Raw genomic sequence first — 57,671 nt, 5'->3', positions numbered from 1 at the left:
CATCACTTAGATTATCGATTTCAGTCGTTTTTCTGAAAGAGATCATCTTCTGCCTGCGTTCATTACGCAGTGCATTTTGTTCTGCCTGCATGTCGTTATAAATTGGCCAGAAAATCTTAGCCTCTTCTGGCGATAAATCTAGTTTTTGAGTGAAAAAGGCTATTTTAAGCGATTCTATTTCTTCTCCCCTTGGTCTTTGTGCCAATAGGGTAGAGGGTAATAAAAACATCAAAGCAACAAAAAGTAAATTCTTCATTTTTATATTAATTATTTAGCTCCTGAGCCAAATCACTTGAAGAGAAATTGCTCAAAATGTAATTTTCCATTTCCGTATCTGACGCGGAAGTTGTTTTTATATTAGATGAGGTCGTGTTTTGTGTTTCTAAATGATCTATGATGGTATTTTCGTCAATATCATACAATAATTGTTCGTTTACTATGGCCTCCGCAGATGGTGATGGCTGACCAACAGAAACCGATCCGTTTTGGTAAAAATAAATGCCAAATGAGGCCATTAACAAAAAGCAAGCTGCACTTACGTATTTAACGATGTTTCTTCTCCACAAAGGAATAATTTTAGCCTCCCTTTTAGGTTCCAAAACCGCAATTCTTTGCGTAATTCTACTTTGTAATGTGTCGAAGTAATTTTCGGGTACTGTAAAAGCCTTTTCTGCTTTAGGAATTTCAGATAGGGTAATGCGGGTTTGTATGCGTTCCGCTAAATTTTCAAAATAATGCTGCGGAACCTCAAAATTATTGTTACTTGTTTTCTGTTTCAATCCATCAAGGAATACAGCAGAAAAAATGGCCTCATCACTATTTTCGAAATATCCATCAGGAACGGAGAAAGGATTACGTTTCTCCAGAGCCGCAAGTGCAGGAGCCTCGTTCATCCAATCGTTATTTTCTATATTTTCGTTCATCACAGATATATGATACAATTAAAGTGAAAAGGTTTAATAGTCAACCTCATCATTTGTAATAAAAGCTTCAATTTTTTTTGCGGCAATATGAAAGGATGCTTTTAACGCACCAACTGAGGTTCCCAACACCTCCGAAATCTCTTCATATTTCATATCATCAAAATATTTCATATTGAAGATAATCCGTTGTTTCTCCGGTAACGTTAGGATTGCTTTTTGCAGTTTAAGCTCAAGCTTATCGCCATTAAAATAGGATGATGCCACCAGATTATCGGCGAGTTCGGATGATACCTCGTCTAAAGGTGTATTGTTACGCTGCTTTTGTTTATTTAAGAAAGTGATCGCTTCGTTGGTTGCGATACGGTAAATCCAGGTGTAAAGCTGGGAATCACTTCTAAATTTATCGAGATTTTTCCAGACCTTAACAAATACTTCCTGCAAAAGATCATCGCAGTCATCATGATTTAAAACCAGCCTGCGGATATGCCAGTATATTTTTTGCTGGTATTTTTTTAGTAACAGGTTAAAGGCTTCATTGCGCGTATGCTCAACAGCAAACATGGCAAGAATTTCTGAATCTTCAACTTGTTTCATTCTATTGTATAAGATTTGAGATGTGAGTATTGAGATATGAGATTTGATGTTTCAAACCTCATATCTTATGTCTCAAATCTATTTTTTTCTGCCAATTACTTTTTGAACAGCTTCAACAATGTTTACGGCATCTAAACCATATTTAGACATTAATTGATCTGGTGTTCCGCTTTCGCCAAAAGTATCGTTAGTGGCTACAAACTCTTGTGGAGTTGGCAATTCAGTTGTTAATAAACGTGCCACGCTCTCGCCCAATCCACCAAATTTGTTATGCTCTTCACAAGTAACTACGCATCCGGTTTTCTTAACAGATGTTAAGATGGCTTCATCATCCAAAGGTTTAATGGTATGGATGTTAATAATCTCGGCATCTATACCCAGTTCGGCTAATTTCTCACCAGCCTCAATCGCTTTCCAAACCATGTGTCCTGTAGCAATAATGGTCACATCGGTTCCTTCATTCACCATCCAGGCTTTACCAATCTCAAATTTTTGATCCGGATCTGTAAACACTGGGATTACCGGACGGCCAAAACGTAAATAAACCGGACCTTCGTACTCGGCAATGGCCATCGTTGCGGCTTTAGTCTGGTTATAATCGCAAGGATTGATCACCACCATTCCTGGCAACATTTTCATTAAACCGATATCTTCTAAGATCTGGTGTGTCGCACCATCTTCGCCTAATGTTAATCCGGCGTGAGATGCACAGATTTTAACGTTTTTATTAGAATAAGCTACCGATTGACGGATCTGATCGTAAACACGGCCAGTAGAGAAGTTGGCAAAAGTACCTGTAAAAGGAATTTTACCGCCAATTGTCATACCTGCTGCAATACCGATCATGTTCGCTTCTGCAATACCAACCTGAGTAAAACGCTCCGGAAAATCTTTAATAAAAGCATCCATTTTAAGCGATCCAACTAAATCGGCACATAAGGCAACCACATTCTCGTTTTTCTTTCCAGCCTCATGTAAGCCAGCTCCAAAACCCGAACGTGTATCTTTTTTTTCTGTATATGTATATTTTTTCATTTTGTTTTAGATATGAGATATGAGATTTTAGATGTGAGATCAGGCGACCACTCGTCTCAAATCTCATATCTATTGCCTCAAAATCAATTTATAATCTGGGTTTTATATTCCTTAGGAGATTTTAGATGTGAGATTAGCGACGAAATGCCTCAAGTCTCATATCTAATGTCTCAAAATCTACATTAATAGTCCCCTAAAGTTTCTGGTAATTGCGCTAATGCAGCGGCTAATTGCTCATCATTTGGTGCCGTGCCGTGCCATTTGTGTGAACCCGTCATGTAATCTACACCAGCACCCATTTGTGTGCTCATTAAATTTAAGATCGGTTTACCTTTTCCGGTTAAGGTTTTAGCATAATGTAAACCTTCAACTATGGCTTGCATGTCATTACCATCAGTATTGATTACGTGCCATCCGAAAGCTTCAAATTTAGCTTGTAAATCATCTAGAGCAAGCACTTTACTGGTCGGACCATCAATCTGCTGTCCGTTATAATCAACTGATGCAATTAAATGGTCAACTTTATTAAATGGGGCAAACATAGCTGCTTCCCAGTTTTGTCCTTCCTGTAATTCTCCGTCACCTAAAAGCGCAAAAATATAAGATTTATCGCCATTTAACTTTTTAGCCAATGCAGCACCAATAGCCACTGATAAACCTTGACCTAATGAGCCTGAAGCAATACGGATGCCTGGTAAATGTTCGTGTGTTGTAGGGTGCCCCTGCAATCTTGAATCCAGTTTACGGAAAGTTGCCAGTTCGCTTTTGTCGAAATAACCGGCATGAGCCAAAGTACTGTACCAAACCGGAGAAATATGACCGTTCGAAAGGAAAAATAAATCTTCGCCTGCACCTTCCATCGTGAAGTCTGTTTTGTGGTTCAGCACTTCAAAGTATAGTGCAGTAAAAAAATCTGCGCATCCAAGCGAAGCGCCAGGGTGACCAGATTGACATCCGTGAACCATTCTTACGATATCTCTACGGATTTGAGAGGCAATATCTTCTAGCTCTTTAATTGTATGTTTCATTAAAATAAGAGGTTGTTGTATAGCAAAGTTAATATTTTACCTGCTATATCATAATTAGTTATTGATTAAATTGAGTACTTGTTGTGTTGAATTTTTGGTGTCAACTTTTTTGATGATATGGATAATTTTTCCATCGCCATCAATGATAAAGGTGGTGCGAACCGTGCCCATATATTTTTTACCGTACATATTTTTTTCTGCCCAAACGCCATAATCATTTACGATTTTCTGGTCCGTATCAGCCAGTAGGGTAAATGGTAAGTTATGTTTGGTTACAAATTTTTGGTGCGATTTTTCATCATCTACGCTAACGCCTAAAACGACAATACCTTTGGCTTGTAAACCCTGATAGTTGTCTCTGAAATCACAGGCTTCCGCGGTGCAGCCCGGGGTATCGTCTTTTGGGTAAAAATAAAGTACAACTGTTTTGCCTTTATAATCACTTAACGAAACCTCGTTTCCATTTTGATCTTTTGATGTAATTGCAGGTGCCTGATCACCTTCTTTTAATTCTGCCATATATAAAATGATTGAATTTTTATGTCCTTGGATCTATTAATTAATGCTGCAAAGTAAACAGTTTAAATTACTATCCTGTTCGCAGGAATTTAAAAGATGACATTTTAAAACATTTTTACCACTTATTTGGAAAAATGTATCGGGTATCTTCTTGTGTTTTCTTTCATATCTGTAACCACCAATTCAAACGAATGTTTGCCTGATGGAGTTCTTTCATCGAAACTGTGCCAAAGTGTTGCGGTTTTCGCATCAAATTCCATTAATATCCATTTGCCATCCATGTAGCCGTTAAAGCTTTTAATGCCCGATAAATTATCACTGATTTTAAAAATCATTTTAGATAAACCAGCCATGTTTTTTCCTTCGGCAATATTGATGGGTGAAATCCGTGGAGCAATGGTATCAACTGCAATGTAAAAACTGCCAAAGTTTCTTGGTGTTGCTTTTACAAAACCATTATCATAATATCCACCCTGTGATGAGCCGTTTGAATTGACAATCAATGCTTTGCTCCGGAGATTTTCAGGGAGGTTATCAGCCTTAATTGAGATGTCGAATCCGATATGCAATGGCGTGTATCTGTTATGGATCTGATGAACAGCTGACCAGGCATTACCAGCAGGTTTAGGCAACTTTTTATAAGTGAAGTTTAAATCGCTGTACAATGTTCCGAGAGGGAAAACTACTTTAATATCATCGGTATTAAACTCGTTTACTTTATTGTATGGATAAATTACTCCGGCAGGAACAACTGGCGCTGTAATAGTTGCTAACCCTGCATTTACCGAGAAAGGGAGGATAGAAACATTTCCTTTCGAATCTGTAATGATATAGCGAAGCTGATGTGGAGCACCGTCGTTGAAATTGATCCTGCCGTTATTGACCAAACCACTATAAATTTTTAAAGGGTTGCCAGGTTCAACAAAACTTTTCTGGATACTTCTTTTCGTATTTAAGTAGGTAGGATAATCGATATGCGAATTAATTGCTTTACTGTCTTCGAAAGCAAAACGTTCAAGTGCAGATGTGTACACTTTTTTGCCATCTACCTCTAATTGAATAGAATATACACCGTTAGTGCCTGATAAACCATTATGCCTATCAGTTACCACGATGCCAAAACCAACCTCGCCAGTTAAGCTGATTGGTGCAACAGTTTTATAACTACCATTTGCTCCACTAATGCCAATAGCCTGTTTAGGTGTATTTTCGTTAAAAGTTTTACCATTTAAACGATATACATAAAGTCCGTGGATAACAGGAGGGATATTATCGGGGATGATGATCCCAAAAAATTGCGGATTTATAGTTTCTTCAGTTTTGGTATCTCTGATTTCGAAATGCAAATGTGGTCCACCTGAACTGCCACGGTTACCAGACCAGGCAATAATATCGCCTTTATGTACAGGAATTAATGTGGCATCCGGAAATTCATCAAGCTCAAATGATTTTTTTTCGTATTCAAGATTCTTAACAATCGTGGCAATTTTTGGTGCAAAGCGCTGTAAATGGCCGTAAACCGTGGTAAAACCATTAGGGTGATTGATATATAGTGCCTGTCCAAAACCACTGTTCTGCACCCTTAACCTCGAAATATAACCATCAGCAACCGCATAAACAGGATAACCTTCGCGCTGATTGGTTCTGAAATCGATTCCGGAATGAAAGTGATTGCCCCTTATTTCGCCAAAGGAGCCTGCAAGGGCAGGTGGAGTAATATCCAATGGCTGTCTGAAATCGGTAATGGGATATTTGTTGTTACTGAAAATCTGTTGTGCCTGAACAAAAGTTGAAAGGGTTAAAAGGCAAATTGAAATGTAAAATTTTAACTTGTATTGGATCGGGTTTTTAATCATTCGTTATTTTACATCAAAATTTAAAAGTTGCTTTCCTTCTAACCAGGCTTCCAGTTTGTCGCCCTTATTTATTTTTCCAACACCCTGAGGCGTTCCGGTAAAAATTAAATCGCCTTTTTTTAAAGTGATATATTGAGAAACAAAACTGATTATCTTCTCGAACGAGAATAACAAATCTTTAGTATGGCCAACCTGGCGGCTTTCGCCATTTATCTTTAACTCAAAATTTAAATTGTAAAGATCTTCGTAATCGCTTTTTGGCAAAAAAATACTGATTGGGGCTGAATTGTCAAAAGCCTTGGCAAGTTCCCAAGGCAATCCTTTTTCTTTGTGTTTTGCCTGGATATCGCGTGCGGTAAAATCGATGCCCAAACCCACTTCATCATAATAATTAGCCGCAAACTTTTCAGCAATATGTTTACCTTCTTTGCAGATTTTTAGAACGACCTCCAGTTCATAATGCACATCATCAGAAAAATCGGGCAGGTAAAAAGGTTTATTATCTTTTAAAACAGCAGTATCAGGTTTAAGGAAAATTACTGGTATGGTTGGAACTGGATTGTTCAGCTCTTTTGCGTGTTCGGCATAATTTCGGCCAATGGCGATGATCTTCATTGTTAAGAATATGAAATATGTAAAAATAGAAGGGAATTAATTCCGCATCAATCAAAAATAGAAAAGAAAATGGTGTTATAAAACTGAGATCCGTTTTACCTGGCTTTCTGAACCTGCAATAACCCTTAAAAAGTAAATGCCTGGGTTAATTCTGTTAGGAACAACAAAGTTTTTGGTATGCTCACCGGAATTTAAACGTTCGTTTAAAAGCGTTGCAACTTCATTACCCAATAAATCGATAATTTTAATTGTTGTTTGGGTACCATCTTTTCCAATAGCTAAAATAATATTTAACTGGTCTTCTACTGGATTAGGATATATTTTAATGATGCTTAACAGTTTGTCTTTCAGTACAACGGTCGCATTTTTAGGCACTGTAGAATAAGTATTGAATATTCCCGAACCGCCAACTGTCATGAAAAGAGGTTTGTAAGGCGTAATATTCGCTTTAATTTCAGGAATTCGACTTGTTTTTTTTGTTCTGCTTTTTAAGCTAATGTGTATGCTATCAATTTGTTGCGACCAAGAATTTACGCTGCACAACAAAATAATGCACAATGTGCAGGCAAGTTTTGTGAGTAACGTTATCTTAGTGTAGAGTTTCATCAAATTGGTATAGCAAATGTATTAATTTAAAACAAAGAAATTAAACATTTTGTTTAAAACCCATAATTTAACACAATTTAACAATAAAATTTAATTTTCATAGTGTCAAAAATACACAATAATTTGGTTGTTAAATTGTTATAGTTAGTTTACTTTTGCCGCACTAAAATATCAACGAAGTGTCAAATCATAAAAATGTCAACGCGTTAACCGCCGGCGGTGTTCTAATTAGCTTAGGAATTGTGTTCGGTGACATTGGTACGTCACCCCTGTATACTTTAAACGCAATTTTTACCACAATTTTAGGTGGAAAGCAGGATATCAATCCAACAAATGTTTTGGGTGTTTTATCCTGCATCATTTGGACATTAACCTTACAGACTACTGTTAAGTATGTTATTATTACCCTCAGGGCAGATAATAAAGGTGAGGGTGGTATTTTCTCTTTGTTCTCGCTGGTGCGCAAAAAGGCCAAGTGGTTGGTTGTTCCAGCTGTTGTAGGTGGCTGCGCATTACTTGCTGATGGTATTATTACGCCCAGTATTACGGTAACATCAGCCATTGAAGGACTTACCAGTAAGTTCGATGTGCCGGTTATTCCAATTGTAATCACCATTTTAACCATTCTATTTATTATCCAGCAGTTCGGTACCAATCTGGTAGGCAAGCTATTCGGCCCGGTAATGTTTGTTTGGTTTGCTGTGTTGGGGATTGTAGGTGTGTCTTTTGTGGTTAAAGATTTCAGCATTCTAAAGGCATTTAATCCTTACTATGCCATCCATTTATTGGTGACCAATAAACTGGCGTTTTTAATTCTGGGTGGGGTGTTTTTATGTACTACAGGGGCGGAGGCTTTATATTCTGACTTGGGTCACTGCGGAAGAAATAACATTAGAATCAGTTGGATTTTTGTGAAACTTACGCTTATCTTAAATTATTTAGGGCAGGGCGTTTGGATTTTGCAGAACAGCGGCAGTTATATTCCTGGAGCGAAAATGAATCCATTTTTCCAGATCGTTTCCAGTCAGTTTCAAATTCCGATGGTTATATTGGCTACAATGGCGGCGGTAATTGCCAGTCAGGCTTTAATTAGTGGCTCTTTTACCTTAATTGCAGAGGCAGTACGTTTGAACCTTTGGCCTAAAATTAAAATTATTTATCCGTCAGTTTCAAAAGGCCAATTATACGTTCCTTCCATCAACTGGATGTTATGGATTGGCTGCTGTGGCATTGTTTTCTTGTTTCAAAAAGCAGAGCGAATGGATGCGGCTTATGGTTTATCCATCACCATAGCCATGTTAATGACCACCATTCTGGTGAGTTTTTATTTGAGAAGCAGACGGTTCCCGAAATATTTAATAGCCATATTCTTCTTTACCTACGTGATTATTGAAGGTACATTTTTAATCAGTAATTTAACCAAATTCTTACATGGCGGTTGGGTAACGGTATTAATCGGTTCTTTATTATTTACGGTGATGTGGAGTTGGTTTGTAGCCCGTAAGATTAAAAATCGTTTTGTTAAATATGTCGAAATTGAAGATTACTACCAGATTTTAACCGAATTGAGCAGTGATGAATCGGTTCCGAAATACTCTTCACAGTTGGTTTATTTAACCAGTGCCAATTTTAAAACTGAAATTGAATCAAAAATTATTTATTCCATTATTCAAAAGGAGCCAAAACGCGCTGACGTATACTGGTTGGTGCATGTTGACGTAATGGATGAGCCTTATACTTTAGATTATAAAGTTGAATTCCTGATTCCAGGCAAGCTAATCCGGATCGACTTTAGGTTGGGCTTCAGGATTGAACAACGTGTTAATTTATTATACCGTAAAGTGGTTGAAGAATTGGTGAAAAATGGTGAAATTGATATTACCAGTCAATACACTTCGTTGAACAAGCATAAAATTGCAGGCGATTTCAGGTTTGTACTTTTGGAAAAACATTTATCGAAGTTTACCAAATTGAGTTTCTATGAGAGACAGATTATGGATTATTATTTTATCCTTAAAAAATTAAGTTTATCTGAGGAGCGAAGTTTTGGTTTGGATAGCAGTTATGTTGATGTAGAGAAAGTTCCATTAATTTTCGTTACACCGGATGATATCGAATTACATAGGTTGCCGGTTTAATTAAATGAGGACTGCCATTTTAAGTTTGGGAATCATACTGTTTATAGCAGGTCCCGCAGCCAAAATATACCATCTGGATCATGCTAATAATTACATGATTGCATCTGGATTAGGCCTCGTGATGATTACCGCACTGGCATTTATCAAGAAGAAATAAATATAATCCTCTTTCTACTCAAGAAAGGGGATTTTTGTTTAATGGAATTTATCCTCGTTCCATTTACCGGGATTATTGATGATGTAATTTGAAATGTTTTGATATGCTCTTTCATCACGAATGATGTGTTCGTAATAATTACGCTGCCAGAGCTTTCCCATTATTTTATTGTGTGACTTGAACAACTGCAGGCATGCATTTGAAACAATTGATTTGTAAGCTCCGACGATTTCAGCAATTGTCGGGGCGACCCTTGCGGTCGCCCTGTTTAATTCGTTTTGCTCTTGTGCGACCGCAAGGGTCGCCCCGACAGTAGTTCGATCTGATAAGACGATGATGCCATGCATGTGATTCGGCATGATCTGAAAAACATCAAGTTCAAAATTCGGAAATCTCTCCGCTAAATTAATCCATTCGTTATAAGCGATAGTTCCAGGCTGATTTAGGATCATTTCATCACCTGAAACTTTTCCAAATCTATGGATTCTATCTTCACAGCAGATCGTGATAAAATATGCCCCTGCTTTTGAATAGTCGTAACCCTTTAACCTGATCGATCTTCGATGATGTATTAAAGGATTGTATTTCATTTACTAAACCTCCGGATTTGCCAGTTTACTATGCCTGTAACCATAAGCAAAATAAACCACCAGCCCAACTACCAGCCAAATGCCGAAACCGATCCAGTTTGAAATACCAAGTTCGCACATCATGTATAAACAGCTGATCAATCCCAAAACAGGAATTAATGATAAGTTTTTGGTAATGCAATAGTAGGTGATGACCACGCAGATAATCAAGAAAATCCACATAGGGATTTTGTGCTTAAATAAACCCCAGCCACTTTCGTATTTCTTCTCTACAGGCACTTTTGAGGCTGAAATAAACTGCTCATAACGATCAGCAGGTAATGCACTGAGGTAAGATTCTGCGTCTACTTTCTCGGCCAATACAATTTGCGGCTTAGCATTGTTAACAATTTCTTCTTTAACAATTTTCAGTTCATCGCCACTTAAAGAGGTTACGAAAGTCACGGTTTGGATGGTTTTGGGCGAATTGAAAAAGAATGCTTTGGTTTCTTTTCCGTAATTTGTAAATGCGAAAATTAAGGCGCCAATTAAAATAACCGGAATAATAAATTTACTGTTTACATATGGTATTTTGAATTTTCCACGTTGAACGTCAGGCCTGTTCTGTAGTACCAAAACTCCTGCACAAACCAATACGAAAGCGAAAAGTGTTCCGATAGAACATAAATCGGTTACGATGGTAAGGTTCATAAAAAGCGATGGTACAGCTACTACAAAGCCAACCACAATTGTAGCAAATGAAGGTGTTTTATATTTCGGGTGGATTTTAGAAAATGATTTCGGTAACAACCCGTCTCTGCTCATGCTCATCCAGATGCGGGGTTGACCCATCTGAAATACCAAAAGTACACTGGCCATTGCAAATACCGCACTTACGGCAATAATACCGCTCATTAATTTTAAATTAATCTGATCAAAAACAAATGCTAAGGGATCGCCAACGGCTAAGGTATCTGATTTAACAATACCGGTTAAAACCAATGCAATAGCTACATAAAGAATGGTACAGATAATAATGGCCCACATCATTCCACGCGGCAAATCGCGTTGTGGGTTTTTACATTCTTCAGCCGTTGTAGAAATGGCATCGAAACCGATATAAGCAAAAAATACTGCTGAAACGCCTTTTAGAACTCCTGCAACGCCATTAGGTGCAAATGGATCCCAATTTTTTGTATCTACATAAAATATACCTACCGCCAATACCAAAAGAATTACGGCAAGCTTAACCACCACCATGGCATTACTGGCATTACGGCTCTCTTTCATACCTCGGTAAATTAACCAGGTAATTAAAATGATAATGCCCAGGGCAGGGATATCTGCAACGATGTGAAAACTACCGATTTTTGGGGCGGTGAGCCATGCATTATTGGCCAAAGCTGTGGCCGAATCTAAATCTGCAAGGTTTTTTCCAGCGGCTAAAAGTGCTTCAGCATGTTTATGTCCGTTGTAAGCACTTAAATAATCCATTGTCATCCAATCGGGTACGTGGATTCCATCTATGCCGAGGGGAGGTATTTTTATGGTGGAGAGTAATCCAGTAAAATAATCAGACCAGGATATGGCTACCGTAATATTACCGATAGAATATTCCATAATGAGCGACCATCCAATAATCCAGGCTACCAATTCGCCAAAGGCTACGTAAGAATACGTGTAAGCGCTACCCGAAACCGGTACCATTGAGGCAAACTCTGCGTAAGCAAAGGCTGCGAAACTACAGGCTACCGCTGTAAAAATAAATAAAAAGATTACCGCCGGACCACCATCTGCACTTGCCTTGCCAATCGTACTAAAAATGCCGGCTCCAATAATTGCTGCAATTCCAAAAGCTGTTAAATCGCGTACACCGAGTGTTTTATGTAATGTATTTTCGTGGTCGCCATAGCCTTTTGCCGCATCTTGTAATATCTTGGAAATAGATTTCTTTCTGAATAGCTTTTCGAACATCTTTTATTTGCTTGTTTGTTCAAACTTATAAAAAGTTTGGCTAAAAACGTTTAAAGCAGGATATAATTTTCAATACACTACGCCATGAGTGGTAAAATGCCGAAGAAAAGAAGCTTGTTTATTAGATTAAAGTAAAAATTTAAAATTATTTGGCTTGAATAATCCTTTGTTTGATTGGCATAATTTTATGACTCGTGAAAGTTCTAATTTTGTTGCCAATAATCAATCAGATAAATAAGGGATCTTAATTAGATGTTTGATTGGAATATTTTTAAAGGTAAGAGTATCAAGATGAATGCAAATACAGCACAAATAAAATATATTAAAGAACGCCACCAGGGTTTGGCCACTATACTGGCCTTTGCCTTAATTCCATTGTCTGGTTTTGCTACCGATATTTATATACCCTCCTTACCAACAATGGCAGGTGAAATGCAAGTAAGCAGTGTTCAGGTTCAACTCACCTTAAGTATCTTTTTAATTAGCTATGGTATTGCGCAACTTTTTATCGGGAGTGTGCTTGATAGCTTTGGAAGGTATAAGATCTGCCTGTATGCGTTGTTGATTTTTGCAGCGGCAAGTATTGTTATTGCCACAACCCATAACATTTACCTCATTTATTTAATGCGCGTTATTCATGGACTTACTGTAGGCGCAATTGTGGTGGCGAAAAGGGCATACTTTGTTGACCTCTTCGAAGGCAATCAGTTAAAACATTACCTCAGTCTGTTTTCCATCATTTGGTCTACTGGGCCAATTGTAGCACCTTTTATTGGTGGTTATCTTCAAACTGTATTTGGTTGGGAATCCAATTTTTATTTTTTGGCAGGTTTTGCACTTGTTTTTGCGGTGCTGGAGTTATTGTTCAGTGGCGAAACGTTAAAACATTTTACTGATTTTCAGCTAAAGAAAATAACAGGTATTTATATCGAAATGATTAAAACAACCAGTTTTACCCTGGGTATTGTAATGTTGGGCTTAGCCTATTGTATGGTTATGGTTTACAATATGACCGGCCCGTTTATTATCGAACATCATTTTAATTTTTCACCTGTTATTGCAGGTTATAGCTCATTGTTTTTAGGTTTTGCCTGGATGGTTGGAGGCTTTATAGGCAAGGCCACCATTAATAAGCCCTTCTTTAGAAGACTAATGATTAATTCTCTGTTTCAGGTTGCTTTTGTCGTCTTGATGATTGTAAGCTTAAATTTTGTTTCTAACATCTGGTCGTTAATTTTCTTTGCCTTTTTAATTAATGTAGGAGCAGGCTTTACCTTTAATAATTACTTTACATTCTGTCTGAGCAAATTCCCAAAAAATGCGGGCATTGCAGGCGGCTTAACAGGAGGGATTACCTATGTGATTGTTTCTTTTTTGAGTTATGGTATCGTAAATCTGATCCCGGCCAAAGATGAACGTAACCTAAGCTATAGTTATCTGATCATGATCTTAATATCGGTTTTAGTGATGTTTATTATTTTAAGGATTCGAAAAAAAGATGAAGTATAATTTATTATTTGATCCGGCCTTGTTCATCAGTTACGCTGGTTTTTCGCTCCCGGGTGCTCTTAATACTGCTGCTACCAAAAATGTAATTTAAACTGAGTCTGTAAACCCTGCTCTCTTGTTTTTGCGTGAGGTTATAATCTAAACCCGAAAGTGCACTGCTGATTCTTGCTTTTCTGGTGTCGAAAACATCGTTGGCAGAAAGTTTAACATTGAGTTTCTTGTCGAAGAACGATTTCTTGATTCCAAAATCTACTCCATAATAGGGCTTAATGGCATAAGTGCCATAAATTTGCGAAGAGGCATATTCTCCTGACAGTTCTGCTGATGTTGATGGACTGAGCGTAAAACTGTGACTACTGTTGATCATAAAATTCACTTTCTTTCTGTCGTATACACCATCGCCTAAGTTTGCGGTTTTGATCTGGTTATAGGTGCTGGTAAGTGTATTGTCCATGCTCCAGAATTTGGTAATGATTGTAGGGTAGCCGATCGTTAGATCATAGGCATATTGTTTATCGAGGTTTTGAACGGTTTGATACAATGTTTTCTTCTCGTTTTCAGGTAGCAAAACGTCAATAATTAAATTGTTGGTGATGCTGTATCCCAATGAAATATTTAATGTTTTTTTATAATTGTACGCCAGTTGAAAAGAATTGGTATACTGCGGATTAAGAAAAGGATTTCCCTGACTAAAAGTATATAGATCAACAAAGTAAACGAAGGGATTGAGTGATTTGTAATCAGGTCGATCTATCCTTCTGCCGTATGAAAAACCAATTTCATGATTAGCATTTAGGCTTTGGTTGATGTTAAAACTTGGGAAAAAATCAAAATAACTGCGTTTTACAATCTTATTGTCGTTAATCGAATTTCCTTTGGAGTTGGTTTGTTCAGTTCGTAAACCAATTTCAACACTAGTTGATTTAAATTCATGCTTTAGGGTGGCATAAGCGGCATTGATGTTTTCGTCGTAAATAAAGCGGTTACTTCTGCCTGCATCATTTTTCCAATCTGTTCCGATTAGGTTTTCGAACCGAAAATCATTGTCTGTACTTACCCAACTGCTTTTTAAACCTAAGGCTAGTTTAGTAGTAGTGTTAAGTGGAAGTGCATAATCAATTTTCGCAGCTTTGATAGTGATAAGGGAAGGGGTGGCATTTCGAAAAATGGCAGGTGATTTATACATCGAAGCACTTTGGTCGAAAAAGGAATTTTGGTAAATGGTATTTTCTTCACTATGGTATTTCGCATAATCTAAATCGATTGATAATTCCTGACCTAAGGTATCCATCACTCTTTTGTAATTGAGGTTATAAGCCTGATTGCGGTATTTATTCCTTGCTGGATTATCGGCAACGATAGAAGAATCAACCTTTGTAAAACTTTGCCCAATAGCGGTAAGGCCATTAGATGCATCGTGACCATCGTTGAAATAACCCGTAGTGAGGAAACCTAAAGTGTTTTTATCGTTGATGAAATAATCAATCCCAGCTTTGTAATTGTTATTATGTGTGGATCTGGTCTGTGTATTCGATTGATGGAAATAAGTATTTTGATCGTTGCCATTTACTACCCTCAAAATGTCCAGGTTTTCGGTGGCTTTATTATTGTTGCTAGCGAAGTTCCCGAAAATGTTAAGGTTCTTGTTTCGATGGTTAATGGATATCCCGGCATCGCTTTTTGGATTCTTGCCATATCCGAAACCTAAATCTATGTTTCCGTTTGTACCATAGTTCGCGTTCTTTTTTAGCTTGATATTGAGCAGACCTGCATTTCCTTCAGCATCGTATTTAGAAGAAGGGCTGGTAATTAGTTCGATCGTTTTTATTTCGCTACTATTTAACGATCGTAATCTGGTAGCCAATTGTTCGGCCGATAAATAAGTCGATTTTCCATCAATAAGCACATTGACACCAGATCTACCTCTGATATTGATTATCCCATCCTGATTAACCGTTACACCGGGCATTTTAGCAAGTACTTCGAGTGCAGTATTTCCGGTTGAAACAATACTGTTCTCTACGTTCATCACAGTTTTATCGTTATAACGTTCTATTAAAGACTTGCGGCCAGCAATAACAACACTTTCCAGTTCATTTATATCCGGTTGTAACGTAAAACTTAAATCGATATTGGTTTTGTGTGGTTTTAGCTCCAGCGTTTCTAAAAGGGTTTTATAACCAAGTGATTTAACTTCTACTGTACACTTACCCGACGGGAAATTATCCAATGTAAAATTCCCTTGTTCGTTAGTTGTCACGGTTTTGATAAAGGAATAGTCTGTTCCACTTTTAAATTTGAGCGTAGCCAAAATTTTTGTGTTGTTTTTAGAGATAACTGTTCCAGTAATATGGGTTTTTACAGTTTGGGCATAAAGCAGATTGACACAAAATAAAGTAAGTATCATAAAGAATGGAGCGAATGGTTTCATTATTAGCTAGGGATCTGATGATTAGTTTCTCCTTTTATCTGATTAGGAATTAAACAAAACTAGATCATTAGTTGCATTAATTGGTAGATTTTAACAATGTTTAACCCAATTAACATTTTTTTACATATTGTGGTTCATCAGTATTGGTAAATAACAATTCTTGCCTAATTCTGTGCACTTTGTATTTCCATGGCCAAAAAACGCTTAACAAAGATGCTAAAGCCAGTTGATTCTCTCGCGGGTTGTCACGCTGAGCGGAGTCGAAGCGTCTTTTGCATTATCCATACTCCTTGATGAGAATTAAACTTTAGTCTTAACGAGAAGATAAGACCAGGTAAGGTTCATAATAAAAGAATTAACTTCATTCTTAATGAGACAATAAGACTAGTTAAATACCAGATAAGTTAATTTCCGTGCTTCTGTGTTTCCGTGGCAAAAAATGCTTAGCGAGATGCTAATGCCATTTGACAGAATTAAACTTTATTCTTAGCGAGACGCTAAGAATAGGTAAGGTACTGCAGATGAAACATTGGTTGTTGATTACCGAAAAAACATGAAGTAAGTGGCTGATCCTTTATTCCTGCTTAGTTTCCGTGCCTTCCGTGTTTCTGTGGCAAAAAAAAATGCTTAGCGAGGCGCTAAGACCAGATAAGTGTTTGCTATTTAACTTTCAGATAAGTGCCTTCTAGTGTGGCGTTGAATCCAAATTCACAATCATTTAACTGGAACGGACTCTCCTGCGAAATGATTAAAAAGCCATTGTAGAATTTAACTTTGAATGCACATGATTTGTTCACCTTAATGATCAGCTGGTTATTTTTCAAAACAGCCTTTCCAGATGCATCAGCAATGTTTCTTCCAGGATCATGGGTAACCGAACCAATATCATAACTGTAGGTATTGCCACTTATTTTTTTGATGGTGATGCTTCCCTGATAGCCTTTTTCACCGTATTGATAAGCATATTCTCCTGCCAGCTGATCTGGTTTAAGAGGTGAAAATATTTCTGGCTTAAGATTTTGATTGGTTTTAAGAGCTAATATGATTGTATAGCTGGTATCTGATTTGGTAGAAGACCAGTTGCCTTCCAGTTTATTGTTTTTAAGCGTTGCATCAATACTCCCGCTAATATTTCCATCTCTTTCAAATTCATGCAGCGAATACTGATTTTGATCTTCTATATGGCCAATAATTTTAATTGGCTGTTTCAATCTGGTGTTTAAATATCTGATATCTCCTAAAATGAGCTGATTAGAAACAGAAATGTTTAATTCAACCGGAATTTTCTTATTTATGAAACCGGTTAAGGTATATTTCTGTATGGTATTATTTTGTTTTTGTTGCGCGTGGCAAATGCTTTTTGCAAATATTAAAATGATCAATATTGTTTTAAGTACGCGCATAAAAATGTTTTTTTCTAAAAATAGAAAAGTCGCGGAGATTAACCGCGACTTAATAAATATATTGATTAGCCTAATTTCTCTAACTCATCTTTTACAAAACTTGCCAGCTCCTTTACATATTCTTCGCTGAAATCGAATTTGATGCCTGCGGTTTCATATATCTCATTTATTGGTTTGGTATAACCCAAAGCAAGTGCAGCCAGGTATTGTTCTAAAGCCTTTTCAGGATTTTCTTTATAATTTTTCCAAACTGCAATAGCACCTAGCTGTGCAATTGCATATTCTATATAATAAAATGGAACTTCGAATAAGTGCAGTTGTTTTTGCCATACATTTCCAAATTGCTGCTCCAAATCTGTCCAATCAGCGAAACCAGCACCAAAACGGTTATAAATCTGCTTAAATGTTTCTTCACGGTCAGCAGCGGTATGGCTTGGGTTGGTATAAATCCAATGTTGAAACTGATCAATTACGGCAACCCATGGCAATGTTTTCAAAACATCAGCCAATTGTTCTTTTTTAGCGCGGTTTAAATCTTCTTCATTGTCGAAATAAACATCCCACTTATCCATGGAAATTAATTCCATACTCATTGATGCCAGTTCGGCTACTTCAGATGGACAATGTTTAAAATCGTTTAGCGCTAAATTGGCAGTTAAAAAAGTATGGATGGCGTGGCCGCCTTCGTGCACCATGGTCGTTAAATCGCGTAACGAATTGGCCGAATTCATAAAGATAAACGGAGCCCCTGTTTCAGCCAATGGGTAGTTGTAACCACCGGGCGCTTTACCTTTTCTACTTTCTACATCAAATAGATTATTGGCTTTCATGGTGGCCAATTTTGAACCCAGTTTTTCATCAATGGCATTAAAGCAGGCAATACTTTTATCAATCAGCTCTTCGCCATTGTTAAATGGTTTTAAGGCAGGTTTACCACTCACGCTTACTTCCAAATCCCAAGGCTTTAACACTTCTAAAGCTAAAGCTTCGCGGCGTTTTTCAGCTTGTTCTTTTAAAATCGGAACAATTTCCTTTTCAATCGCATTGGCAAAATCATAACAATCCTGTGGGGTATAATCAAAACGCCCCAAGGCTTGGAACATATAATCGCGATAGTTTTCAAAGCCGGCGTTTAAGGCAACCTGATTACGCAATCTGATTAGCTCATCAAACAAAATGTTTAAATCATCTTTATCAACCAAACGGCGTTGTTGGATCGTCTTCCACGCATTTTCGCGCACTTCGCGGTTTAAATCTTTAATAAAAACAGAAGCTTGCTCCAAAGTATACTCCTGGCCATTTAACTCAACGCTCATGGCGCCTGTAATACTCTGATATTTTTGTTGTTTTACCTGAAGCTCAGTAAAAAGTTCAATATTTTCTTCGCGGTAAAGTTCAAGGGCTTTTTTAATCGCACGACTGTATACGAAATATTTTTCTTTGTCCAGATCATCCATAAACGGACTTTCGACAAATTTTTTGTTCAATTCATTGGCCAGCGGAGAAATTTTTGGCTCAATTTCCGTCGCAAAATATTGGAAGTTTTTAACCAGTTCTTCATTGGCCGTATCGCAGCTCATTTTAATGTACCGCCAGGCAAAGTCTTCTTCCAAAGCTGCTTCCAGCTCCGAACGGTCTTTTAACCATTGCTCTAATTCAACAGTGCTGTTTATTTCCCGGTTTTGAAGTTCAGTGAAAAGTGGTTCTAAATTTTCCCAGGTAATGTTTAGTTGCTGTGGAATATATGTTCTAGGTTTCTTAGTTATCATAATAGTTAATTATTGAATTAGAGAATGATTGAAGGAGTGAATGGTTTATGGCGCAATGTTATTTTCTCTCATTCAAAATTCAATCATCCACTCATTTTTATTTATGTCTCAAATACGCATCTATTAAAAAGCATATTGCAAATACTACCGATGCATAACCATTTAAGGTTTGAAATGCCCTGTTTACCTTGCTAATGTCATTTGGTTTTACAAGCAAATGCTGATAAATCAACATCGAACAGAAAAACACAATACCTACGTAATAAACCCAACTAAAGGAAGTAAAAAACACAGGCAAAATAACACAGGTAGCCGAAAGTATATGTAATAGCACCGAAACATTCAAAGCATTTTTAATGCCAATTGCCGATGGGATGGAATGTAATTTTTCTTCGCGATCAAATTCTTCGTCTTGCAAGGCATATATGATATCAAATCCACTTACCCAGAATAATACGGTTAAGGAGTAAAGTACGGGCACCAACGCAAAATGTCCGGTTACGGCAATGTAAGCACCAATAGGAGCGAGCGCCAGGCCCAGGCCCAATACCAGGTGGCAAAGCGCTGTGAAACGTTTGGTGTAGCTGTAAAATAAAACTACAAATAAGGCAACTGGAGACAAATAAAAACAAAGCGGATTAATAAAATAGGTGGTAATAGCGAAAAGTACACAATTGGCGATAACAAAAATTAATGCTTCATTTGCTGAAACTTTACCTGCAGGGATATCACGCATTTTCGTGCGCGGGTTCTTTGCATCAATATTCCGGTCGAGATAACGATTAAAAGCCATGGCCGAGTTTCTGGCAAAAACCATGCAGAGCAAAACTAAAATAAGTTTATACCAGGAAAATGGATTTTCTGTTGTAGTTACGCCCAAAAAGAAACCAATCATGGCAAATGGCAGCGCAAAAACGGAGTGAGCGAATAATACGAGTGAAAAGTATTTTTTCATTTATTTTAAAAGATGATTACACAGATGATTTGATTACACAGATTTTAAATGTTGATCTGAAAATTGTGCACTGCAGACTGAAAACTGTTTAAAACTTCTTATAGTCTGTCGGAACGACAAAATCTTTATTCACCTCATAAATGAAATTTAAAACTTCATCTTTTCCGTTACCTTTTTCGGCAGAAGTGATAAAGGTTGCCGGAATCTCTTCGAAAAATTCGCCGAGCTTTTTCTTAAAGGCTGCTACATTTTTCTGTGTGGTGGTCATTCCTTGTTTATCTGCTTTGGTAAAAATTAGCGAAAAAGGGATCTGTTTCTCACCTAACCAATAACAGAACTCAATATCGATTCCCTGAGGTTCTAAACGGCTGTCTATCAAAACAAAAACGCATTGTAGGCTTTCTCTTTTAGTGATGTAGGCACGGATAAATTTTTCCCACTTCTCTCTGCTGGTTTTAGAAACTTTCGCATAACCATAACCCGGTAAATCGACAATATACCAGGCTTCGTTAATTAAAAAGTGATTAATCAACTGCGTTTTTCCTGGGCGCTGAGAAGTTTTGGCCAATCCATGTTGATTAACGAGCATGTTGATCAATGAAGATTTACCCACATTAGAGCGGCCAATAAATGCGTATTCGGGCATAATTGGTGCCGGTAATGCCGAAATCTGTGTGTTGCTGCAAACAAATGTTGCCGTTTTGATAATCATAGTGCAAAGGTAGGGTTTTGAGTCCGAAGTCCGAAGTCGGAAGTCCGAAGTACAAATTGATAATTTTTTAAACATGATTTTTGACACTACACTGAATACTTTGCATCAAAGACTTCGGACTCCGGACTAAAGACTCCCGACTTTTCTATATCTTTGCTCCATATCATGAATCAGAATATTACCCCATACCAAGTAGAAGATGCAACTAAAAAAGAGCAGGTTGCAACCATGTTTAACAACATTTCTGGCACTTACGATTTTTTAAACCATTTTCTTTCTTTAGGGATTGATGTATTATGGCGTAAAAAAGCGATTAAAGAATTGGTTTCCATCCAACCCAGAACTTTGCTTGATGTAGCTACCGGAACTGGCGACTTTGCTTTTGAAGCCATTAAAAAGCTCCATCCAGAAAGGGTGATTGGGGTTGACATTTCTGAAGGCATGTTAGAAGTGGCCAGGAAGAAAATTAATGAGCGCAGTTTAAATGAATTTTTTACCGTTCAGGTCGGGGATTCTGAGGGGCTACATTTCGAAAATGATACGTTTGATGCCATTACCTGCGCATATGGGGTACGTAACTTCGAAAATCTCGAAAAAGGATTAACCGATATGTACCGTGTGCTAAAACCAAATGGTAAAATGGTAATATTAGAGTTTTCAAAACCAAAGGTTTTCCCGGTAAAACAATTGTATAGTTTTTATTTTAAACAGGTAACGCCGTTTTTCGGGAAACTCTTCTCTAAAGACCATAGGGCTTATACTTACCTGCCAGAATCGGTTGCCGCTTTTCCAGATGGGAAAGATTTTACCAACCTGATGGAAAAAGTTGGGTTTAAAAGTACCAAACAAAGAATTTTAACGTTCGGAATAAGTTCGATATATGTAGGAACCAAATGATCAGAAAATTAAGCCTCATTCTTTCATTTTTTATTATTTCTACCGCCGTCTTCGCTCAAAACTGGGGTGGCGGAATAGATGATGAAGATTGGAGTTTTGGTTTTAATTTTCAATATATCTCGGCCGAATATAAAATACTTAAAAAGCCAAATTGGCGGTCGCCTTTTTATGAAGTGCCAAATACACTGGATCCATCATACGATCCAAATTCGGGCATTCCGATTACCTCAAACTTAAATGCTATTTCCAGTCAACCCGCTCAGGGTTTTGGATTGGGCTTTGTAATGAACAGGATGATCTCTGATAATTTTGATATCAGGGCAACGCCCTCGCTTATTTTTAGCGATAGGGTAGTCACTTATGAGTATGAGCCCATGGCGCCTATTAACGTTGGCAACGGGCAAACCAAAAATTTCCAAACCGTGGTTGACAGAAAAGTACAGGCCACTATGTTCGAATTTCCATTAGGCATAAAGGTGAAATCGAACCGGCTGAATAATTTTAGGGTATACTGGTTAGGCGGTGCTAAATATTCGATAGACATTGCTTCAAAAAAGAAAACCTTCGATGAAGGAGAAACAGCCGTTAACAAGTTTTTAAAAAATAAAAGGAATTATTTGTCTTATGAAACAGGTATTGGTTTCGATATCTATTTCGAATATTTTAAAATGTCGCCCGAAATAAAACTATCTTATTCGGCCAACGATTTGCTACAGCACGACAATACCATTTACGCCAACCCAATAGATAAGTTGAAATTACGTCAATTAACATTCAGTTTAATTTTTCAATAGTCCTGCAATTCAAAAAAACTTACCTTTGTGGGTATAGGTAAATCAAAGATGGTATCTTAAAGGCTTTACCTGGACTTAAAATTCATAAAAATGTCTAAAATCGCATTAATTACAGGCGCAACTTCTGGTATTGGCGAAGCTTGTGCCCATATATTTGCTCAGCAAGGTTATAATCTGATATTATTAGCCCGAAGAGAAGATCGGTTAGCTAAAATTGCACATCATTTGGAAGATAAATATGGCATTAACATTCAACAGGTTTTGGCAGATGTTCGCGATAAAGGTAGTCTTAAGGCTGCTTTAGAAGCCTTGCCAGCAGCATGGAAAAAGGTTGACGTTTTGATTAACAACGCTGGTTTAAGTCAGGGTTTAGATCCTATTGATAAAGGTGATACAAACGATTGGGACAACATGATTGATACCAATGTAAAAGGGCTGCTTTATGTAACCAAAATTGTTTCCAACTGGATGATTCCAAATCAATCAGGGCATATAATCAACATCGGTTCTATTGCTGGTAAAGAAGTTTATCCGAACGGGAACGTCTATTGTGCCAGCAAACATGCCGTAGATGCTTTGAGTAAAGGCATGCGTATAGATTTATTACCTCATGGCATAAAGGTGACCGAAATTAATCCGGGTATGGTGGAAACCGAATTTTCGGTAGTGCGCTTTAAAGGTGATGAAGACCGTGCGAAAAAGGTATACGAAAACCTGGAGCCGCTCATTGCCGATGATATTGCAGATGCCATTTGGTATGTAGTGAGCAGGCCAAAACATGTTAACATTAACGATATGCTGATTATGCCAACCGCACAGGCTACCGCAACGATAGTAAACAGAGTATAAATTTCAGTTGGCAATTTGCAATAATCAATTAACAAATTTATTTATTCAATAATTAACAATCTTGAACAGTTAACCGGTTTAAACAGTTAACTAATTAACCACGAGTAACAATGATATCAAATACAATAGATCAGGAAATTAAAAAAGCCATGTTGGCTAAAAATAATGCACAATTAAGAGGTTTAAGAGCAATAAAGGCAGCTTTACTTTTAGCGAAAACGGAGAAAGGGTCTTCGGAAGAAATTACAGAAGAAACCGAAATTAAAATTCTTCAGAAACTGATTAAGCAACGCCGCGAATCTGCTGATATTTATAAGCAACAAAATCGCGAAGATTTATTCCAAGTAGAAAACGAAGAGATTGAAGTAATTAATCAATTTTTACCAAAACAGTTAGATAGGGAAGAAGTTGCCTCAATTATTGAGGGGGTAATCAAACAATCTGGCGCTACATCGGTTAAAGATATGGGTAAGGTAATGGGCATGGCGAATGCAGCACTTGCTGGTAAAGCTGATGGTAAATTAATTGCAGAGATAGTTAAAGAAAAACTGGCTTAATTTAAAGTTAAAAGCAGAAAGACTAAAGCTTAAAGCGTATTTATCGCTAGTCGCTTACCGTTTTACGCTTTACAAAGGATGTTTTTATACCGTTTTCGATTTTATTTCAGAAAAATGGGATATAAATGCATAAATTTAATTTTACTCTACTAACTTAGTAGCACAATACCATCTAGAATATATATGACTTACCCGATAATAGAAGAAGACGGATTTAAATACATTGAAGCCGGAACAGGCGAGACACTGGTATTGCTGCATGGCCTAATGGGCGAACTAAGCAATTGGGAACAGGTTATAGAACAGTTTAAAGATCGCTACAGGGTAATTATTCCAATTTTACCAATTTACGATCTGCCTATTTTAACATTGGGCGTAAAAGCATTGTCGAGATATCTTCACCGCTTTTTAAAATATAAAAATTTAAACCAGGTAGTGCTTATAGGCAATTCACTAGGCGGCCACGTAGGCCTAGTATTTACGGTTGCTCATCAGGAATTTGTTAAAGCGCTGGTACTTACAGGCAGTTCTGGTTTGTATGAAAATGCTTTTGGAGGGTCTTTCCCACGTAGAGAAAGTTACGATTATATTAAGGAAAAAGTAGAATTTACATTTTACGATCCCGCAACAGCAACCAAAGAACTGGTTGATGACGTTTTTAAAACAGTTAACGACAGATCGAGGGTTATTCGGATTTTAACCATGGCAAAATCGGCAATACGCCATAACATGGCTAAAGACCTTTCTAAAATTACCATTCCGGTTTCACTTATCTGGGGTAAAAACGATAAGGTTACACCGCCGGAAGTGGCAGAAGAATTTCACCAATTATTGCCAAACTCTGAATTAAATTGGGTTGATAAATGTGGACATGCACCTATGATGGAGCATCCAGAGATATTTAATGCATTTTTAGAGAAGTTTTTAGATAGAATATTGTTAAAATAAATGTTTGCAGCAGAAATCATATCAGATGCAATTCCATCATTAAGAACCGATGACACGGTACAGAAAGCTTTAGATCGTATGAACGATTTTAAACTAAAGCATCTGCCGGTTGTTAACGAGGCAACTTTATTGGGTTTGGTATCTGAAGATGATTTATTGAACATTGATAATCATGATACACCGCTAAGCAACAGTGCCGTAAACATACTTCACGCTTTCGTTTTTAGTAATGCACATGCCTACGATGTCCTCAGATTATTCAATCAGTTAAATTTAACAGCTGTTCCTGTTTTAGATCAGCATAAAAACTATGCTGGTTTAATCCCTGTAAGCAGTATGGTAAACGCCATGGCAGAACAGTACGCGGTAAATGAACCTGGCGGAATAATAGTTTTGGAAATCAGTAACCGCGATAACTCTTTGGCGCATATTGCACAGATTGTTGAAGCCGATAATGCGCAGGTACTCTCTTCTTACGTAAATTCTTTTGAAGATTCTACACGTTTAGAGGTAACGCTCAAAGTAAATAAAACAGAAATTACTTCATTGGTAGCCTCGTTCGAAAGATATGATTACCTGGTTAAAGCGGTATACAATAACACCCAGATTGATGATGGATCGCAGGAGCGTTACGATTCTTTCATGAACTATTTAAATGTATAAACCTACTTTATGAGGATTGCAATTTACGGCAGAGATTTTAACGATACGGTTTTGCCCTATGTACAGGAGGTTTTTAATCATTTAATTGAAAACCACATTCAGCTTGTTTTATATTCTAAATTTAAAACATCACTTCATGGCAAGATAAAACTGCCGGTAAATACCATTATTTTTCATAACCATACCGAATTAAAGAAACATGCCGATGTGTTGTTAAGCTTAGGTGGAGATGGTACTTTGTTAGATACTTTATCATTGATCCGCAATTCGGGCATACCTGTAATCGGGATCAACTTCGGCCGCCTGGGCTTTCTGGCCAGTATCAATAAAAACGAAATCGGATCGGCACTCCATGCGCTCATCAATAAAGAATATACTTTAGATTGCAGATCGCTTTTAGCATTAGAATCGGATAATGGCTTATTTGGTGAAGAGAACTTTGCATTAAACGATATTACCATTCACCGTCGCGATAATTCGGCGATGATGATTATCCATGCTTCAATGAACAATGAGTTTATTAATTCTTATTGGGCCGATGGATTAATTATTGCTACCCCAACGGGCTCTACAGCATACTCTTTAAGTTGCGGAGGCCCTATTATTTATCCCGATTCTAAGAACTTTGTAATTACGCCTATTGCGCCACATAATTTAAATGTACGGCCAGTAGTAGTGCCAGATAGCAACACGCTTTCATTTGAGGTAGAAGCCAGAGAATCAAAATTTTTGGTTTCGTGCGATAGCCGAACCGTTACCGTTGAACGTTCGGTAAAAATCAGCATAAAAAAGGCAGACTTTTGCCTAAATCTTATCCGCCTTAATAATGAAACTTACTTAAGCACGTTAAGGAATAAATTATTATGGGGTATCGATACCCGTAACTACTAAGTATGGCACCAGGCAAACAGTTATTCATTATAGTCTTTCTCATTTTTAGTGCGCAGTTGGTTCATGCACAGCGTACTATAGTGGGCGACCCTTCGTGGGAAGTTGGGATGATGGCTGGCGGTGCAGGTTATATGGGCGACCTTAATCAGAACAATCCATTGCAGATCAGCGGTTTTTCCGGTGGTGCTTATGTAAAGCGAAATTTTAACCAATATGTTGGCATCCGTTTAAATTATACCTATGGGCAAATAAGGGCTGATGATGCCAACTCCAGTAATGAACAATTCCGTGACAGGAACCTGCGTTTTAAAACAGCATTGAATGAGTTTAGCGGATTGGTTGATTTTAATTTCTTTAATTTTAACCTGGGCGGCGGAACACGCCAATTTACACCGTACCTTTTTACAGGGGTAGGGCTGCTTGTATTTAGGCCAACTGTAGATGTTTATGGTGAAAAATATAGGTTAGACCGATTAGGCACCGAAGGCCAGGATAATAGCTATAAAAATGCTGTGTTAACTATTCCTTACGGCTTGGGGTTAAGGTATAATTACAAAGATACCTGGAGCGTTTTTACCGAATTAGGGTACAGAACACCGCTTACCGATTATATTGATGATGTAAGCGGCCGGTACCCGACTATTCCTGCTTATGTTCCAACCGGAGAAAATCTGGTTAATTTATCCGATCCTTCAGCTAACCAGATTGGAGTTCCCGGTACCCAGAGAGGCGATTTTCGAAAAAGGGACACTTATCTATTTGTTAGTATAGGCATATCTTTTACCTTTGTATCCTCAAAATGCTATTCCTTTTAAGCTGATTTTGACATAATTAATGGGATTTAAAGAACAAATAGACTATAGCCGCCTGCCAAAGCACATTGCCGTTATCATGGATGGTAATGGAAGATGGGCTAAAGGCCAGGGCAAAGTGCGGGTTTTCGGACATGAGCAGGGTGTACTTTCTGTAAAAGATATTGTAGAAGGTTGTGTTGAAGTGGGTATAGAATACCTTACCTTATATGCTTTTTCTACAGAGAACTGGAACAGGCCCAAAGAAGAGGTAGATGCGTTGATGCAGATTCTGATTTCAACCATCAACAGAGAAACCGAAACACTTAATAAAAATAATGTTAAGCTGAATGCCATTGGTAATATTGCATCTTTGCCCCAAGAGTGTATTGATGATTTAAAAGAAGCCATGGAGAAAACAGCCCATAACGAAAAATGTACTTTAACACTGGCATTAAGTTATAGTGCAAAATGGGAGATTCTGGAGGCCGCAAAAAAAATTGCATCAGCTGTAAAGAATAATGACATTTCTTTGGATGATATTAACGAAGACCTGTTTGCATCGAAACTGACAACCGTAAATATACCCGACCCTGAACTCATGATCAGGACCAGTGGAGAACATCGGATCAGCAATTACTTGCTATGGCAAATGGCTTATACCGAGTTTTATTTTACTGATGTTTTATGGCCAGATTTCAGACGTGAAAATCTTTTCGAGGCCATTGTAGACTATCAAAAACGCGAACGCCGTTTTGGTAAAATTAGTGAACAATTAAACTAATTTTTCTTTTAACACTTTTTAACAAGCGTTTAAACTAACTTAGCGCCACTTTTATACGATAAATGAAACCATAATAAGGGAACAATGTAAAGAAATTCTGCTTTATAAAACAGCGTTACCTTTTGGTCATTACTGAACAAATAATTTTAATGAAAAGAATATTTCAGGTTTTAATCCTACTCGTTTTAGCCGCTCCGGCCTTCGCTCAAATACGTCCACAAGGTCAGGCTCCGGTAACCCCTTCTTTAAAGGTTGGTGGCTTAGATCTCGATTATTTTAGTCCTAAAGAGTATATTATTGGAGGTACAACGGTAACAGGAACCCAATATCTAGATAAAGAAGTATTAATCACTTTGTCTAAACTAACTAAGGGCGATAAAATCATACTTCCCGGAGAGGCAACCTCTGATGCGATCAAAACATTGTGGGCACAAGGCTTATTTGATGATGTTAAACTTAACATCTTAAAATTTGTTCAGGATTCTGTTTATTTTGAAATTGAAGTAGTGGAACGTCCGCGTTTAAGTTCTATCGATTTAAAAGGGCTCCGTAAATCTGAAAAAACGGCTATTCAAGAAAAGCTGAATGATAAAACCGGTAAAATCGTAAACGATAACTTATACAATACCACATCTGCCATTGTTAAAAAATATTTATTGGATAAAGGCTTCTTCTTTACCAAGATCGATTACAAAACACGGAAAGATCCGAATGCAGAAAACAGTGTGGTATTAGAAGCCTATATCGATAAAGGTCATCGGGTTAAAGTGCAGCATATTGATTTTACGGGAAATAAAGATTTCAAATCAGCAAAGCTGAGAAAATACCTAAAAAGCCCTAAACAGTTTGCATGGTGGCGCTTTTGGGGTTCTGGAAAATTCGCTAAAGAGAAATACGAAGAGAACAAGGTTAAAATGATTGCTAAAATGCACGAGAAAGGTTATCGTGATGCAGAATTATTAAAAGATACCATTTACCAGTACAACAAGAAAAAAGTTAATATTAGAATGGACCTTTATGAAGGTAAAAAATATTATTTTGGTAATATTACCTGGGCTGGTAATGCCATTTACCCGGATAGTATTCTGAAAAAAGTATTAACCATTGAAAAAGGTGATGTTTTTAGCGAAGAAAGATTAAACAAAAAATTAAATGGTGGTGGCGAAAACGGTGGCGACATTAACAGTATGTATACCGATAACGGATACTTAACTTTTAACATCGATCCGGTACAGACCAAAATTTATGGCGATACGGTTGATGTGGAATTGCGCATGTATGAAGGACCACAATATACCAACAACCGCATTACCATAAAAGGTAACACCATTACAAATGATAAGGTTGTTTTGCGTGAGATCCGTACTAAACCAGGACAGAAGTTCAACAAAAGTGATTTAATCCGTACCATTCGCGAAATTGGTCAATTGGGTAACTTCGATGAGTCTAAAACCGTACCTACACCTCGCCCTAACCCGGCTGATGGTACTGTAGATATCGAATATGCCGTAGAAGAGAAACCTTCAGATCAGATCGAGCTATCAGGCGGTTTTGGTGGTGGCCGTATCATTGGTACCTTAGGTTTAACTTTCAATAACTTTTCACTACGTAACCTGTTCAATTTAAAAGCTTATAAGCCATTGCCAAAAGGTGACGGACAGAAATTGAGCTTACGTGGGCAAACGAACGGTAAATATTACCAATCATATAGCTTCTCATTCTCACAACCTTGGTTTGGTGGTGAGAAACCGGTAAGCTTTGGTGTAAGTGCCTTTACCTCATTACAATCAAACGGTTTAAGTAGTGGAGATGCTGCTTTTCAAAAAATCCGGTTAAACGGGGTAACTGTTAGTTTAGGTAGAAGGTTAAACTGGCCGGATAACTATTTCCAATTAACTCACGCTGTGAGTTTGCAGCAATATGTTTTAAATAACTATACTGGTTATTTATTTAGTTCAGGTACATCATATAACCTGAGTTTATCGCAAGAGATTAGCCGCGATTCGAGAGATTCGCCAATCTTTCCTAAATCTGGATCATTTATACGTTTTACGGTTCAGGCTACACCGCCATTCTCATTGTTAAATAAAACAAACTATGCTACCGCATCTGATAAGGAGAAATATCGTTTTACAGAATACCATAAATGGAAATTCGATTCGCAATGGTACCAACGCGTAGCAGGTAACCTGGTAATTAAAGCCCAGGCACAATTTGGTTTCTTAGGCCAGTATAATAAAGCCGTTGGTCAATCTGCATTTGAGCGTTTTAAACTGGGTGGTGATGGTATGCAGGGATTCGATTTCTTACAGGGGTCTGAACTGATTGCGATGCGTGGTTACGCAAACAATGCGGTGATACCAAATGGTTCTGATCCAAGAATTGCACAACAATCTGGTAGCCCGATTTATACTAAATATGTATTAGAGGCCCGCTATCCGGTAATTGCTAGTCAGCAGGCAACAGCATTCGTTTTAGCCTTTGCTGAGGCTGGTAATACCTGGAATAGATTTGGTGATTTTAATCCTTTTAATGTGAGAAGATCAGTTGGTGTAGGTGCACGTATCTTCTTACCTATATTTGGTTTATTGGGTATTGATTACGGACATGCATTTGATAGGATCCCTGGTGTGGCAGATGGCGGTAAACAAAACTTTACTTTCAGTATCGCACAACAATTAGGTGGATTTTAATTGATAAAGAACAAAAAATTAACTAATTATGCAATAAATCATTGCAACAGGAGTTTAAAGAAAGCTTAGGTTATTAATATCATTAAAACACACACACAATTGAAACCTTCAGATTTTGCCTACTTGGAAATAAGCAATACAAAATCATGATCGCTTCATTACCTTTAAAAACAATTGTAACAGGATGAAAAAATATCTTTTTATCGCATTCCTACTTTGCACTTCTTTCGGTGCCTTTGCACAGAAATTTGCTTACGTAGACACCGAGTATATTTTGAAGCATTTGCCGGAATATAAATCAGCACTCAGTCAGTTGAATGTAGCCTCGAAACAATGGCAACAACAAGTAGATCAGAATTTTTCTGAGATTGACAGGATGTACAAGGCTTACCAGGCCGATCAGGTTTTATTAACTGATGATATGCGAAAACGACGAGAAAATGAGATTATAGAAAAAGAAAAACAAGCTAAAGAATTTCAACGTTCTAAATTTGGACCCGATGGGGATCTTTTTCAAAGCAGGATAAAATTAATTAAGCCTATTCAGGATAAAGTAGCCGAAGCTATTAAACAGATTGCAAAATCTAAATATTTAGACTTCATTTTCGACAAGAGCAGTGAAGCAACAATGATGATTTATGCAAGTAGCAGTTACGATGTAAGTAACGATGTAATTGTAAAATTAGGTTATAAACCAGGGACAGTAAATAATTAGTATATTCGTCCCTGATTTTTGAAGGAAAACAAACAGAAAAAATAAAAAAGTAAAATAAAACGATGAGAAAGTTAATTAACGTATTCTTTGTAGCAGCAGGGTTAATGTTTACAGCGAATATGGCAAGTGCACAACAAAAATTAGGTCACATTAATTCTGAGGAGGTTTTTGCAAATTTACCTGAAGCTAAGGCAGCTCAAACTACCTTAGAAACCTTAGGTAAACAAAAGCAAGCTGATATTGATGCAATGATCAAAGAATATCAGACTAAAATGACTGCAGCAGAAGCTAAGCAAAAAACTTTAAGCGAAGCAAACAAAGAATCAGTAGGTAAAGAATTACAAGCTGCGGGTCAGGAATTACAGGATTTAGAGAAACGTATTACTGATGCCCGTACTAAAGCTTCACAAGATATAGGTACTAAACAAGGCGAATTATTCCAACCTATCCAGGCTAAAGTTGCAACTGCAATTTCTGCTGTAGCTAAAGAAAAAGGTTTGGCTTACGTTTTCGATATCGCAAACGGTCAAGGTGGTAATAATTTAGTGTTCTGGGATGGTGGTGATGATATTACCGCTGCAGTTAAATCTAAATTAGGTATCACAGCTACGGCTGCAAAACCAGCTGCACCTAAAAAATAGTCATGAGTCGTGAGTTCGGAGTCGAGAGTCTCCCTACCAGTTCAAGATATAAGGCGGAATTAAGTTTAACTTAGTTCCGCTTTTTTTGTTCATGCAGTTTCGTCATGCTGATCCGATAACTATCGGATTTATTTCAGCATCTTTGATGTCTAACTTCAGTGCAGTAGATCCTGAAACAAGTTTAGGAAGACGATCTTTTTAAAGATTTAACTTTTCAATATTTATCTATAACTTTTCAACTAACTTTACAACCTTCCAACATTTCAACTTCTAACATAATGCAGGCTTCGCCAATAGGTATTTTCGATTCAGGTTACGGAGGTTTAACCGTTTTTCGTTCTATTGCCGATAAATTGCCCGATTATAATTATATCTATTTAGGCGATAATGCCCGTTCGCCTTATGGCGATCATTCTTTCGAGACCATTTATAAATATACTTTAGAGTGTGTAGAATGGCTTTTTGCCAAAGGTTGCCATTTGGTGATTTTGGCCTGTAATACCGCTTCAGCTAAGGCACTTAGGACGATTCAACAGCGTGATTTGCCTGCTAAGTATCCTGATAGGCGCGTATTGGGTGTAATCAGGCCTACGGCCGAAGTAATAGATGAGTACACCGGTACCAAAAAAGTAGGCGTAATGGGTACCAGGGGGACTGTTAATTCGCAATCGTACCTGTTGGAAATTAATAAATTTTTCCCCGAAATACAAGTGTTCCAGCAAAGCTGCCCAATGTGGGTACCACTCATTGAAAATAATGAGCATTTAGAACCGGGAGCAGATTTTTTTATTGAAGAATACTGCGGTCAGCTTTTGCAACAATCTGCCGATATTGATTGCGTGCTGCTGGCCTGTACGCATTATCCATTATTAATGCCTAAACTCAAAACTGTATTTCCTGATTATATCAATATTTTATCGCAAGGCGATATCGTGGCCAATAGTTTGGTTGATTATTTAGTAAGGCATCCTGAAATGGAAGAAAAACTAGGTAGGCAAGCAGAAAGGCATTTTTACACCAGCGGTGACCCGGCAGCATTTGACGAACATGCATCAATATTTTTTGGCGAAGCGCTGAAATCGGGTAAAATGTAAGTTATCGTTCATTTGTTCGCTGGTCATTTGTTTATCGGTATGATCAATAGGCTAACTGCCTATTCAGATATGGTTTAATTGGTTAACTATTTAAAGTGGTTAAACAGCCCTCAATTGAAAACTGTAAACTGCTTACTGTATATTACTAGCTGCCAACTGTAAACTCCAAACTAACTATTGCGGTAAATGCTCAACCCTAACCAGTACGGTTGGCGATGATAATGCATGTAAAAAGGCAACTACAGCATCCTTCTCGGCTTTGCTCAGCTTTAAACCTTTTAATAACTGATCATTTTTAGGCAGGAGTGGATCGTTTACCTGTTCTGGTTTTACCCTTTGCACGGGCATGCCCACATTATACATATTCATTACGCCGTCCATATCCGGGAATAAACCATTGTGGAACCAAGGGGCAGTTTTCATCACATTTCTTAGGCCTGGAGTTTTAAACTTGCCCACATCTTCTGCCTTTTTAGTTACATTGTACAGGCCCAAATCTTCATATTTGCGCCCATAATAAGTTAAACCATCGTTATGGAACTCGTTATCGGTAAAAAAAGGGCCATTATGGCAATTGATACAGCGCGCCTTGGTGCGGAACAAATGCAGGCCAACCAATTGCTGATCGGTGAGTGCTTTTTTATCTTTAGCCAGGAAACGGTCGAAAGGGGTTCTGCGGCTTACTATACTACGTTGAAAAGTAGCTAAACTTTCAAAAATTCTTTTATTGGTTACCTCTTTTGAGCCAAATGCAGCGGTAAAGTAAGGCTGATAACCTTTAATCTTGCCTAGCTTTTTAGGTAAAACTTTCATGTCCTGGTGCATCTCGTTATGTGCTGATACCGGACTACCGGCTTGTTCTTCTAGACTATTGGCCCGGCCATCCCAAAACAGCCGTTTGTAAAACCACACATTTTCTAAAGATGGGGCATTGCGAATATTGGCCAGGTGATCGTGCCCTATTGATACCTGGCGACCATCTGTCCAGTGCAGATCTGGCGCATGGCAGCTCGAACACGAAATCTGGTTAGAACCCGACAAACGCGGATCGAAAAATAAAATTTTCCCCAACTCCACTACATTTTTTACCGAATCATTTTTCAAATCAACAGGAGAGGGCGGGAGTTCACCCAGTTCCTGAAACACCGCACCCTTATCTACCGTTGGTTTTGGCCATTGACCGGTAGGTTTTGAATAAACTTTGCGCAGGCTATCAATACTCAACTCATCTTCGCTATTAAAATTAGCCGATTGAAAAGAAAATAGAATTAAACCGGTGAGGGCTAAAGCAAGAAGGGCAAAAATTTTATTCATGGGTTAAAAATAGAGGTTTAAGCTGATATTGGAAGAAAAGCGGTCTTTGCCGGGGGCATTTGTTAATACCCTGCCAAAATCTTTTAAATCGTCTCTTCTCCAGTAGTTAACACCGGCTTTAATACCAGCATGGATTTGTTTAAACATTGGGATACTATAATCGGCTGTTAAATTACCTCCAAATTTTGAGGTTGTATTGTAGGCATAATCATAATAGATCACATTCCTTGTAAACACACCTTCGTTAGCTAAAAGCACGCTGAAATCAGAATCAAGGCATTGATTGTATAAACCAGTTAAGCTAACCCCCCAGTTATGATTGTTTTTATTTTGATGGTTTATACCATAACTTAACGAATAATTTAATTGATTAAATCTGATATCGTTACCGGCAATGCCATCTTGTTTGCGCTCTTCATATTTACTTAAACCTAAGCCAAAATTATGGATGTACTGATTTTTCCTGAGTGTATAGCGTCCTTTCATCAAGATAGAGCTGGTGCTAAACAGGTAACTATTAGCCAGATAGTTATTAAGGTAGTTGTCTCCCTTATTGGTCTGATAATTAAAGTCTATGCCTAAAGAATTTGAAGCCGTGCGTTTTAACCAAAGAAGATGGTATTCCTCGCTAACTATGTTAAAATCGATGAATTTAGTTATTCCACTATTGCTCCTGTAGTCAAATTTTTGGTTTTCTTTCGAGGTTTGATAGCTGAAGTTAAAATCTCCAATATTTTCAGAATTATATGTTAAATAGGTATCTATGCCATTTCTGGTTTGATTACTTTGAACTGTTCTGTCAAAATTGGACTCTCCTGGCTCACCATATCCATTGATGAGATAGTTAGTAAATTCTGGACTTACCCGACCCTGATTTAAACTATTATTTTTATAAGCAACATTTGTTTTCTCGAGACCGTATCCAACGCGATAAGCTATTCCAATTGTTAAAAGCTTGGTCAAATTATAACCAAGTGTACCAACTAGGTTTAATTGATAATCGCTTATTTTGCCGCGTGGATCATTCGTAGAATAGTGATCGCCGATTCTATAATCGGCACCTAAGCCAATAGGTAAGTTGTTGCTTAAAATATTTTTACTTGCCAGGGTTTTCAAGTTATAAATTGTTCTTTGGTAGCTCACATTTCTAACAGAACCATAATAATATGGATTTGCCAGATTATTTCGGGTTTGATGCGCAAATGCCACACTATCTTCAACCGTTCTACTATATGAAAATAGGCCCCATATGCTAATTGATTTCAATTGTGAAATTCCTTCTGTGCTTAAAAAAGTGTTATTAATTTTTGTTGCATCTTGCGCTTTCATTAAATGGCCTTTTTCAAGGTTATGGCCAATATTTAAGCTGTTATAAGTAGCTGGCATTAACTTTTTAATGTAAAAAGGACTTGATTTTGCAAAATCATATGCTGCAAAGAGCGTTGAATCAGCAGAGAATAATTTATTTTTTGCGCTATTAATTTGTGTATCATGCTGCTGGCCATATGCCTTAAGTATAGAACTAAAAACTAAAAGCATATATAGAATCGTATTCTTCATTATTATTTTATTCAGTATCTCTATAGTGTTGAGTTATTTAAAAGCCTTGGGAGCTGCGAGCGGTAAGAAGTCAAAATCCTCGGCAGAGTTATTGGTATCTTTTAAAATTCTTCTTCCATTTACAATACTTTCTGTTTTTCTAATTACTGATTGCGAAGAATATGCACCATTAGGTGCATAGGTATATAGTGCATCCAGTGTAGCGCCTAACTTTTTAGGAACACGTGATGCAGCACTACTCGGCTGAACTTCCACACCATCAATTATCAAATCAATTGGGATTTGGTAATACTTGTCACTACTTGATGTTGGCGGCGCGATTGTTGGATAAGGGTATTGTGGTAATTTTTTAATGTCTATAGTACCTTTATTCTTAAAAATAACGTAACCCATCCGGCCTGGATTGTCGAAAATAAGATCTGTCCCACTATACGATAATACGTCAATATTTGGAACACTTGGATTATCAATATCCGATGCTAATGGTTTAGGTAAAAAGGGAGCATAATACGCTTCAAAATCTGCTCCGCTCAAATCAATAGTTAACGAAGGGTCCCTTACAGTAACCGTTTTTCCATCCGAACCTGTAAAGGGTGCCTTGTGATTTATGGCGGTTTGAGCCAACACGATACTTTCTCCTGGTTTAACAGGATATTGTTTACCGGAACCCGGAATCATTAATAGTGATCTGGTATATATGTAGCCATTATTTGCATCAATACCTGTTGGCATACCTTGCGATTTACTCCAATCATACTGGCTATTGTTTTGTCTGTAAATATTAGTTGAAGTAAAATTTTGGACTCCTAATACTTCTGCTACATATAAACTATCTGCAAATAAAACTGAATCCGAATTATTATATATTTCGATAAACTGGTCACGGAAAGAGGCTCCTGTAGTGGTATTTGAACCCGCATAATAAATCTGCTTAATTACCCATGGGCCAGTGGAGCCTGAAATCAGTTTTAGTTCAATTTGTTGATTATCTTCTACCGTAATGGTTTTCGATTTCTCTGATGCATTAAAAACCACTTCTTTATCTACTTTTTCTCCAGTTAAAGTGGTGTAATCTGCTGGTTGAATTTTAATAGAAGCTGATATGTCATAAACACCAGGAGAAATAGAATCAAGTGAAACAACACCATCACTTTTGGTTGTGTATTTTCGAACCAAACCATTCTTAGCACTCTTAAATGTAACCTCAATTTTAGCTTTTGGTAATAACTTCCCTAAATCTTTTGAGGCGTATGAAATAATTACTTGGTACTTTACTGGATGGATTCCTGTAACATTTCCCTGATATTTTTTACAAGCAATTAAAACTGCAGTAGCCAAAAATAATATGAATAACAATTTTCTCATCTTTTAAAGTTTAATGGATAATTCTGCTCCAAAGGTTGGACTGCTATTTGGATATTTATAAGCGCCAGTTGATGTGATGTAATATGGACGGTGATTAAAAACGTTGTAAACGTTAAATGCGAATTTGAAACGCTTTTTAATTTCTTTAGCAATACTTAAGTGGTAATTGGAAATTACGCGTGGAAGATCGTTTTCTGATTGTTCTTCTGGTGAAATATATAGATGGCCATAAGAAGCATTTGTTTTGTCGAAACTGGTAATAGCAGTATATTGGTTAAACCTATTATAGTAACCAATAGGAATTCTTGAGCTTGCTGTATTAATTTTTTTATCTAGAAGATCGAATTCTGCAACGAATGAAACAACCAAGCTTAACTTAGGAATGTGCGTTACACTTGTAACCCTTGTATTACTAAAATATGATTTTTTATTTAAGGGTTCATAAACACCTATATATGCATAATTTGGATCTGTGGGAATAGTATTAGGCATCTGATTACTTAAAGTGTATGATGTTGAACCATAATATGTCCTGAAAAGCCCACCGCTTAAATTAAACGATGTTTTGATTTCTTTAATTTCAGGTGTATTTAGAATCACTTCAAAGCCTTGGTTATCTGAAGAGAGATCATTTTTAAAAGTAGAGTAATTGATAGCATATAGCTTAGTTCCATTCTGTATAACAGTTGGTTTTACACCTGGATTAATTGTAGCATTATAAGATGGTAACTCGATAGTTTGCAGCGTTTGAACTGTTGAAATTCCATTTCTGGATTTCTTAGTATATGCTGATATGGATAGATTGAATTTTTGTATTTTGATTTGAGCTGATAACTCAATGCTTTCACTTTTTGATGGTTTTAAATTAATGTTTGTAGGATCATATCTTTCTACATACACCAGATAGGTACTCTCATTAACCTTGCCGTTGTAAGCATTTAACAAGGGGATCTCGAAGAAGGTAGGGCCTGGATAACGCTGCGCCAAAGCCGGCGATTTGTATGATAAACCATAAGCAACACCTATTCTAAAAGTTTTACTTAACTCATAATTAATATTGGTTCTTGGTGAAAAAGATCCATATCCGTTTTGTAAATCAGACCGAATACCTGCTCTTACATTTAGAGGTTTACCCCATACTTTTGCCGAGAACAGATCTTCAATATAAAAGCCAATATCTTTTTGGGCAACAGCTAAACTGAAATCGTAAAAACGATCAGAACTTTTTGTACCTAATGAAGTGCTTGCAATCTTCGACCCACTTCTTGGTTCATTTGGGTCTATAGTTTGCCCCAGGCCTTTATTTGCACTATAACTAAAACTGGTACCAAATGAAAGATTATGTACAAGGTTGCCAGTAGTAAAACCACCTGTGAAATCAAGGTTTGCGGATGTGGTTATAGGTCTTCCATCAATTAAAGATTTAGCAGTATAAACCCCTGTATCATATGTCCCTTCATGAATTCCTGTAGTTGTAGCAGTAGTATATAATACGTAGGGGTCATTCACTAATTCTTCTTTATAGCTTACCTGATGGCCTTCAGAATACCTTAAATTTAAGCCGATATTTTTTAAGAACCCAGAATTAAGCCTATAGTTGCTTCTGTTAGCAAAGCTAAAATTCCAGCTATCGAATTTAGAAGCTGTACTTTTTTCATCATCGGGATCAAATTTAATCCCATCAAGATTTCTTCCATAATCTATACTGAGCGTGTTCTTTAATTGTTTAGTTTTTCCAAACAAATTAGTCCACATGGCATTAGTATTGACTCTGCGGTAAGCTTTTAATTTATCACGGTTATCTTCGAAAGAGTTAACGTAGTTAATGCCAATGTTTACAGCTCCATATTTAGGACTGATCTCAAATCCTTTGGAAAACCCATAAGATGTAGCATTATCCCTTAACTGCATACGTACATAAGCAGGAGATTTACCCGCTTGCCGCTCAATAATAATAGCGCCATCAGTTAAATCTCCATATTTGGCAGGGGCAACACCCGCAATAACCTCGATACTTTCAATATTATCGGCAGGTATTTGGCGTAAATCTGTTCCTCCAAAGGTATAATCTCCAGTATATCCTGTCTTATCTTCACCAGTTCCTCTAATCCCATAACTTCCACTTTTTACAAATGATTGCCCAACTCCTCCAGTTCTGCCTGGGTTGAAACTTTGCATGTTCGCATTATTACTAATTGTATTTCCATCCATTATAATGGCAATACCAAAAGCATTATTCAATTCGTAATCACCTTTCCCATCGGTGGTAGGGGCGTACGATGCCCTTAAGTTGATGTTCTGTACATTTTGTAAGGATGGCGGCTGGATTTTTCTATTCGGAATCTGGTTTAATAAATCGTTAACACTCAACGCCGGTGTTTGCTCAATTAAATCCCTGGTAATGATTAATGATGAGTTGGTTTGACCGGTGTAATTCCTTTTGGCATTAATCTCGATATTTTCCAAGCTTAAATCCAAAACCTTTAAAGCAATATTACCAAGATTCGTTTCTCCTGCTTTTACGGTTAACGGTAACCTTAACTTCTGAAAACCGATAAACGAAAACTCTAACGTTAAAATGTTGTTGGTTTCTGTTCCGTTTACCCTGAATAAACCATTCTTATCCGTAATGGCATACTGGTTGGTTTCTACAATTTTAATGTTGACAAGTTCTAATGGCTTGTTCTGCGGGTCGACTACTTTTCCGACCACAACGTTTCTTATTTGTGCCAGCGCAGTGAAGCAAATAAAAAAGAATAATAAGGATGTGTAAAGTTTCTTCAATTTAGACTAAATCTTAATAATGCTGCAAAAGTGTAAAATCTACACTAACTTTGCAAGTTATTTAGAAAGATTCTAATTAATAATATAGGAATTTAAGTAGCGAAGGCAGCTTAACATATATTTAATACATCTGTCAGCTTAAACTCATCATCATAAAAGAAAGCATTTTTGTTTAGGTTGTAAAGGTTTAAAAGGATAACTTTGCGGCTTCAAACCCACACAATGAGTGATCAGATAAAACACGAATGCGGAATCGCTTTTATTCGCCTGTTAAAACCACTTTCTTACTACCAGCAAAAGTACGGTACAGCACTTTACGGCCTTAACAAATTATACCTTTTAATGGAAAAACAGCATAACCGGGGCCAGGACGGCGCAGGTATTGCCACCATTAAGCTGGATATGAAACCCGGCAGTAGGTACATTAGCCGATACCGGAGCATGGCATCTAATGCGGTAGCCGATATCTTCGAATATGTACAGAACAAATTTGTTGATATCCAAGAAAATACCCCTGAACTAATGCAGGATACAGAATGGCTCAAAAACAACGTCAGCTTTATCGGCGAGGTTTTATTGGGCCATCTGCGTTATGGTACACATGGTAAGAACAGTATTGAAAATTGCCATCCTTTTTTAAGGCAAAACAACTGGATGACCAGGAACCTGGTGATTGCCGGTAACTTTAACATGACCAATGTTGATGAGTTATTGGAGCAATTGTATGAATTAGGTCAGCATCCAAAAGAAAAAGCAGATACGGTAACCGTATTAGAAAAAATCGGTCACTTTTTAGATGATGAAAACCAGGAGCTTTTCGATCAGTATAAAAAAGAGGGACATGATAATGTTAGCATTACACATAAAATATCTGATAATTTAGATATTGCCAATATCCTTCGACGTTCGGCCAAAACCTGGGATGGCGGGTACTCGATCTGTGGTATGGTTGGTAATGGCGATTCGTTCATTATGCGCGATCCGGCAGGGATTCGTCCGGCATATTATTATTATGATGATGAGATTGTTGTAGCGGCGTCTGAAAGACCAGCGTTGCAAACAGCATTTAATATTCAGTTTAAGGATGTTAAAGAGATCGATCCGGGGCATGCTTTAATTATCAAGAAAAACGGCGAGGTAAGCATGGAGCAGTTCCGTGAACCTACCGAAAGATTATCTTGCTCGTTCGAGCGGATCTATTTCTCAAAAGGAAGTGATGTAGAGATTTACCGTGAACGGAAACAGTTAGGCCGTTTATTGAGCGATAAAATTCTTCAGGCGGTTAATTACGATTTAAAAAATACGGTATTCTCTTTTATTCCGAATACGGCAGAAGTTGCTTTTTTTGGAATGGTTGATGGTGTTCAGCAATATGTACGCAGGCACCAGAAAGATATACTTTTGCATAAAAAAGAAACGTTAACAGATCAACAGCTTGAAGACCTGCTGTCATTAGCACCCCGTGTTGAGAAGTTAGCGGTTAAGGACGTAAAGCTAAGAACGTTCATTACCCAGGATGCAGACCGGAGTGAAATGGTGGCACACGTTTACGATACCACTTATGGTATTATCAATAACCATCAGGATACTTTAGTTGCACTTGATGACTCAATTGTACGTGGTACTACTTTAAAGCAGAGTATTATTAAAATTGTTGACCGTTTACACCCAAAGAAAATTATTATTGTTTCTTCAGCACCTCAGATCCGTTATCCTGATTGTTACGGTATTGATATGAGCCGTATGGGACAGTTTGTGGCTTTTGATGCGGCTATCCAATTGCTTACTGAGCGTGGCATGTGGCAGGTAATAGAGGATGTTTACACCAAATGTAAAGCTTCGTTACTTTTACCTAAAGAGGAAATTGTAAACCACGTTAAAGAAATTTATAAACCATTTACCCCTGAAGAGATTTCGGCTAAAATTGCGCAGATTATTACCCCAAAAGGTACTGTTGCTGAGGTTGAAGTAATTTACCAAAGTTTAGAGAACCTGCACGAAGCTTGTCCGAAAAACAAAGGTGACTGGTATTTCTCTGGAAATTATCCAACACCGGGCGGTAACAAGGTAGTTAATAAAGCTTTCATTAATTGGAAAGAAGGAAATAACCAAAGGGCTTATTAATCCCTAAATCCCCTAAAGGGGACTTGAATAACAGATAGCTCATAGTAATATGGGCTATTTTTTTGTTTTTTTACCACCGAGTGCACTGAGTTTGCACAGAGAGAAGAATAATCTTTATTAAAAATCACATCATTGCGAGGAGGAAACGACGAAGCAATCTTTTAATCATGTGGCTTTCCAATACAGCTGCCCCTCTATCTAAACCTGACATTCGCGGAAAGCCCGGAGCCCGGTTTTTCACCGGGCGAGGACTTGTAGCATTGGCAGGACTAAACCCCTGATAGCAGTACTGTAGTTGCTTTTCAAAAGCCTATTAAAGGCATAAAAGAGACTAGAAAAAATTAATTTACGGGGAGTGTTAAGTTTTATGCGTAAAACTTTAGGTAAGTTTTAATAATCAGCCAGAAGGCGAAAAAGATGATCACTACGCCAGCAATTTTATTCAGCTTTTTAAGTGCGTCTTCTTTTATTTTATAACGGAGTTTACTCGAGTAAAAGCTCTTAGCGCCATCAATACCAAGTTGGGTGGCCATGGCAATAAAAAAGCAGACCAGTTTTTCGTTAAGCATGTTATTAAGCTTAACAGAGATGATTCCGCTCACAATAATCCAGAACATGAGGGTAGAAGGGGTGAGGATGCACATTAAAAAACCTTTAAGCACGTAACCCCGTTTGCTCACTTTCTGTAGCGTGGTGCTATCATAATGCACGGTGATTTTAGAAACCAGGTAATAAATACCAACAGCAAGTAGAAATATACCGCCAATACTGCCCACGTATTTATCAAATTCGGCTTTATAATCAACAAACTGGCTGCCAAAAAGAACCAGGCCGATCAAGATTACATCACTTATAATTACACCAACAGCTAAAGAAAAACCTGCCTTAAAGCCCCTTTCTATGCTCGTTTTAATCATTGCAAAAAATACCGGCCCTGTTAAAAACGACGAAATAATCCCTGCTCCTATACCTAATAATATGGCTTCAAACATGCATTGTGTTGTTTATAATATGCGAATATGCAATTTTATACCTAAACTTATAACATTTATTTTTGTTGCATAGGTTGCATAAAAATACTGGTTATTAGCTTTTTTTTATTTATGTTTAGCCCCAATAAAACTAGATTTATAATATGAATTCAGAACAAACGCAAACCAAGTGGGCGCAGTTTATCCCACTGGTCACTGTATTCTTCTTTTGGGGCTTTGTAGCCGCCAGTAACGACATTCTCATCCCTGTATTTAAAAAGGCTTTTGATTTATCGCAGGCCGAAAGTCAGCTGGTTTCGCTGGCATTTTACATTGCTTACACGGTGGGTGCCTTAATTTATAATGGTATTTCTGTTTTAATAGGACAAGATATTGTAAACAAACTGGGCTATAAAAATTCGTTGGCATTGGGATTGGTTATTTCCGCACTTGGAACCTTGTTGTTTTATCCAGCGGCAAACCTACACTCATTTCCCTTAATGCTTTCGGGTTTATTTATTGTGGCTTTGGGTTTCTCTTTACAACAAACTGTTGCCAATCCGCTGGCTATTGCCCTGGGCCCAATCAAAACTGGTTCGCAGCGTTTAACACTTGCCGGTGGTATTAATAACTTCGGTACAACCATTGGGCCGCTTATTGTAAGTTTCGCTATTTTTGGTTCTGCTGCAAATGCAAATACCAACATCAGTGTAGAAAGCGTTAAAATTCCTTATTTAATACTGGGAGTAGCTTTTATTGCAGTAGCAATTTTCTTAAAAATGTCATCTTTACCTGATAGACCTGCTTTAGTTGAAGCGTCAGCAGATGATACTAAATCGATTAAGGGATCAGCTTTGCAATATCCACAATTGGTTTTGGGCATGATTGCTATTTTTGTTTACGTAGGTGTTGAGGTATCAACCGCAAGTAATTTGCCTGCTTACATGGAAAAAGATCTTGGTTTTGCCATTAAAGATATTGCTCCTTATATCTCCTTATACTGGGCTAGTATGATGATTGGGCGTTGGACAGGTGCTGTTGAAGCTTTTACTGATAATATCAGTACGCAAAAAGTATTGCGTTTTATTGCACCATATTTAGCTTTTGGTATTTTCTTAGCTGTTAACGCTATTGCGAAACATGATTTGGCCCCTTTTTATGTATATGCATTGATTATTCTGGTATTAATTGCTGCTGATATGGCGAGTAAAGGTAATCCTGCCAGAATGTTATTGATTTTTTCGGCAATTGGTATTACTGCGTTGTTAATCGGAATGTTTACTAAAGGCATGGTAAGTGTTTATGCCATTACCAGTGTTGGTTTATTCTGTAGTACGTTATGGCCTTGTATTTTTACTTTAGCTGTAAGCGGTTTAGGTAAGCACACCAGTCAGGGAAGTAGCTTCTTAATTATGATGATTATGGGCGGTGGTATTATTAGCTGGGCGCAGGGAGCAGTATCAGAATTTACAGGTATTCAACACAGTTACATCGTAGGGATCATCTGTTTTGCTTACCTGGCATTTTATGCCTGGAAAGTTGCATCGATATTAAGATCACAAGGAATTAACTTCGACCAGAAAATTTCTGGCGGACATTAATTTTAATAAAGTAATTTAGCAGCCACAAAGATGAATTTCTTTGTGGCTTTTTTGATTTTTATATGGCAGATAAACCAAGTTTCGATTCGATATTTATGAACCTTGCGACCGATTTGGCAGCCCGTTCGCATTGCGTGCGTGCGCATGTAGGTGCAGTGTTAACAAAAGATACCCGCATTATTTCTATCGGCTACAATGGGCCACCGGCCGGTACGCACAATTGCGATGAGGAATGGCCAGAGCATGGTTGCGCCCGCGATAGCAAAGGAAGTTGCTCTTTAGCACTGCATGCAGAAGAAAATGCTATTCTATACGCATCTAAAAATGGATCTAAAATAGAAGGATGTACTTTATATACTACCTTGTCGCCTTGTATTGCCTGTGCCCGGCTCATTTTATCATCAGGGATTAAACTGGTATATTACTCCAAGTCTTATGCGGCCTATAAAGGTTTACCAAGCGATGAAGGCGTGGATTTTTTAAGGAAGTTTGGGGTAGAGGTAATTTTGATGGAATCGTAGAGGTTCATTGGTTCATTTGTCATTAGTTTATTGGTGAATTGCGCAATGCCTTTCGAAGTTTAATGGGATGGTATGAGGCACGACTTCGTAAGTATTAGAGCGAGGTACACTAATTTGTAAATGCGCAAATAAGTTTTATAGTTTTTGACTTTAGACCCATGACTGCTGACTTCGGACTATATTATGGTTAATCAAAACCTATGCGCTAAGCACTCACTCCATGCCCCAATGCCATTAAATTAAGGGTTTTTAGCCACAGATGAGCACAGATAAACACGGATTTTCAGATTTGTGTGCATCCTTTCTATCTGTGGTCAAATTATTTTCTTATGCCTAATGGCTTAGCTTAATGACGTTGCTCCATGCCCTCTGCTCAAAACTCTCCGCACAAGCTAAAAATCTCAAATCTCCCCTCTCAAATCTCATATCTAATTTGTACCTTTGCGGATGCAAGAAAAAATCATTATCGTCGATTTTGGTTCGCAATTTACACAACTCATCGCCCGTAGGGTTCGCGAACTAAATATTTACTGTGAAATATATCCATATAACAATCTTCCTGAGATTACCGAAGATGTAAAAGGTGTTATCTTTTCAGGTAGCCCATACTCTGTTCGCCAGGAAGATGCTCCTCAGATTGATTTATCAAAATACCATTTAAAATATCCTTTACTGGCTGTTTGTTATGGTGCACAATATATTGCCCAACATTCTGGTGGTGCGGTTCAGCCTTCTTCAACACGCGAGTATGGCCGGGCTAACCTGAATTTTGTAAACCAGGAAAATAAACTATTCAAAGGCATCAACATCGATTCGCAAGTTTGGATGAGCCATGGCGATACCATTACCGATATTCCTGAAAACTTTGAACTGATTGCCAGTACAGACAGTGTAAAAGTAGCGGCGTATCACATTAAAGATTCAGATACTTATGCTATCCAGTTTCACCCTGAAGTAACGCATAGCATTGACGGAAAAATCCTTTTAGAAAACTTCCTGGTTGATATTTGCGGATGTAGCCAGGATTGGACTTCAGCTGCTTTTGTTGAAACCACAATTGCCGATATTAAAGCTACCGTGGGTAACGATAAAGTTGTTCTGGCACTTTCAGGCGGTGTGGATAGTAGCGTTGCTGCTGTTCTTTTGCATAAAGCCATCGGTACGAATCTGCATTGCATATTTGTTGATAACGGTTTATTGCGCAAAAATGAATATGAAAGTGTTTTAGAACAGTATAAAGATTTTGGCTTAAATATTAAAGGTGTTGATGCCAAAGACAAATTTTTAAGCCAGTTAGCAGGCGTAGAAGATCCGGAGACAAAACGTAAAATTATTGGTCGTGTATTTATCGAAGTTTTCGATGAAGAATCTCACCTTATTCAGGATGTGAAATGGTTGGCTCAAGGTACCATCTATCCCGATATTATCGAATCGGTATCAGTAAAAGGTCCATCGGCTACCATTAAGTCGCACCATAATGTAGGCGGTTTGCCAGATTTCATGAAGCTTAAAGTAGTAGAACCACTTAAAACTTTATTTAAAGATGAAGTAAGAAGAGTAGGTACTGCATTAGGTTTAGAATCGTTTATTTTGGGCCGTCACCCATTTCCGGGACCAGGTTTAGGCATCCGCATTATTGGAGAGGTAACTCCGGAAAAAGTAGCCATTTTGCAAGATGCCGATAAAATTTATATTGATAATTTAAAAGAAGCAGGTTTATACGATAAGGTATGGCAGGCAGGAGCCATCTTTTTACCCGTAAGATCAGTGGGGGTAATGGGTGATGAGCGTACATACGAAAACGTAATTGCTTTAAGAGCTGTAGAATCACTTGATGGGATGACTGCAGATTGGTGCCACTTACCTTATCCGGTATTGGCTAAAATCTCAAATGAAATTATCAATAAGGTGAAAGGGATCAATAGGGTAGTGTACGATATCAGCTCTAAACCACCTGCAACTATTGAGTGGGAATAATTCAGTTGTGAGTTTTCAGTTTGGAGTTTTCAGTCCAAACTGCATAAAATAAATGTGATGCTAGCAAGGTGGAATAAACTTTGCTAGCATATTTTGTTAAAAACGATAGGTATGAATGTTAAGAAGGTTTATGGGTTGCTGGTTTTGTTTACGATAGTTTTAGGTGCTTGTTCGCCTAAAATCAGGACACCTAAGCCTGAAACGGGAAAACCGGTTGAAAAAGAAAAGCCTGCAGATAAAAAACCGATCAAGAAGTTTTCGCAGGCAAGTGTTTCTTTGCTTGTTCCCTTTAAACTGGATGAGCTAAATTTAAAAACAGCCACCAAGGCTGAGATTGAGAAGTATGCCATGCCTATCGATTTTTATCAGGGCTTTAAATTGGGGTTGGATTCTGCAGCGGCACAGGGTTTAAATTTTAAATTAAATGTTTTCGATACGCAGGATGATAATGCACATATATCGCTCTTGTATAAGAACGAGCGTTTTAAACAAAGCAATTTAATTATTGGTCCTGTTTTTCCTGCTGGATTAAAGTTTATCTCCAGCTATGCCAAAGAAAATAATGCAATCATTGTTTCTCCCTTGGCTGCATCTGAACCTACTGAATTTAATAACCCCAATCTGGTTTCCATTGTAAATAATATTGGCTTACACGGGAAAAAGATAGCTGCCTACATTGCTAAAAATTACAATCCCGCTAATACGATAGTGGTATTCATTAACCCTAAAAAAACAGAAGACGAAGCTTTTGCAGCACCCATAAGAAATTATCTTCAAACCAATGGCAAGTTTTTGGTACAGGAGTATGCTTCAGCCTATGCTTTTGAAACAAGAATGGTCAAAGGCAAGCAATATGCAGTGGTGCTTGCCTCTTCTGACCGTGCTTTTGTATTGCCTACCATAGAAAAACTGTATAAATTAAAACATCTTCGAACTGGTGGATATAATATCTCGCTTTTTGGTCATCCGAATTGGGTAAAGCAGAATTATCCTGCCGATAAACTGCAGGATATGAGTACAATTATCAGTTCTTCTTATAAAATAGACTATAAAAACAGTAATGTGATTACTTTTATCAAAAAGTATCGCTATAAATATGGTTTTGAGCCGGGAGAGTATGCCTTTAAAGGTTTCGATATTGGCTATTATTTCGGCAGGTTACTGGTAACCTATGGTGAAGATTACAGGGATTATATCGTAAAAGATAAATACAAAGGACTGCATAATAATTTTTCATTTATCCATGATGAAAAATTAGGCTATATTAACACCAGTTTAATGTTATTGAAGTATAAAAACTTCACCTTGAGCCCAGTTGAGTAAGCTATAATTTTCTTCCATTTTAATTATCCCATGAGAGCAGACCATCAGTTAAGAGCCTTTGAACAGATTTTAAACAGTTACGATGGAAGTTTGCCTTTACATCGCTTTCTACCTGTTTATTTTAAACAACATAAGCAGATGGGCTCGTCTGACAGGAGATGGGCAACAAGACATCTTTACAGTTTTTTTAGATTAGGTAAGGCTTTACCATTACTGCCTAATGAGGAACGGTTGAGTGTTGCAGATTTTCTATGTCATGATACTTTAAGCCTATTGGTGGAAAAGAATCTGCCAGACTTAAAAGAAAGCGTTACTAAGCCGCTCGAAAAAAAATTAGCGCTGATTAAAGCTAAGTATCCTGATTTTGATATAGAACAGATTTATCCTTTTCATGTTGCGCTATCTGATGGTATGAATAAAGAGGACTTTTTTACCTCTTTTTTTAAGCAACCCGACCTGTTTATCCGAGTGAAAGCTGAAGAAGCCAACGTCATCATCTCCAAACTGGAAGCTGAAAACATCGCAGTTAAAGCAATTACTGATACGGCTCTGGCTTTGCCCAATGGAACCAAGCTTGAAACGATTTTAAGCGAGGGAAGTTATCAGGTTCAGGATTTATCTTCACAACATACCGGTTTGTATTTTAAGCCAAATAAATGGGATAAATGGTGGGATTGCTGTGCCGCTTCGGGCGGAAAAACTTTGCTTTTGCATAGTTTTGAGCCGATAATTGAACTTTTAGTTTCTGATTTGCGGGAAAGTGTACTCTTGAATTTAGATGAACGTTTCCGCCTGGCGGGAATTAAAAAATACCATAAAAAAGAGCTGGATCTTTTACAGAATAATGATCAGGTTTTGCATCATTACCAGTTTGATGGTATTATTTTAGATGCACCCTGTACAGGCTCAGGAACATGGGGAAGAACACCCGAAGTGCTTACTTTTTTCGAAGAACGTAAAATCAATCAGTTTGCAGCTATGCAGAAGAGTATTGTGCAGAATGTAGTAAAATATCTAAAACCTGGGAAACCTTTAATTTACATTACCTGTTCTGCTTTTGCAGCGGAAAATGAGGCTGTTGTACAACATATAAGCGATACATTACCATTGGAACTGGAAAAAATGGAATTGATAAAAGGTTATGAAAACAATGCCGATACGATGTTTGTCGCGAGGCTGATTAAGAAAAGCCAGGATTAAAGGATTGCGGGATTTAGGATCAGGATTTTATTATTTATTAAAATTAATTCGGTCAATTTTCTTCGAAATACCGTCATTTCGAGTGAATTGGAATGCTGTCAATAACCAAGAAATGCTCAGTGAAGCTAAATCTAACTTGATAGATCTCTCCATTTCGCTACGCTTCATCCGATAGCTATCGGATCGAGATGACGACCAACGCTAAGTATGTTCAAACCAGGATCTGAAATTCCTCTTGACGTATTTCACCGCCTCGACTAAAACGGCGATGGCTCCAATAATTAAGGTATATTCTTCAAAGCTGTTCATGATGTAAGCTTTATATTTAGATGAATATACGAAATTATTGTTACAGATTGATTGTAGGATTGTCATTTTAGGTGCTGTTTCTCTTGATCGTCATGCTGAACTTGTTTCAGCATCTTTTTGTATGTAAACCCTGAAATAAATTCAGGGTGACGAATCTTAAAGTGATTCCTAAAGCCCTGTATTATTCCTGAACAATTTAATCGCAATGGCCAATAAAATTACGCCAAAAGCCTTACGTAAGATGTTTAAGCCTGATTTTCCAAAAAGTTTTTCCAGTCTGTTGGTATTTTTCAATACAAAGTAAACAAACAACATATTGAGGATAATGCCCACCAAAATATTCTGGGTATGGTATTCTGTTTTGAGTGAAAGCAAAGTGGTCATAGTTCCGGCCCCCGCAATTAAAGGGAAAGCCAATGGCACTATAGAAACCGTTTCAGGTGCTTCTTCTTTAAAAATGGTTAATCCCAATACCATCTCCATGGCAATAAAAAAGATAACGAATGAGCCTGCAATGGCAAAAGATTCCACATCCAACCCAATCACCTTTAATAGCGATTCGCCAACAAACAAAAAGAGAATCATTAAGCCTGCGGCTACCAGCGAGGCTTTTTCCGATTCGATATGGCCTGCTTTTCTACGTAGCTCGATTACTACCGGAATGGCGCCTAAAATATCGATAATGGCAAAGAGCACCATCGTTGTAGATAGGATCTCACTTAAGTTGAACGTCATAAAATCGAATTTCATAGCAGCGCAATTTTAAGCAAAGGTAGCGGAATTTGTATCAATTCCTCACTTGTGCGATTATTTATTAGAAATAGAACTGTGTTCTTAAAGTGAGCACATTATCCTTTCTGTCAGCGGTATAATCTTTAATCTGCGTCGATTCGTTTTTAATGATATCGTAATAAATTACCGCCTTAAAATGTGGATTAAAGTGATGTAAAAAACCAAAGCCAAAAGTATCAAAACGAACATCGGCAGGCGAAAGTCCTTTATCTGCTGAAATGTCCATACCTTTAACTTTAGTGTTTGGGTCATACCAGTCGTATTTTAAAATGAGCTGGTTATCAGTACTGTTTAACGTTTGTACAAAGGTTAAGTAAGCGCCGTTAAAAGTTCTGGTATAATAGGGCAGGGCTATCGATTTATTATCAACAGGATAGGAGCCTGGCGTAGTAGAGGTAGTTGAAGTACCAGTTTGTAAACCGGATATTACTTCTGCCCGAAGTTCCGATTTCCAGCTTTTGGTTTTGGTGGATAACTGGACATCCGCACCATAATACCTTCTTGGAGCTACTTTATTAATGGTTGAAGCAGTTGAATCCTTTACCATTTGCCATTGATCGCTAATCTTGTCCATTTTATAACTAACAGGTAAACGATGGTTTAAACCGCCTTGTAGTGTGCTTATACCGCCTGCAATAGTAAACTTATCAAATGCATAAGTTTTATGGCTTAACCTGAAGATGAAATCTTTACTGTTGTCAAACTCACCCTGACCAGCTAAACCCTGTCCGTTGTAAATGCCGAAATCGAGCACTAAGTTTTTAAGTGTAGCATCTTTCCAACGTGGATTTAGGGTAAAAGTAGCGCCCAGATCGCGTTCTGTTTTCATTAAAATCTGCGACATCCGTCCACGCTCTGGTGCTTCCCTAACAGAAGAGGACAGCTGCAGTTCATTCCCGAACGGACGACCTGAAAGGCCAAGCGTTACGGCCAGTATTTTCCATTTGTTTTCGTAATAACGTCCCCAGAAATCGCGGATGGCCACACCTTGTTCGGTGCCGTCAAACTGAAGCACAAAGTAGGTAGAAGGGCTTCCATCTTCTGTTAACATCATGTAATCGGCCCTTAATCGGCCCCTTCTCAGCCTAAACCGGTTATTGGTAAATTCGCCAAAATTGCCACCCTGGTATTCTGCCTGTGCCCCATTTGATTGCGCAACCTGAAATTGTGGTTGTAAATATCCGCTAAATGATAATGAGCCATATTTTTTTGATATGATGAGTAAATGATTTACCGTTGTAGAATCCATCACATCGTTTATTGTTCTCTGTGCAAACCCTATTGTGGAGATGAATAGTAAAACAACAGTTAAAGAGAAATAAATGCTTTTAATTTTAGCAGAATTGCGGTACATCTTATCAATTTTCTGCAAAGGTAGTTTTATTAACAATTATTTAACATAAAAAAGCCCCGACTTTAAATCGGGGCCTTAAATTTTTTACATGTTAAGCTAATTTAGCCTTTTAAATGTGAATTCTTTTTGCTGTATCCAAAGTAGATAATAAAGCCTAAAGCTAACCAGCCAAATAATCTTAACCAATTTGTCCAGCCTAAACCAAGAATCATTAATCCACAAGCAACAACACCAAGAATTGGAATTAATGGAACCCAAGGTGTTCTAAACTGACGTGGAAGATCAGGATCGGTTTTTCTTAAGATAATTACCGCTATACAAACCAACATAAAGGCAAACAATGTACCGATACTCGTCATATCACCTACCACATCACCAGGAATAAATGCCGCAAAAAGACCTACAATTACTAAAATTACCAAGTTGGCTTTGTAAGGCGTTTTGAATTTTGGGTGTAAATCGCTGAACATTTTTGGCAATAAACCATCCTTGCTCATTGAATAAAATACGCGACTCTGACCCAATAACATGACCAGGATTACAGAAGAGAAACCTGCTAAAATAGCAACAGTAACCAATTTGGCTAACCAGCTATAGCCTGTCATATACTCACTGATTGCGGCTACAACTGATGCTTCACCACCTTTGGTTCTGAAGAATTCAACTGGAGCAATACCGGTTAATACGTGTGCAAATAAGATATATAAAATAGTACATACTGCTAATGAACCTAAGATACCAATTGGCATTGCTGTTTTAGGATTTTTAGTTTCCTGCGCTGCGGTACTCACGGCATCAAAACCAATAAACGCGAAAAACACCGTTCCTGCAGCACCAATAACTCCCCAAAAACCTCCAAAACTATGGCTGATACCCGCATGATCTACATAAGTTGTAGCAGCAGGAATATATGGATGGTGATTTGCTTCGTGTATAAAGCCCCAGCCTAATAAGATGATCAGGATTACGATACCCACTTTTGTAATTACGATAATTCCGTTTACAAAAGCAGATTCTGAAGTTCCTTTAATTAAAAGTAAGCTTAATAAAGCAACAATAAATAATGCAGGGAGATTGATTATACCATTAACGGTTCCATCAGGGTGAGATTGAAAAGGTGAATGGCACCACTCGTATGGTATGGGCGAAGTATGCAATACTTCTACCAGTAATTTATTTAAGTATTCGCTCCAGGCAATACCTACTGTTGCAGCTCCAACAGCATATTCCAACACCAAATCCCAACCAATTACCCAAGCCATAAGCTCACCCATCGTGGCATAAGTGTAAGTGTAGGCACTACCTGAAATCGGAATAGATGATGATAATTCTGCATAGCATAAACCAGCTAATGCGCAACCAATTGCCGCAATAATAAAGCCTATGGTAACAGATGGCCCGGCATTTTGTGCTGCTGCTGCTGCAGTTCTAACGAAAAGACCAGCACCAATGATTGCGCCCACACCTAATGCCACTAATGCACCAGCGCTAAGTGTACGCTTTAAGCCTTTGGCAGAATCTCCTGCTTCTTCTAGCAGCAAATGCATTGGCTTCTTAGTAAATAAACCCATATTTTAGTTTTTGTTTAGATTATTTCAGCCCCAAACCTAAATAAAAATTACGAAAATGTAAAAGGGATTTAAGTTAAAAATCCCTTTTATGCTTTTTCTATCTAGGTTTTTACAACTAACGACTTAATGTATCCGTTGTATTAGTTAAAGTATCAGTAATTGTATGCCCTAAACTATCAGTTTTTTGCTCAATTCGGATTTCTTTGCGTACTTCTGAGCGATGTTCGCCTGCAATTGCCTTAACTGCGATATAAGGAGCAATAACTAGTGAAACGATAGACATTAATTTAATCAAAATATTCATCGAAGGGCCGGAAGTATCTTTAAAAGGATCGCCAACAGTATCTCCGGTTACTGAAGCTTTATGCGGCTCTGATTTTTTATAGTACATTTCGCCGTTGATCAGTACACCTTGTTCGAAAGATTTTTTAGCATTATCCCATGCACCGCCAGCATTACTCTGGAAAATACCCATCAATACGCCAGTTACGGTAACCCCGGCCAATAATCCACCTAAAACTTCGGGTCCAAAGGTAAAACCTACAATTACAGGTGTAATTAAAGCAATAGCACCAGGCATCATCATTTCGCGGATAGAGGCTTTGGTAGAAATAGCCACACACTTTTCGTATTCTGGTTTGGCTTTGTATTCCATGATACCCGGTATTTCACGAAACTGTCGGCGCACTTCCTGCACCATATCCATTGCGGCTTTACCAACTGCCTGTATGCATAAAGCGGAGAAAATAAAAGGAATCATGCCGCCAACAAATAAACCAGCCAAAACAGGCGCTTTATAAATATCTATCGCAGAGATGCCAGCAATACCCACAAATGCAGCAAATAATGCTAGTGAGGTAAGCGCAGCCGAAGCAATGGCAAAACCTTTTCCTGTGGCTGCAGTGGTATTACCCACAGCATCTAGATTATCGGTACGCTCGCGTACTTCTGGAGGTAACTGGCTCATTTCTGCAATACCACCGGCATTATCCGCAATGGGTCCGAAAGCATCAATAGCCAACTGCATGGCAGTGGTAGCCATCATACCGGCAGCAGCAATTGCAACTCCATATAAACCTGCAAAATGATAGGATGTCATAATTCCTCCAGCCAATACCAGAATAGGGATTACTGTAGATTTCATCCCAACAGATAAACCTGCAATAATATTGGTGGCGTGCCCGGTAGATGATTGTTGGATAATCGAATTTACAGGACCTTTACCCATTGCTGTGAAATATTCTGTAACAACACTCATAATGGTACCCACTACCAAACCTACTATAATGGCATAAAATACGTTGATGCTGGAGAATTCATATCCACGTAGTTTAAGGGTTTCGGGCAACATCCATTTCACAATAAAGAATGAAGCTACAGCGGTAATCACAATCGATGACCAGTTACCCAGGTTCAACGCATTTTGTACATTTGATTTTTCATCTTTAATGGTGACAAACCAGGTTCCGATAATCGAAAATATAATACCCAGCCCACAGATTACCATGGGTAGAAGAATAGGAGACATTCCTCCAAAATTATCTTTCACATCAATCTCCTGTCCTAAAACCATGGTCGCTAAAATTGTTGCAACATAAGAACCGAATAAATCGGCCCCCATTCCGGCAACATCACCAACATTATCGCCCACGTTATCGGCAATGGTTGCGGGATTGCGCACATCATCTTCAGGAATACCAGCCTCAACCTTGCCCACTAAATCTGCACCAACATCGGCTGCTTTGGTATAGATACCCCCGCCAACACGGGCAAACAGGGCAATAGATTCCGCACCTAATGAAAATCCGGTTAAAACTTCAATGGCAGTTTTCATTTCCACACTGTTAACCGAAACTACATTAAAATGCTTGAGAAATACGATAAATAAACCACCTAAACCCAAAATGGCTAGTCCGGCAACGCCCAAGCCCATTACTGTACCTCCTGTAAATGAGACTTTTAAGGCTTGTTTTAAACTTGTTCTGGCCGCCTGCGTAGTTCTTACATTGGCTTTCGTGGCCGATTTCATGCCGATATAACCTGCCGTAGCAGAAAATACCGCTCCAATTAGGAAAGAGATAGAGATAATCCAGCTCGAATGCATTGGAATACCTTTAATTTCGGTAATCGTTCCGGAATAGGCCAGGAGTGCTGCTGTAAAAACAGCAAAAATACTTAGCACCCTCCATTCCGCTTTTAAGAAAGCCATAGCGCCATCGGCTATATAGCCCGCAAGTTCCTGCATGTTCTTGTCGCCAGCATCTTGCTTATTTACCCAGGCGCTTTTAATCATCATAACTATAATGCCGACAAGCCCCAGCGCCGGAATACAGTAAATTAAATTGTTTTGTAAAAAGTCCATAGTTAATAATTGATTTTATATTTGGTTAGTTGTTTATTTAGTTCAATGGTTCATTAGTCATTAGTGCAATGGTCATTGCTGATTGGTTATTGATACTTGGTCATTTTGTAATTGGGTTAACTGGTTGATTGTCTCCAAACGCCCAATGCTAAACTCCAAACTGCTAATCGACGCTAGTCGCCAAACGCCTCGCGCTAAACGCCCTGCTTCAAACACTTTCCTGGAAACACTTTAGCAAGATAACAAAATATTCTTGTGGTTAAAATTTCACAGCATCTACGAATAAAATTTTATCATCAGAAAATAATATCCTACAATTTCTTTTTTTTAAATAAATTAGCCCAAAACTAAACTGAACTTAAAATGGAAATTCAAAAAGAAGGCGGACCTTCCAAAAGAAAATTAAGCCTTTTTGATGCCACAATGTTGGTAATGGGCTCAATGATCGGAAGCGGTATCTTTATTGTCAGTGCCGATATCATGAGGAATTTAGGTTCTGGTTATTGGTTAATTGTAGTGTGGATCATAACTGGAGTAATGACAGTTGCAGCAGCAATTTCTTATGGAGAGCTTTCTTCTATGTTTCCTAAAGCGGGTGGGCAATACACCTATCTCAAAGAGATTTTTGGTAAAATGATGGGCTTTCTTTATGGTTGGGGACTTTTTACCGTCATTCAGACCGGTACTATTGCAGCTGTTGCAGTGGCTTTTGGTAAATTTACAGCCTATCTGATCCCTGCTTTAAATAACGCTGCTCCAATTTTCCAAAGCGGTGGATATAAAATTACCTGGATCCAGATTTTAGCTATTGGCGTTATTCTGCTATTAACTTATATTAATACGAAAGGTGTTGAGGGCGGTAAGATATTGCAGAATATTTTTACCGGCTCTAAAATCGTCGCTTTAATCGGTCTGATTATTCTGGGCTTTCTTTTGGTGAAAAACAGTTTCTGGACAGGAAATATGAGTTTTGGATGGAATGCTTTTAATAATCTTAAAACAGACCCGAGTGGTAATTTTCTGAAATCGGGATGGGAATCTATTTCGGGGATGACCATAATGGGCGGAATTGCAGCAGCCATGGTGGGTTCTGTATTTTCTAGCGTGGCCTGGGAAAACGTAACTTTCGTTTCGGGAGAGATCGAAAACCCCAAAAAAAATGTAGTGCGTTCTATGGTTTTAGGCACCTCGGCCGTAATGATTCTTTATTTACTGGTTAATTTCATTTATCTCAATACCCTAAACAGGGATAATATTGCTTTCGCCCTTAATGATCGGGTTGCGGTTGCAGCCTCTGAACAAATTTTTGGTAGCGGTATAGGTACAGTTATCATTGCATTGCTGGTGATGATTTCTACATTCGGTTGTGTTAATGGAATCGTATTGGCAGGGGCAAGGGTGTTTCAAACCATGGCACAAGACGGCATGTTTTT

General features: G+C 37.9%; 47 protein-coding genes (2 of these 47 cut by a window edge). 22 read left to right on the top strand and 25 right to left on the bottom strand.

The features are described 5' to 3' along the window. The 9 genes from OQX63_RS16000 to OQX63_RS15960 all read right to left on the bottom strand — a co-directional run. On the bottom strand, nucleotides 1–256 hold the 5' portion of the coding sequence (locus OQX63_RS16000) for a hypothetical protein (RefSeq protein WP_265851829.1). It extends 185 nt beyond the left edge of the window; the window shows 256 of its 441 coding nt (coding positions 1–256); the start codon lies at nucleotides 254–256; the stop codon falls past the left edge of the window. A gap of 7 nt (nucleotides 257–263) precedes the next feature. Then, complete coding sequence (locus OQX63_RS15995) at nucleotides 264–923, bottom strand: hypothetical protein (RefSeq protein ID WP_265851828.1); 660 nt, start codon at nucleotides 921–923, stop codon at nucleotides 264–266. 33 nt (nucleotides 924–956) lie between these two features. Beyond that, the gene (locus tag OQX63_RS15990) at nucleotides 957–1,517 is read right to left on the bottom strand and encodes an RNA polymerase sigma factor (RefSeq protein WP_265851827.1); all 561 of its coding nucleotides are present in this window, start codon (nucleotides 1,515–1,517) and stop codon (nucleotides 957–959) included. Nucleotides 1,518–1,595: 78 nt separating this feature from the next. Next, a complete protein-coding gene (locus OQX63_RS15985; protein ID WP_265851826.1) occupies nucleotides 1,596–2,552 on the bottom strand; it encodes a transketolase family protein in 957 nt (318 codons plus the stop codon). Nucleotides 2,553–2,734: 182 nt separating this feature from the next. Then, on the bottom strand, nucleotides 2,735–3,580 hold the full coding sequence (locus OQX63_RS15980) for a transketolase (RefSeq protein WP_265851825.1): 846 nt from the start codon (nucleotides 3,578–3,580) through the stop codon (nucleotides 2,735–2,737). A gap of 54 nt (nucleotides 3,581–3,634) precedes the next feature. Then, complete coding sequence (gene bcp / locus OQX63_RS15975; RefSeq protein ID WP_265851824.1) at nucleotides 3,635–4,099, bottom strand: thioredoxin-dependent thiol peroxidase; 465 nt, start codon at nucleotides 4,097–4,099, stop codon at nucleotides 3,635–3,637. Nucleotides 4,100–4,221: 122 nt separating this feature from the next. After that, nucleotides 4,222–5,955 (bottom strand): M23 family metallopeptidase, encoded by a 1,734-nt coding sequence (locus OQX63_RS15970; RefSeq protein ID WP_265851823.1) that lies wholly within the window; start codon nucleotides 5,953–5,955, stop codon nucleotides 4,222–4,224. Nucleotides 5,956–5,958: 3 nt separating this feature from the next. After that, nucleotides 5,959–6,570, bottom strand: a complete 612-nt coding sequence (locus OQX63_RS15965) for a fumarylacetoacetate hydrolase family protein (RefSeq protein WP_265851822.1) — start codon at nucleotides 6,568–6,570, stop codon at nucleotides 5,959–5,961. Nucleotides 6,571–6,645: 75 nt separating this feature from the next. Then, nucleotides 6,646–7,176 carry a T9SS type A sorting domain-containing protein gene (locus OQX63_RS15960; protein WP_265851821.1) on the bottom strand — a complete coding sequence of 177 codons (531 nt, stop codon included), beginning with the start codon at nucleotides 7,174–7,176 and terminating at the stop codon, nucleotides 6,646–6,648. A 179-nt stretch (nucleotides 7,177–7,355) separates the two neighbouring features. On the opposite strand from OQX63_RS15960, the gene OQX63_RS15955 reads away from it, so the two are divergent. After that, the gene (locus OQX63_RS15955) at nucleotides 7,356–9,314 is read left to right on the top strand and encodes a KUP/HAK/KT family potassium transporter (RefSeq protein ID WP_265851820.1); all 1,959 of its coding nucleotides are present in this window, start codon (nucleotides 7,356–7,358) and stop codon (nucleotides 9,312–9,314) included. A gap of 195 nt (nucleotides 9,315–9,509) precedes the next feature. On the opposite strand, the gene OQX63_RS15950 is transcribed toward OQX63_RS15955, so the two are convergent. After that, complete coding sequence (locus OQX63_RS15950) at nucleotides 9,510–10,061, bottom strand: transposase (RefSeq protein WP_265851819.1); 552 nt, start codon at nucleotides 10,059–10,061, stop codon at nucleotides 9,510–9,512. 3 nt (nucleotides 10,062–10,064) lie between these two features. Beyond that, nucleotides 10,065–12,014 (bottom strand): amino acid permease, encoded by a 1,950-nt coding sequence (locus OQX63_RS15945; protein ID WP_265851818.1) that lies wholly within the window; start codon nucleotides 12,012–12,014, stop codon nucleotides 10,065–10,067. Nucleotides 12,015–12,305: 291 nt separating this feature from the next. On the opposite strand from OQX63_RS15945, the gene OQX63_RS15940 reads away from it, so the two are divergent. Continuing rightward, complete coding sequence (locus OQX63_RS15940; protein ID WP_265851817.1) at nucleotides 12,306–13,523, top strand: MFS transporter; 1,218 nt, start codon at nucleotides 12,306–12,308, stop codon at nucleotides 13,521–13,523. Between the two features lie 4 nt (nucleotides 13,524–13,527). On the opposite strand, the gene OQX63_RS15935 is transcribed toward OQX63_RS15940, so the two are convergent. From OQX63_RS15935 to yihA, 5 genes are all read right to left on the bottom strand, one after another. Further along, nucleotides 13,528–15,954 carry an outer membrane beta-barrel family protein gene (locus OQX63_RS15935; RefSeq protein WP_265851816.1) on the bottom strand — a complete coding sequence of 809 codons (2,427 nt, stop codon included), beginning with the start codon at nucleotides 15,952–15,954 and terminating at the stop codon, nucleotides 13,528–13,530. Nucleotides 15,955–16,613: 659 nt separating this feature from the next. Continuing rightward, nucleotides 16,614–17,357 (bottom strand): hypothetical protein, encoded by a 744-nt coding sequence (locus OQX63_RS15930; RefSeq protein WP_265851815.1) that lies wholly within the window; start codon nucleotides 17,355–17,357, stop codon nucleotides 16,614–16,616. 65 nt (nucleotides 17,358–17,422) lie between these two features. Then, nucleotides 17,423–19,126 carry a M3 family oligoendopeptidase gene (locus OQX63_RS15925; protein ID WP_265851814.1) on the bottom strand — a complete coding sequence of 568 codons (1,704 nt, stop codon included), beginning with the start codon at nucleotides 19,124–19,126 and terminating at the stop codon, nucleotides 17,423–17,425. A gap of 97 nt (nucleotides 19,127–19,223) precedes the next feature. Further along, a complete protein-coding gene (locus tag OQX63_RS15920) occupies nucleotides 19,224–20,081 on the bottom strand; it encodes a UbiA-like polyprenyltransferase (RefSeq protein ID WP_265851813.1) in 858 nt (285 codons plus the stop codon). Between the two features lie 88 nt (nucleotides 20,082–20,169). Beyond that, entirely contained in the window at nucleotides 20,170–20,793 is a 624-nt protein-coding gene (gene yihA, locus OQX63_RS15915; RefSeq protein WP_265851812.1) for a ribosome biogenesis GTP-binding protein YihA/YsxC, read from the bottom strand. A 165-nt stretch (nucleotides 20,794–20,958) separates the two neighbouring features. On the opposite strand from yihA, the gene ubiE reads away from it, so the two are divergent. The 13 genes from ubiE to murI all read left to right on the top strand — a co-directional run bounded on the left by ubiE (nucleotide 20,959) and on the right by murI (nucleotide 33,110). Next, nucleotides 20,959–21,690, top strand: a complete 732-nt coding sequence (ubiE, locus tag OQX63_RS15910; protein WP_265851811.1) for a bifunctional demethylmenaquinone methyltransferase/2-methoxy-6-polyprenyl-1,4-benzoquinol methylase UbiE — start codon at nucleotides 20,959–20,961, stop codon at nucleotides 21,688–21,690. Further along, nucleotides 21,687–22,484: an outer membrane beta-barrel protein gene (locus tag OQX63_RS15905; protein WP_265851810.1), complete on the top strand. Its 798-nt coding sequence runs from the start codon at nucleotides 21,687–21,689 to the stop codon at nucleotides 22,482–22,484. The genes ubiE and OQX63_RS15905 overlap by 4 nt, the downstream gene beginning before the upstream one ends. A 90-nt stretch (nucleotides 22,485–22,574) precedes the next feature. Beyond that, entirely contained in the window at nucleotides 22,575–23,333 is a 759-nt protein-coding gene (locus OQX63_RS15900; protein WP_265851809.1) for an SDR family oxidoreductase, read from the top strand. A 110-nt stretch (nucleotides 23,334–23,443) separates the two neighbouring features. Next, the gene (locus tag OQX63_RS15895; RefSeq protein WP_265851808.1) at nucleotides 23,444–23,890 is read left to right on the top strand and encodes a GatB/YqeY domain-containing protein; all 447 of its coding nucleotides are present in this window, start codon (nucleotides 23,444–23,446) and stop codon (nucleotides 23,888–23,890) included. Between the two features lie 183 nt (nucleotides 23,891–24,073). After that, on the top strand, nucleotides 24,074–24,838 hold the full coding sequence (locus OQX63_RS15890) for an alpha/beta fold hydrolase (RefSeq protein WP_265851807.1): 765 nt from the start codon (nucleotides 24,074–24,076) through the stop codon (nucleotides 24,836–24,838). Next, nucleotides 24,839–25,501, top strand: a complete 663-nt coding sequence (locus OQX63_RS15885; protein ID WP_265851806.1) for a CBS domain-containing protein — start codon at nucleotides 24,839–24,841, stop codon at nucleotides 25,499–25,501. It begins immediately after the preceding gene. 9 nt (nucleotides 25,502–25,510) lie between these two features. Next, complete coding sequence (locus OQX63_RS15880) at nucleotides 25,511–26,392, top strand: NAD kinase (RefSeq protein ID WP_265851805.1); 882 nt, start codon at nucleotides 25,511–25,513, stop codon at nucleotides 26,390–26,392. Nucleotides 26,393–26,394: 2 nt separating this feature from the next. Beyond that, complete coding sequence (locus tag OQX63_RS15875; RefSeq protein ID WP_265851804.1) at nucleotides 26,395–27,207, top strand: DUF6089 family protein; 813 nt, start codon at nucleotides 26,395–26,397, stop codon at nucleotides 27,205–27,207. Nucleotides 27,208–27,226: 19 nt separating this feature from the next. Beyond that, nucleotides 27,227–27,967: an isoprenyl transferase gene (locus OQX63_RS15870; protein ID WP_090501841.1), complete on the top strand. Its 741-nt coding sequence runs from the start codon at nucleotides 27,227–27,229 to the stop codon at nucleotides 27,965–27,967. 149 nt (nucleotides 27,968–28,116) lie between these two features. Next, the gene (gene bamA, locus OQX63_RS15865) at nucleotides 28,117–30,660 is read left to right on the top strand and encodes an outer membrane protein assembly factor BamA (RefSeq protein WP_265851803.1); all 2,544 of its coding nucleotides are present in this window, start codon (nucleotides 28,117–28,119) and stop codon (nucleotides 30,658–30,660) included. Nucleotides 30,661–30,844: 184 nt separating this feature from the next. After that, on the top strand, nucleotides 30,845–31,375 hold the full coding sequence (locus OQX63_RS15860; protein ID WP_265851802.1) for an OmpH family outer membrane protein: 531 nt from the start codon (nucleotides 30,845–30,847) through the stop codon (nucleotides 31,373–31,375). 62 nt (nucleotides 31,376–31,437) lie between these two features. After that, nucleotides 31,438–32,016, top strand: a complete 579-nt coding sequence (locus tag OQX63_RS15855) for an OmpH family outer membrane protein (protein WP_265851801.1) — start codon at nucleotides 31,438–31,440, stop codon at nucleotides 32,014–32,016. Nucleotides 32,017–32,294: 278 nt separating this feature from the next. Beyond that, nucleotides 32,295–33,110 carry a glutamate racemase gene (gene murI / locus OQX63_RS15850; protein ID WP_265851800.1) on the top strand — a complete coding sequence of 272 codons (816 nt, stop codon included), beginning with the start codon at nucleotides 32,295–32,297 and terminating at the stop codon, nucleotides 33,108–33,110. Nucleotides 33,111–33,284: 174 nt separating this feature from the next. On the opposite strand, the gene OQX63_RS15845 is transcribed toward murI, so the two are convergent. From OQX63_RS15845 to OQX63_RS15830, 4 genes are read right to left on the bottom strand one after another with little or no spacing between them, the layout of a single operon-like run. Further along, nucleotides 33,285–34,424 (bottom strand): cytochrome-c peroxidase, encoded by a 1,140-nt coding sequence (locus OQX63_RS15845; protein ID WP_265851799.1) that lies wholly within the window; start codon nucleotides 34,422–34,424, stop codon nucleotides 33,285–33,287. 3 nt (nucleotides 34,425–34,427) lie between these two features. Continuing rightward, nucleotides 34,428–35,984: a DUF6850 family outer membrane beta-barrel protein gene (locus OQX63_RS15840; protein ID WP_265851798.1), complete on the bottom strand. Its 1,557-nt coding sequence runs from the start codon at nucleotides 35,982–35,984 to the stop codon at nucleotides 34,428–34,430. A gap of 33 nt (nucleotides 35,985–36,017) precedes the next feature. After that, complete coding sequence (locus tag OQX63_RS15835) at nucleotides 36,018–37,349, bottom strand: DUF4876 domain-containing protein (protein WP_265851797.1); 1,332 nt, start codon at nucleotides 37,347–37,349, stop codon at nucleotides 36,018–36,020. A gap of 3 nt (nucleotides 37,350–37,352) precedes the next feature. Then, nucleotides 37,353–40,061 (bottom strand): TonB-dependent receptor, encoded by a 2,709-nt coding sequence (locus tag OQX63_RS15830; protein ID WP_265851796.1) that lies wholly within the window; start codon nucleotides 40,059–40,061, stop codon nucleotides 37,353–37,355. Nucleotides 40,062–40,355: 294 nt separating this feature from the next. Here OQX63_RS15830 and OQX63_RS15825 point away from each other — a divergent pair, with 294 nt between their 5' ends. Continuing rightward, nucleotides 40,356–42,257 (top strand): class II glutamine amidotransferase, encoded by a 1,902-nt coding sequence (locus OQX63_RS15825; RefSeq protein WP_265851795.1) that lies wholly within the window; start codon nucleotides 40,356–40,358, stop codon nucleotides 42,255–42,257. 365 nt (nucleotides 42,258–42,622) lie between these two features. Here the strand turns inward: OQX63_RS15825 and OQX63_RS15820 are convergent, their stop codons facing one another. Beyond that, on the bottom strand, nucleotides 42,623–43,249 hold the full coding sequence (locus OQX63_RS15820; RefSeq protein ID WP_265851794.1) for a LysE family translocator: 627 nt from the start codon (nucleotides 43,247–43,249) through the stop codon (nucleotides 42,623–42,625). Between the two features lie 143 nt (nucleotides 43,250–43,392). On the opposite strand from OQX63_RS15820, the gene OQX63_RS15815 reads away from it, so the two are divergent. The 5 genes from OQX63_RS15815 to OQX63_RS15795 all read left to right on the top strand — a co-directional run bounded on the left by OQX63_RS15815 (nucleotide 43,393) and on the right by OQX63_RS15795 (nucleotide 49,850). Next, nucleotides 43,393–44,829 (top strand): MFS transporter, encoded by a 1,437-nt coding sequence (locus OQX63_RS15815; protein ID WP_138818055.1) that lies wholly within the window; start codon nucleotides 43,393–43,395, stop codon nucleotides 44,827–44,829. Nucleotides 44,830–44,891: 62 nt separating this feature from the next. Further along, on the top strand, nucleotides 44,892–45,350 hold the full coding sequence (locus OQX63_RS15810; protein ID WP_265851793.1) for a deoxycytidylate deaminase: 459 nt from the start codon (nucleotides 44,892–44,894) through the stop codon (nucleotides 45,348–45,350). 447 nt (nucleotides 45,351–45,797) lie between these two features. Further along, a complete protein-coding gene (gene guaA / locus OQX63_RS15805; protein WP_265851792.1) occupies nucleotides 45,798–47,327 on the top strand; it encodes a glutamine-hydrolyzing GMP synthase in 1,530 nt (509 codons plus the stop codon). A gap of 111 nt (nucleotides 47,328–47,438) precedes the next feature. Continuing rightward, nucleotides 47,439–48,650, top strand: a complete 1,212-nt coding sequence (locus OQX63_RS15800) for an ABC transporter substrate-binding protein (protein WP_265851791.1) — start codon at nucleotides 47,439–47,441, stop codon at nucleotides 48,648–48,650. A gap of 30 nt (nucleotides 48,651–48,680) precedes the next feature. Beyond that, nucleotides 48,681–49,850 carry an RsmB/NOP family class I SAM-dependent RNA methyltransferase gene (locus tag OQX63_RS15795; RefSeq protein ID WP_265851790.1) on the top strand — a complete coding sequence of 390 codons (1,170 nt, stop codon included), beginning with the start codon at nucleotides 48,681–48,683 and terminating at the stop codon, nucleotides 49,848–49,850. A gap of 477 nt (nucleotides 49,851–50,327) precedes the next feature. Here OQX63_RS15795 and OQX63_RS15790 read toward each other — a convergent pair whose 3' ends face one another. The 4 genes from OQX63_RS15790 to OQX63_RS15775 form a co-directional block, all read right to left on the bottom strand. After that, nucleotides 50,328–50,894 carry a MarC family protein gene (locus OQX63_RS15790; RefSeq protein ID WP_090501888.1) on the bottom strand — a complete coding sequence of 189 codons (567 nt, stop codon included), beginning with the start codon at nucleotides 50,892–50,894 and terminating at the stop codon, nucleotides 50,328–50,330. Between the two features lie 79 nt (nucleotides 50,895–50,973). Continuing rightward, complete coding sequence (locus tag OQX63_RS15785; protein ID WP_265851789.1) at nucleotides 50,974–52,323, bottom strand: porin; 1,350 nt, start codon at nucleotides 52,321–52,323, stop codon at nucleotides 50,974–50,976. 83 nt (nucleotides 52,324–52,406) lie between these two features. After that, the gene (locus OQX63_RS15780) at nucleotides 52,407–53,876 is read right to left on the bottom strand and encodes an amino acid permease (protein ID WP_265851788.1); all 1,470 of its coding nucleotides are present in this window, start codon (nucleotides 53,874–53,876) and stop codon (nucleotides 52,407–52,409) included. Nucleotides 53,877–53,991: 115 nt separating this feature from the next. Beyond that, nucleotides 53,992–56,238, bottom strand: a complete 2,247-nt coding sequence (locus tag OQX63_RS15775) for a sodium-translocating pyrophosphatase (RefSeq protein ID WP_265851787.1) — start codon at nucleotides 56,236–56,238, stop codon at nucleotides 53,992–53,994. Nucleotides 56,239–56,601: 363 nt separating this feature from the next. On the opposite strand from OQX63_RS15775, the gene OQX63_RS15770 reads away from it, so the two are divergent. Further along, nucleotides 56,602–57,671 carry the 5' portion of an APC family permease gene (locus tag OQX63_RS15770; RefSeq protein WP_265851786.1) on the top strand. It continues 373 nt past the right edge of the window, so the window shows 1,070 of its 1,443 coding nt (coding positions 1–1,070); its start codon is at nucleotides 56,602–56,604; its stop codon lies off the right edge, out of view.

The organism is Pedobacter sp. PF22-3, assembly GCF_026239555.1.
Taxonomy (GTDB): Bacteria; Bacteroidota; Bacteroidia; order Sphingobacteriales; family Sphingobacteriaceae; genus Pedobacter.
Note: the sequence above shows the minus strand (reverse complement) of the source record. Positions and strands in the feature narration are given on the sequence as shown.

Bases quoted from the DNA above. Each gene is read 5' to 3' on its own strand.
- OQX63_RS15870 (WP_090501841.1), top strand. From the start codon at position 27,227: ATGGGATTTAAAGAACAAATAGACTATAGCCGCCTGCCAAAGCACATT.
- OQX63_RS15930 (WP_265851815.1), bottom strand. From the start codon at position 17,357: ATGCGCGTACTTAAAACAATATTGATCATTTTAATATTTGCAAAAAGC.
- OQX63_RS15820 (WP_265851794.1), bottom strand. From the start codon at position 43,249: ATGTTTGAAGCCATATTATTAGGTATAGGAGCAGGGATTATTTCGTCG.
- OQX63_RS15980 (WP_265851825.1), bottom strand. From the start codon at position 3,580: ATGAAACATACAATTAAAGAGCTAGAAGATATTGCCTCTCAAATCCGT.
- OQX63_RS15840 (WP_265851798.1), bottom strand. From the start codon at position 35,984: ATGAAGAATACGATTCTATATATGCTTTTAGTTTTTAGTTCTATACTT.
- OQX63_RS15940 (WP_265851817.1), top strand. From the start codon at position 12,306: ATGAATGCAAATACAGCACAAATAAAATATATTAAAGAACGCCACCAG.
- OQX63_RS15945 (WP_265851818.1), bottom strand. From the start codon at position 12,014: ATGTTCGAAAAGCTATTCAGAAAGAAATCTATTTCCAAGATATTACAA.
- bamA (WP_265851803.1), top strand. From the start codon at position 28,117: ATGAAAAGAATATTTCAGGTTTTAATCCTACTCGTTTTAGCCGCTCCG.
- OQX63_RS15970 (WP_265851823.1), bottom strand. From the start codon at position 5,955: ATGATTAAAAACCCGATCCAATACAAGTTAAAATTTTACATTTCAATT.
- OQX63_RS15895 (WP_265851808.1), top strand. From the start codon at position 23,444: ATGATATCAAATACAATAGATCAGGAAATTAAAAAAGCCATGTTGGCT.
- OQX63_RS15985 (WP_265851826.1), bottom strand. From the start codon at position 2,552: ATGAAAAAATATACATATACAGAAAAAAAAGATACACGTTCGGGTTTT.
- OQX63_RS15845 (WP_265851799.1), bottom strand. From the start codon at position 34,424: ATGAATAAAATTTTTGCCCTTCTTGCTTTAGCCCTCACCGGTTTAATT.
- OQX63_RS15780 (WP_265851788.1), bottom strand. From the start codon at position 53,876: ATGGGTTTATTTACTAAGAAGCCAATGCATTTGCTGCTAGAAGAAGCA.
- OQX63_RS15990 (WP_265851827.1), bottom strand. From the start codon at position 1,517: ATGAAACAAGTTGAAGATTCAGAAATTCTTGCCATGTTTGCTGTTGAG.
- OQX63_RS15810 (WP_265851793.1), top strand. From the start codon at position 44,892: ATGGCAGATAAACCAAGTTTCGATTCGATATTTATGAACCTTGCGACC.
- OQX63_RS15790 (WP_090501888.1), bottom strand. From the start codon at position 50,894: ATGACGTTCAACTTAAGTGAGATCCTATCTACAACGATGGTGCTCTTT.
- OQX63_RS15890 (WP_265851807.1), top strand. From the start codon at position 24,074: ATGACTTACCCGATAATAGAAGAAGACGGATTTAAATACATTGAAGCC.
- OQX63_RS15775 (WP_265851787.1), bottom strand. From the start codon at position 56,238: ATGGACTTTTTACAAAACAATTTAATTTACTGTATTCCGGCGCTGGGG.
- OQX63_RS15795 (WP_265851790.1), top strand. From the start codon at position 48,681: ATGAGAGCAGACCATCAGTTAAGAGCCTTTGAACAGATTTTAAACAGT.
- OQX63_RS15995 (WP_265851828.1), bottom strand. From the start codon at position 923: ATGAACGAAAATATAGAAAATAACGATTGGATGAACGAGGCTCCTGCA.
- OQX63_RS15800 (WP_265851791.1), top strand. From the start codon at position 47,439: ATGAATGTTAAGAAGGTTTATGGGTTGCTGGTTTTGTTTACGATAGTT.
- OQX63_RS15835 (WP_265851797.1), bottom strand. From the start codon at position 37,349: ATGAGAAAATTGTTATTCATATTATTTTTGGCTACTGCAGTTTTAATT.
- OQX63_RS15935 (WP_265851816.1), bottom strand. From the start codon at position 15,954: ATGAAACCATTCGCTCCATTCTTTATGATACTTACTTTATTTTGTGTC.
- yihA (WP_265851812.1), bottom strand. From the start codon at position 20,793: ATGATTATCAAAACGGCAACATTTGTTTGCAGCAACACACAGATTTCG.
- OQX63_RS15815 (WP_138818055.1), top strand. From the start codon at position 43,393: ATGAATTCAGAACAAACGCAAACCAAGTGGGCGCAGTTTATCCCACTG.
- OQX63_RS15950 (WP_265851819.1), bottom strand. From the start codon at position 10,061: ATGAAATACAATCCTTTAATACATCATCGAAGATCGATCAGGTTAAAG.
- ubiE (WP_265851811.1), top strand. From the start codon at position 20,959: ATGAATCAGAATATTACCCCATACCAAGTAGAAGATGCAACTAAAAAA.
- OQX63_RS15860 (WP_265851802.1), top strand. From the start codon at position 30,845: ATGAAAAAATATCTTTTTATCGCATTCCTACTTTGCACTTCTTTCGGT.
- OQX63_RS15905 (WP_265851810.1), top strand. From the start codon at position 21,687: ATGATCAGAAAATTAAGCCTCATTCTTTCATTTTTTATTATTTCTACC.
- OQX63_RS15960 (WP_265851821.1), bottom strand. From the start codon at position 7,176: ATGAAACTCTACACTAAGATAACGTTACTCACAAAACTTGCCTGCACA.
- bcp (WP_265851824.1), bottom strand. From the start codon at position 4,099: ATGGCAGAATTAAAAGAAGGTGATCAGGCACCTGCAATTACATCAAAA.
- murI (WP_265851800.1), top strand. From the start codon at position 32,295: ATGCAGGCTTCGCCAATAGGTATTTTCGATTCAGGTTACGGAGGTTTA.
- OQX63_RS15900 (WP_265851809.1), top strand. From the start codon at position 22,575: ATGTCTAAAATCGCATTAATTACAGGCGCAACTTCTGGTATTGGCGAA.
- guaA (WP_265851792.1), top strand. From the start codon at position 45,798: ATGCAAGAAAAAATCATTATCGTCGATTTTGGTTCGCAATTTACACAA.
- OQX63_RS15875 (WP_265851804.1), top strand. From the start codon at position 26,395: ATGGCACCAGGCAAACAGTTATTCATTATAGTCTTTCTCATTTTTAGT.
- OQX63_RS15885 (WP_265851806.1), top strand. From the start codon at position 24,839: ATGTTTGCAGCAGAAATCATATCAGATGCAATTCCATCATTAAGAACC.
- OQX63_RS15880 (WP_265851805.1), top strand. From the start codon at position 25,511: ATGAGGATTGCAATTTACGGCAGAGATTTTAACGATACGGTTTTGCCC.
- OQX63_RS15855 (WP_265851801.1), top strand. From the start codon at position 31,438: ATGAGAAAGTTAATTAACGTATTCTTTGTAGCAGCAGGGTTAATGTTT.
- OQX63_RS15920 (WP_265851813.1), bottom strand. From the start codon at position 20,081: ATGAAAAAATACTTTTCACTCGTATTATTCGCTCACTCCGTTTTTGCG.
- OQX63_RS15925 (WP_265851814.1), bottom strand. From the start codon at position 19,126: ATGATAACTAAGAAACCTAGAACATATATTCCACAGCAACTAAACATT.
- OQX63_RS15965 (WP_265851822.1), bottom strand. From the start codon at position 6,570: ATGAAGATCATCGCCATTGGCCGAAATTATGCCGAACACGCAAAAGAG.
- OQX63_RS15825 (WP_265851795.1), top strand. From the start codon at position 40,356: ATGAGTGATCAGATAAAACACGAATGCGGAATCGCTTTTATTCGCCTG.